The organism is Psychrobacter sp. CAM01, assembly GCF_032842965.1.
GTDB lineage: Bacteria > Pseudomonadota > Gammaproteobacteria > Pseudomonadales > Moraxellaceae > Psychrobacter > Psychrobacter celer.
This window is the reverse complement of sequence record NZ_JAWJBL010000008.1, coordinates 115,343-173,013: the sequence shown is the minus strand read 5'-3', so window position 1 is coordinate 173,013 and position 57,671 is coordinate 115,343. Positions and strand designations below refer to the sequence as shown.

The following is a 57,671-nucleotide window of genomic DNA, read 5'->3' as shown; positions in this document are numbered from 1 at the left end:
TCGCTCATCTCGCGCGCATCATTCATCAAACTGCCTGCACTTGCATCACGCCAAGAGCTGATACCTAGATAGATCAAATAAGCGGCACCAACGGTTTTAATCAGGGTCAGCAGCCACGGCGACTGACGGCTAATCACATCGAGCCCCAGTAGCGTCGAGAGCAACAACAAAAACAGCCCAAGGCTCAGACCCGCCAGCGTCCATAGCGTGCGCTTTACCCCATAGTTCATCCCATACTGAAACGCCAGCAGCATATTAGGACCAGGGGTCGCCGAGATAAAAAACGTACTTGCAAAAAACATCGCAAACAGATGCCAAGACATCAGCCAACCCCTACTTTTTATAAAAACAACTAAACATACCGAAAACGAAGACACGGAAACACCACCACAAGGACGGTGTATTTTATGCCTACTTATATAAAAAACAAGCGATTTTATGCGTCAGACTCGCTATAGGCGAATCCAAATACATCAGATACGTGGCTATCAAAGCGTTCCAATGAAACGTTGTGTCGTTTTGTTTTTATATCAAATTGACTGTATTAAACTCACGACTGCGATGTAGCACTTGCTAATAACTTTTGCAAAAACGCATCACAGCGCGCCATCTCACTGAGCGCGACAAACTCATCAGCCTTATGCGCCTGCTCGATACTACCAGGACCGCAGATAATCGTCGGAATACCACTATTGGTAAACTGTCCGCCCTCTGTGGCATAGGCCACTTTGTGGCGGGTGTCATCATCGGTGAGCGCCGCTATCAACGCTTGTAGCTCGGCACTGTCGTTGTCAGTCATCGCAGGCACAGCCTCCATCTGTAGCAGCTCAATGCCGGTATCAGCAGCACGCGCTTGCATCTGCGCGCTCAGCTCTGCGACCTTGGCTTTGATCGGTACCAAGATATCATCTTGTGTCATGTGCGGCAGGTTACGATAATCAAAGGTAAACTCACACAGATTGGGCACGATATTGGTCGCAGTGCCGCCATGTATGGTGCCGACAGACAACGTCGAGTACGGCACATCAAACAACTCATCATTGTCATCACGGCCGCTGATCTCGTCTGCCAGCTCATCGACATAACCAATCAAACGGCTGGCATAGCTGATGGCGTTGACACCTTGCGCGGTCAATGACGAATGCGCCGATTTACCATGTACGCGGCAACGATAAACCGCGACGCCTTTATGCGCGACAACCATCGTCATATTGGTCGGCTCACCGACGATACAATAATCAGGCGTGATACCGCGCGCCTTGAGATCTGCCAGCAGCAATGGCGCACCCAAGCAGCCAACCTCTTCATCAAACGACAATGCCAAATGCAACGGCCGGCGCAATTGACCTGCATGAGACAGCTTTACTGCTTGCGGTAATAGTGTCAGCGCGCAAGCAATAAAGCCTTTCATATCGCAAGCACCGCGGCCATAGAGCTTATCGCCGCGAATGGTCGCAGTAAACGGTGCTGTCGTCCAGTCTTGCCCCTCCACTGGTACTACATCGGTATGACCGGACAGCACCAGACCGTGGTTCACCTCATCAGCGTTTGCCCCAGCAGGTACTGTGACAAACAAATTGGCCTTATCTTTGGCGTCATTAAAGGTCAGATCTACGGTCAAACCCAACTGCTCACAGTACGCTTGTACATCTTCAATCAACGCTAGATTTGAGTGGCGACTGACGGTATCAAAACCAATCAAACGCCTAAGCCAGTCGATACTATCCGTAGGATAGCCAGTAGCGTACGAGTCGTCTTTGAGCTGATCATCACTGTGTAAAGTCATAAAACATCCTTATTATGAGGTACCTGTCACGATATAGAACACTGGCTTCTGTGCTATTTTCTGTGCAGAGCGCGCTGGTATAGCGCCTTTATTTCGGTATCTAAGCCCGCCACCGGCCCATCGACAGGTACGTTTGGGGCCACTTCTTGGATAGATAAAGCGCTAATAGGAGAGGCTGATTTTGCGCCAAACTCCTCCATCCATTCACTCAACTGTTTTGATGAGCTGACATAAACGATACGACCAAGCCCTGCCCACGCATGCGCCGCTGAGCACATCGCGCAGTGCTCCCCTGAGGTATAGACCACCGCTTTTGCACGTGCTTCAGGAGTCATGTTTTGAGCTGCCCATTTGGCAACGGCGATCTCAGGATGGTACGTGGGATCAACCGTATTGGCACGGTTGCGATCTTCTTTTAACACTCTACCTTCGCCATCGACCAACACACTACCAAACGGCGCGTCACCTGCCGCGACGGCTTCAGCAGCTAGAGCAATGCAGCGGCGCAAGTGCACCAAGTCACTATCATGAATCATCGGCTTTCCTCTCGTTTTTATCAGCACTGTTTTTATCAGCACTGTTTTTATCAGCGCTGTTTAGCATCATGCAGCAGGCGCTTATCTTCCTATCATCGACCCGTTAAGAATAAGTACAGAGCTATAAAACATAAAAGCTGTACTCCTTTTATTTAGGATTTACGATATAGGCGTCGTCCCCCCTTGAGGTTTAAGAGGGGTTATTTTGGTTCATCGCATCCACCACAGGCGGCATTGGTTTTGGCAACTTACCTTCTGCTTGTAGCTCTTTGGTGGTTTTTGCATCGATGGCCAATCCAGCAATTAGCGCGATGTCTTTTACTGGTTTGCGCTTGCGAGTTGCGAAGCTCACGGGCACCATCCGGGCAAACTCGTAAATATATAGATAAGATTCTTCGCCGCCCTCAAAATCTTCATCTTCTGCCAGGCGAATTGCTCCAATCTTGGCCAAATCCGACAGCATCTCGTTTTCCTCGCTACTGATCTGGCAATCAGTGATACCAAAGCCTGTCATAAAACCATTGGCCCACTGTTTCAACGCCATCACACGCTCGTATAGATCGTGTTCGTCATCTGGTAGCAGCGGCATATACGCATAAGCATCGTCTTTGTCCTTGAGCTGAAACACCGTGTCTTCAGCCTCTTCTGTGAGCAAGGTCAGCGCCGCTTCAGGCAATGGCGCAAAGCTCAGCTCTTCAAACACCTTTGCCCATACTTGCTCGTCAGGCGCGTTACACGCCGTCATCAGCCCCGTCATCAGGCCATGCACCTCACTGATTGATACGTCATTCCAGTCGTCAAATGCGGTCAGCCACGTATTCCAGCCAGAGATATTGTCATTCATAATAATTGTCCTAGTAAATGGTTGTGACTTATAAAATCAGAAAAATCGCTTATAAAACAAAAAATCAGCTCGATATCACTCATCGCGCTGAGCCAAAAAATACATAGATAAGATTTAGGTATATGTAATTACTTTGTTGATATAGATATTATGCGGTCACCTATGGCATTATTAAATACACAAAACAAAATTCATTCACGCTTACTTGTTAAGGATAAAAACTGACTATGTATGATCAACTTAGAATATTAGAGAAAATGATACTCGACATCAAAAAACAGTATCAGCTTGTCAGTGCTGAACTTAGCAGCCTAAAAAAGCACCCAACCACAGATCCAAAGCAAATCACCGACTTACAAAACAAGCTAAATACCAGCCATAGCGAGCGTGACGGTGCCAAAAAGCAACTGAACGATCTAGATAAGCGCTATCAAAGCTTGGCCGAAGCCCATCATATGATCGGTGAAGAGCAAGATAAGCTACAAAAGCAGATCAGCCAGTTGCAACAACAAAACCGTGAATTGCAGCAGCATAATAATGAGCTAAAGCAGCAGTATAGCGATATCAAACAACAAAATAGCGAATTACAGAAAAAAAACCAGTTGGCAGCAGAGCGTACTCAAGTTGTCCTCAAACGCCTCACGCGTATCGACCAAGCCGAAGGTTAGAGTCTTGTTGATCGCTTTAATAGCTGACACCCCCATTTACTGACCCATATATTGTAGGATTTATCATGACTGATGACCATACCAATGCCGCAAACAAGTCGCCTAAGCAAGCAGGATCTAACGCCTCCAAAGCCCCTGCCAGCCCAAATTCGGCAAGCGCTGCCAGCAAGCCTGTGACACCCGAGTCCCAAGTCAAAAAAATCGACATTGTCATCGCGGGCGTAACCTACCCCATTTACTGTCCGATCCATGAGCAAGAAGAGCTACTGTCTGCCGTCTCTTATATCAATAACTACGCGCTGGATCTCAGACGTGAGGCACCCAGCCTGAGCCAAGAAAATCTGCTGGTGCTGTGCTGCCTTAATTTGTATGAAAAAATCCATGCCAATCAAAGAAGCGAGGAGGATCGCCTGCAGCAAGACAAACAGTCTGAGGCGCTACTCAATAAGATCATGAAAGACGCCCAATCTATTTTGTAGGCCAGTGTGTCTTTTGGCCTGCTTGATAGATAGGTTAAAAAGAGAATTTATGAGTAAATAAAAAAGCGCTTGGCTCTATGAGCCAAGCGCTTTTTTGATACTATGGCTAGCCGCCATTATGCATTAGGATCATATACCTTGCCTGCATGATAGTCTGCCTGATGCTCGTAATTGCAAAAAAACAAAACGTTACTATCCGTCTCCATACTGCCAGCACTTGGCTGTGCAGCATTCGCCGTGACAGATGCAGGCTTGGTCTCGAGGACACCGCGGTACTCAGCCAAGCTATTGCCACAAAAATCACAGGTGCGCGGCGTGACCACATCGCCTTTTTGCGGCATCATGCTTTTGGGCGGCCGCGGATACATAAACTTATAAAAGGCCCACATCACAGCCCAGATGATGAGAATCACAATAATCACAGCAAACACGGCGGTGCTCCTTTGAAGATGGGTTCAGATATAATAAATGCAGTGCGGCAGCATCGCCCAAAAAGCTGGCAATAAATATAAGGCCAGCTTTTTTATGGGCTAAATAGGCTGGTAGATGCGATATAAACCAGCCAAAATAGGCTGAAAAGCTTTGACTATAATAGATATAGTCGTTACTAAATAAACGAGATACACGGTACAAATTCGCTAGACTGGTACAAATTTCCTTGCGTGCGGTGCGGCGTCGGCAAGGGCGGCAAAAAATTTATCCCAGTCTCACTGTATCCTTTTTATATTGACCTGACTATATCTTAGCGACAACGAGCGCGCTATAGCTGTAATTCACTGATATCAGCCACGGTCAAAAACAGCGCTCGTACTTGCTTGAGCAGCGCCAAGCGGTTATTTTTTAGCGCTGCATCTTCACTGTTGACCATGACATCAGCGAAAAACTGCGTCAAAGGCGCATCCAGACTTGCCAGCGTTTGCAAAACTTGCGTATAGTCAGCGGTTTCTAGCAAAGGCTTGACCGCTGTTTGCGCTTGTTGAACAGCCTGATACAATTCTTGCTCAGCAGGTTCAGACAATAACGCCTCATCGACGTTATCTGCCACGCTGACCTCTGACTTGGCCAATATATTTGCCACCCGCTTGTTTGAATCGGCAAGTTTTTCAGCTTGAGCCAGCTCACCAAACGCTTGTACCGCACGAATACGCTGATCAAAATCCAGCGGCATATGCGGCTGGATCGCTTGCACCGCTTGGATGGTATCGACGCTCACGCCTTGCTCGGTGTACATCGCCCGATAGCGAGAATTTAAGAAGCCCATCACTTGAGTAAAAGTATCACCCATTTTGGCAATCTTACTGCCATCGCTGGTGCTATAGCCTTTAACCGCTTGCTCAACCAAAGCGGCAAGATTGATCGGTAGCTGTTTTTCGATCAAGATACGCAAAATACCAATGGCCGAGCGGCGCAGACTAAACGGATCTTTTGAGCCGGTAGGTGCTTGGTCAATGGCAAAAATACCGACCAGCGTATCCAAACGATCAGCCAATGCCAGACAGATACCAATCGGCGTCTGCGGCAATACATCCCCGCTAAACTTTGGCAAATACTGCTCTTGCAGGCTGGCCGCAACTGCCGCAGGCTCACCATTTAAGCGCGCATAGTAAGTTCCGGCGATACCTTGCAGCTCCGGATACTCACCAACCAGCGAGCTTGCTAGATCGGCTTTGGACAAGATGGCAGCGCGCACGGTGTCTTCGACCTCAATATCGTGGCCTTGCTGCTGCATCAAGGTGGCGATAAAGGCAGCAAGCTTGGCGATACGCTCAGACTTTTCCCAAATCGTACCGAGCTTGTCTTGGAAAACGCGAGTCTTTAAGCTCTCGGTCAAAGCAAACAGTGGCTGTTTTTGATCTTGCAAAAAGAAAAACTCGGCATCAGCCAAGCGTGGCCGCACGACTTTTTCGTTGCCCTCGATGATTTTATTCGGGTCTTTTGACTCAATATTGGTGATAAAAATAAAGTACGGCTGCAACTTACCTGCTTTATCGGTTAAGCAAAAATACTTTTGATCCGCTTGCATGGTGGAGATTAGCGCCTCTTGCGGCACTTGCAAAAAGCGCGCCTCAAAGCTTGCTCTAAGCGCAATCGGGAAATCAACCAGCGCGGTCACTTCATCTAGCAGCTCTTGCGGTACGATGGCATCGGCATTGACTTCATCGGCCAGTGCTTTGACTTGGTTTTTGATAAGCATTTGACGCTTATCAAAATCGGCCACCACTTTTAGATCAGTTAGTAGCGACTCGTAGTCGGTAGCATGAGCAATTTTATGATAGTCAGGGCTATGGAAGCGGTGACCACGGGTTTGGTTGCTGGTTTGATGCCCTTGGATAGTGGCATCAATCACCGCATCGTCTTGCATCAAGACTGCCCACTGTACCGGACGCACAAACTCATCACGGCTGCTACCTGAGCGCATACGCTTGGCAATTGGCAGACTATCTAATGCCGTCTGAAAGATGCTCGGTAGCAGCTCCGTAGTCGCTTGACCGTGAATGGTCTGCTCGTAGCCGACATAATCCCCTTTATCGGCGTTAATCGTTATCAGCTCGCTGGCCTCAATCCCTAAACCCTTAGCAAAGCCCATCGCTGCGCGGGTTGGGTTACCATCGCTATCAAATGCTGCTTTAATCGCAGGGCCACGTTTTTGTTCGGTACGATCAGGCTGCTTATCGCTAATTCCTGTGATCTGAATCGCCAAACGGCGCGGTGCGGCAAATGACTTGATGGCATCAAAACTGATATCGGCGTCATTTAGCTGCTCGGTGACACTCGTTTGCAGGGCATCACGTAGCGGTTTTAGGCTTTTTGGAGGTAGCTCTTCACACCCCAGTTCAAATAAAATAGTACTCATGGGATGCTCCTATTTGTCGTTAGTAGATTGATGGTTGTTGGTCACAGCTTTATCGCCTGTCACATCGTCTGCTGCCGCGTCTTCTTTTGGTAGATACTTATCGAGCGCCGCTTGGCGATGTGCTTCATCAGCCAATGGGAAGCCAAGCTTGGCACGCGCTTCGACATACCCAAAGGCCACTTTGCGCGCCAAGGTACGGACACGCAAAATAAAGCGCTGACGCTCCGTCACAGAAATGGCGCCACGAGCGTCCAGTAGGTTAAAGGCATGAGAGGCTTTGAGTACCATCTCGTAGGCTGGCAGCGGCAATCCTTCGGCCACAAGCTTATCGGCCTGCTGCTCATAAAAATCAAACATCTGCCCCATCATCGGCACATCGGCGTGCTCAAAGTTATAAGTGGACTGCTCCACTTCGTTTTGATGAAAGACATCGCCATAGGTCACGCGGCCAAACTCACCATCTGCCCAAACCAAATCATAGACGCTATCGACGCCTTGTACATACATCGCTAGACGCTCAAGACCGTAAGTAATCTCACCGGTGACTGGAAAGCACTCAATGCCGCCCACTTGCTGAAAATAGGTAAACTGCGTGACCTCCATACCGTTTAGCCAAATCTCCCAGCCCAGACCCCACGCCCCAAGCGTTGGCGACTCCCAGTTGTCTTCAACAAAACGCACGTCATGAACCAGCGGATCGATACCGATGGCGCGCAGTGAGTCCAAATACAGCTCTTGGATATTGGGCGGGTTGGGTTTTAGCACCACTTGAAACTGGTAATAGTGCTGCAAGCGGTTTGGGTTGTCACCGTAGCGGCCATCTGTCGGGCGGCGTGATGGCTGCACATAAGCAGCATTCCAGCGCTCAGGGCCAAGCGAGCGCAAAAACGTCGCCGTATGAAAGGTACCGGCACCGACTTCCATATCGTAAGGCTGCAAGACCACGCAGCCTTTGTCAGCCCAATAATTTTGCAAGGTTAGGATGAGATCTTGAAACGTCATCGGTTGAGAATCTTTCGCTTGTGATGTCATAGTTTGGATTGTCATAGTTTGGGGCATCTTAATAAAGCCACTGTGGAATTAGTATTATTGAATAAAACGTTGATAGCGCTCGTAGCACCTATATGGCAACGACTCTATTTGCCTGCTCACCTTACTAAAAATTGACCATTTTATCCATATTTACTGCAACTAAATTTATGCTACCTGTCCAAATACCGTGCGCTATGCCCCATATCAAATGACATCGAGGGTATTTATGCTTATCGAGTAGCGTAGACATAGCACGCAAACAAACCCTATACCCACCGTACTGTCCAAGTTAAGGCTATCCTATAACCATTTTTTTCAATTGACCATATAGTCGACGCACTCTAAAAAGAACATAGCGCTACTGGGATGAATTTTGCGCCGCCTCTGGGAACGCAGCACGTAAGTAAAATTTATCCCAGTAGCGCGTTTAAGTTTATATAACAGTTTTATTTTCAATTGACCATAAACGCAAAAACAAAAAAAATACCCAAATGCGTGAGCATCTGGGCAGGAGGAAAAGTATGTCGCTGGTATCCTGATGGGTCAGGCTTTTTGTTTTTTTAATAATGCTTATTTGGGGACACTTGTTTTTTGATACAAATTTTAATATAAGTTTTAATACAAGCAAATCTGGGTAACGAACCGTTTGCATATCAATCTATGAAATATCAGCCTATCGGGTGCTACTGATAAGACTCATGCGTGGCTTTTGGCATGATAATCCATAAAATAATATAAATTAAGATACCTGGAACCGCCGCACTCAGTGAAGACACAATCACAAACAATACTCTTACCCAAGTAGGCGACCAACCGACGTATTCTGCAATACCGCCCATCACCCCTGCTATCATACGATTGTTTTGCGAGCGATGTAATTTTGCTAATTTAGGCCAAAGCCAATACCTCTCTATTTTATATTTTCTATTTCTTATTATTCCAACCTAAATAAAAGACCGCTATTCTGCCTTTTATTCTTTGCATTATATTTTTTATTTTATGTCTTTTAGCCTTTTTCAGCGTCTTTTAGTTAGGCTTAATCTGTAGCCTTTCTAACTTACAAATCAGTATAGCAACTATTTTCTTATGGTCTGTTGAAGATGTACCAGTGCTTTGTGAGTTTATGCTACCTAAGCTTGCCCTAATCTGTCCTAACTGCTTGTAAGCTACTGATTTTAAATAATTATTTCAAAATGTTTCAGAAGCAGATTTGTTGCCAAAACCTTACTTCTACCACCTACCTACTTTAAAATACTAAGCACAATCAAACAGATACGCTTATTTGATTTTTCTGGTTATACTGATGCTGGTTATGCTGATGGTGTGTTTATAGGTTTATAGGCAATCCAATATCAAAACAATACAGAGAGATAATAAGTCGTTTCTTGCAGCCTCTGTGACAACAGTACGCAAGGAAAATTTATACCATTTGCACATTCATATGAGCGTATCGATTTTATTTCAAACTGACGATACCCTAGCCACATTGATTTATCACCGCTTAACGCCTGTTTAATAAAAACAACCTTTATCAGCGCTTGTTTACAATAACCTACCTGCAAATCGACCAAAACCTTTATACCATGCAGATTGTCTTACTTTTATAAAAACGCTTATTAAAAACAAACAAGGATTGCTATGTACGATACGGGGTTGATGATTAGTCATTTTGAACCACTACATTTGGGGCAAATGCGCAGTATTTTGGAGGCCGCAGGGCAAGCTAAAATACTGCATATCGTCATCACAGCGCACCCTACGCCGCATCCAGACTTTAGCATTACGCTACAAGATAAGGCGCGCTGGTTACAGATGGCCTGTGCTGACTTGCCTTTTATTCACATTCATACCACCCATGAGATTGCCCTGCCGCTTCATGACAGCTTTGATGAGGTGCACATCGACATCCCAGCCAGCAACGCCAAGCTGCATCGCCTGAGCCAGGCGCTCGCGTTGCCTGCAGAAGCGGTGCTGTTTGTAGCACAAAACCATCCTTTAGCCCAATCCCATGTCACAGGACACTTGCAGATGCCCGTGGTGACGACGGCGCTACAGCCCGCGTTTGATTCTTATGCCATCGCTCGCGATCCTGTCGCCCATTGGTCAGCGATTCACCCACAAGCGCGCGGTGATTACACAAAGACGGTCGCGATCGTCGGCGGTGAAAGCTCAGGGAAAACAACCTTGGTACATAAGCTTGCCAACTATTATGGCGCAAGCTTTGCGTTAGAGATGGGGCGTTTATACGTTGGTACGGACTTGGGTGGCAGCGAGATTGGGCTACAGTATAGTGACTATGGCCCCATCGCCCTCAATCATGCTCAGGCGATTCGAGAGGCCGCAGCCGTAGCGACTGCCCCTGTGACCATTGTTGATACTGATTTTGTGACCACGCAGGCGTTTTGTGAAGAGTACGAAGGTCGTAGCCATCCGTTTGTGGCCGCATGTATTGATGAGTTTCGCTTGGACCATACTATTATGCTAGACAATAATACGCCGTGGGTAGATGACGGCATGCGTTCACTTGGCACCCCTGAGGCGCGCGGGCGCTTTGAGCAGCGACTGGTTGATATCTTTACCCGCCATGGTATCGAGCCGCATTTGATCGATGCGCCTGATTATGATGCTCGCTACCAGCAAGCGTTACGTTTTATCGATCGATATGTCTATAACAAAAACCAATAAACAAAGCGCGGTGCGACAACGCCAAATAAAAAACAGATAAAGCAAAAAACAAACAAAGTAAAAATACAGAATAAAAACAGCATATTATAAAAGAAGCGGCTTGTAAAAAAGTCAAAACCACAACGGTCAAACAAGCCGCTCCCAACATTTATTTTAGGAAAAACCTATGCGTATTCAGCTATTAGACAATATCACTGGCAAGTGGGCCATGCAGTGGATCATCACTTGGTTTATCTGCGGCGTGATTGCCTTATCAGCAGGCTTTTGGTTGACCACCGATCATACCACCCTAGATTGGTTTTATTTGGCGGTGTCCTTTATCGGCTTGATTTGTGTGGTATCGCTATCATTTCGCAAAAACGTCTTGGGTAATGGCTTTGGCATGGCCGCCACTGCAGGCGAAGTGGTGGTGCAGGCAACCTCAGGCGCGGTGGGTTTGATGCTGGCGCCTTTGTTTAACTTTTTCACCCATGTCTATGGCATTTTTTATTGGTCAAAGCACACCGACCCTGACGGCGACATGATACCCAAGTCTGCCAGCAAAGCCGTTTGGCTGATTACCATTGCCTTTATTGTGATTGGGCTGGCGCTATTTCCTACCGTCAACGACCTTTTAGCCAGCTATGGTTATACGGTGGTTGAAGACGACAACAGTCTGTTTTTAGGGTTTATTTCTTTTTTTTGGATCAATGTCCTCGCCTTTGTGCTCTCAATCACCGCCCAAGCCGCTATGATTTTGCGCTACTCGTTTAACTGGTGGCTGTGGATTATCGTCAATTTTGTTTGGCTCATTGTCAATATTATGTCTGGCAACTACATTTTTGCCATTCAGACCATGATTTATCAAGTCAACTCTTTTATCGGTCTGTATGAATGGCATCGTAGCGAGAGAAGCTAATATACTGACGTGATATGGCTCAGATGACTTAGATTATTTAGTTGGCTTAGACGCTTTTGATAGGCCCTATCGCATCTAGGATAAAGCTGACAGATCAAAGAACCGCCATAGGAAAGCCAAAAGTGAGAGAAATGCTCAGCGCTGACTGAACCGTCTATCAGATACTATGGTAGAGAAGTCCAATTAGTGCTACAAATGATACTAGAGGCGCTCTGATGTAGGAGAGGAGTGTCGTATCTTAATGACTAACAAGGAGGTTAGTATGTCTCGTCGTCCGCCCCGCCTATCAAAACGCACACTTGAGCAGTGGCTCAGTGAGTACTCTGTCAGCCACCAAAACCTAATCAACAAAAAAATACATTGGCTCTGCGTGCCGACCATCTTTGTCAGTTTGCTTGGGATGGGTATGTCGCTATCCGTTTGGTTTACCTTAGTGCTTAGCGCCTTGGTCTTGCTGTTCTACATGCGTTTGTCCACGCCGTTATTTTTGGCGATGGGTATGTTTATTCTTATCTGCCTGTCTGTCATGACCTTACTACCGTGGGGCTTTAAGGTCTGGGCAGGTATCTTTGTTGTGGCTTGGATTGGGCAGTTTATCGGTCATAAAATCGAAGGAAAAAAACCCTCATTTTTTGAAGATTTACAGTTTCTATTAATTGGGCCTGCATGGGTGGCCAATAGCCTGATGGGTAACAAAACCAGTAGCTAACTCTCCGGTGGAGCGCGTTATGTGCTCAGGGTTGGTATTCTGACGGTTTTTATACCGGTTATTTTCGTTTATATGGTTTTATCTTTATGCCATTAAAGCTATACAACAATAAATCGCTTGATTTCTTCACCCTAAAAAAGCGCCACCCATAAGCTGGATGGCGCTTTTTGACTTTTTATCTCTTAGGTTACCGAGCTTTGGTGCTTATTTACCAAACACCTTCATACGCTCCTCTACTGGCTTAAACTCTTTGTCACCAGCTGGCTGCTCGATGGCACCAAACACCATCTGCGCGTTTAGCTCCCAATCATCAGCGATATTCCAAGTATCGGCAACCTGCTGGTCAATCACTGGATTATAATGCTGCAAGTTGGCGCCAACATCGATACTTGCCAATGCCGTCCAAATCACATACTGATGCATGGCACTGGTCTGGTGTGCCCAGATTGGGAATTTATCCGCATATAAAGGCGCTGCTTCTTGCATGCTTCTGATCACACCTTTGTCTTCAAAAAACAATATCGTACCAGCACCGGCTTTAAAGCCTGCGATTTTATCTTTTGTACCTTGGAATTTCTCCTCGTCACCCACGATGACCTTCAATGTCTCTTCGGTAATATCCCAAAGTTTTTGATGATCCTCATCGAACAAGACAACGATACGAGCTGACTGAGAGTTGAAGGCAGAAGGCGTGTGCAAAATAGCATGTTCTACTAATTTTACCACCTCATCCTTAGAGACTGGTAGTTGATCGCTCAAGGCATAGATAGAGCGGCGTTTTTCGGCAAGATTTTGTAAGGTGGTTAGGCCTGACATAATAAGACTCCGTCGAGTTAAATATTTAAGTTGTATATAAAGTATGTGTTTTAAAATGGTTCGATAGTAAAAGTTAGTTGATCGTCAATCGTCAATCGTCAATCGTCAATCGTCATTTGATGGTAAAAGCAACACCGACCGATCTATATTCAAATTTTGTAAAAAATCTTCATAATAACGTGAATCATAAAAGATAAATTAACAATCTGTATTGGCAAATCATCCTTTAAAACCTTCAGGTAGCGCTGGGGCGGGCAGACGTTTCATATCAGAGTCGACATTACCAAAGCGCTCGTGGCCGTTGTTCCAATCAATGATAGACTGCTCAATCTCCGCTTTATTATCAGCGACAAAATTCCACCACAGCAGCACTTTATTGTTTAATGGTTCACCGCCGATAAACATCACCCGTGTGCCTTTTTTGGCGACCAGCTTGATGCTTTCGTTGTTTTCGACATCACTATCATGGAAGCGAAATAGCTGATCTTGCTCACAGATTTTGCCTTCAGACTCGATCTGCCCTTCGCTGACTAAGATACCGTATTCAAAACCAGGCTCTAGCGTTAGGGTGACCTCGCCATCCTCTAGCCAGTACACATCGATACCAACCAGTTTGGAGTACTGTATCGTAGGTGCTTCGTAGCGCTCGCCTGTGACTCTGGTGTAGTTGCCCGTGGTCAATATCATCTCTACATTATTTTCCGTCCACGTCGGTAGCTCTGGATAGTGATGAAAGCTGCGCTCGATTTTTTGGTCTGTCGGTAGAGCAATCCACAGCTGCACCATACTCAGCGCGCGCGCCGCATCTGGCGAGCCGCCCGTATCAGGAAAGACGCTTTGCTCAGTATGACTGATGCCTTGCGTTAAACCGGTACCTGCCGTCATGACGTTGACTTGGTTTTTGGTAATTACTTGCTCGTTGCCCAGGCTGTCTTTATGCAGCACTTCGCCATCTAACATCCAGCTAAAGGTTTGCAAATTGGTATGCGGATGACGACCCACTTGCATGCCAGCCTCACCGTCCTCAAACTGAGCAGGACCTGCATGATCCAAAAAGCACCACGCACCGATCGGTTTTTTGCCAGTATTAGGTAACAGACGGGCGATAGGAATACCGCCAACATCGGCCAAACGCGGCTCTAGGGTTTTAATACTCATGACTCACCTCTTATTATCAATTATCAATGATGTGTGTTATCTGGTGTCAAGGATGATGACCATAGCGCCGCCACCTTTTTAAAGCGCCTAAAAGCTTATAGGTACTTCCATGACAAGGACTTTAGCGTCTTCAGCGACATCCATCGTAAAACTTTTAGTATCCCAAACACCAAGGCCATCGCAGGTATCTAAAGTGTTACCGTTCACCACAACCTGACCACTAATGACAAAGATATATACGCCATTGTTAGGGTCTTTTAAGTCATAGGTCTGTGTCACACCTTTGTCAAAGTCACCGATGCTAAACCACGCATTTTGATGAATCCATACGCCAGCATCGTCGGCATTGGGTGACAGCACTTGGTTAAATTCATTTGGCTGCAGGATGTCATCCATGCGCAACTGCTGATAGCGCGGCGTGACATTCATTTTGTTTGGAATGACCCAAATCTGTAAAAACTTCACAGGCTCATTGGCATCGCCGTTCATCTCACTATGAGTGATACCCGTGCCTGCCGACATCACTTGGATTTCGCCCGTTTCGATGATGCCTTCGTTGCCGATATTGTCGCCATGACCGAGCTTGCCCGATAACGGGATACTGATAATTTCCATATCACGATGTGAGTGTCTGCCAAAACCTTGACCACCGATGACAAAATCATCGTTGATGACACGTAGCGCGCCAAAACCCATACGCGCAGGATTGTGATAGTTGGCAAAGCTAAACGTATGACGGCTTTTGAGCCAGCCGTGGTCGGCACCGCCGCGAGAGTCTGCTGCATGATAGATAGTTTGCATAATAAATCCTTATATTGTCGTACGTTAACTGGTTCAACACTGCTCATTAACGCGCTTGTCTAAGTGATGATGCTATTGTAATTGTTGTCTTATCATAGATAAACAAAGCTAATCGCAAATAACTATTCTTATATTTAGAACAATAAAAATTCTGACGTTGATGCGGATGTTAATACAAACATAACAGAAGCATTAGCATAAACTGTTAGCATGACTAATATTAGCCAATTTAGGTTAAGTTAAGTTTATAAAGCTGTCATCAAATATATTCGCCATACAAGGAGCGCAACCATGTCAGACGATGCAAAAAAAGAGCCGCTACAGTACGAGCTGGTCGATAATACGGACGAGAAACGCTTTGAGATGCATATCGATGGTCAAATCGCGTTTGAAGACTATGATTTTTTTACCACAAGTACCGGTGAAAAAGGCATCGAATACAAACATACCGAAGTACCAGAAGCGCTGGGCGGACGCGGTATCGCAGGTTATTTGGTCAAGACCATCTTAGATGACGCCGCCACCAAAGGCTTACGCGTCAAACCCACCTGCCCTTATGTCAAAGCGTATATCGACAAACATCCAGAATACCAAGACAACTCGGTGTTTCACAACGCTGCGCCATAGAGCTTAAGGCATAGTTAATCTTTTTTTAAATAGATATCACTCTACTGGTATAAAGTGTGCCAATGTTAGGTCGGATTGACTATATTAAAAGACGTCTGTAAAACCAAAAACGCCATGCTAAATAACATGGCGTTTTTTCAGTTATGGCGGCGGGTAGTACTAGTGCGGAGGGCCAAATGAGTTTGGCGCTTAGAGTCTTAGCCTATATTTTGTAAAAAGCTTTTGTCACGAGCCAGCCATGCTAAATACAGCACAGGCAATACAAATAGACCGACAGCCCAGTAGCTTAATTTGACATAAAGCAGTGCGCCCAATAACGCGCCAATGACAAAACTGCTCACTAGCGCTGAGCTATGCGCAAGTTTTTTGGCGTTATCGAGTGTTCTATTGGCAAGATAGTCTGATAGATTAATACCTAACTGAGTGGTATTACCCGTCATCAGCACCGTTGGACTCATATGTTTGATGACGGTTTTGCTGGCTGTATTGCGAATCGCCAAGGCCGTCAAACCCAAGCCACCAGTAATCGCAACGGTGATACTATTGCCATCCGTAAACGGCTGGAAAGACAATCCTGCTATCATAAACGCGGTGAGAAACACCGCCTCTGCCAATAGCAAATGAGTCAGTATCAGCCGCTGCTGACGACTGTTATCGATATAGACTTTGGTCACAACGACCGTCAAAATAAACAGCGGCACAGAAGCCAGCTTGATCCACAGGCCGTCCTCGCCTTTGACCAAACCACTGCCTGCCAATACCAAGTTGCCTGTGACATGAGCGGTAAAAAACCCAAAAAGGGTGATAAAACCGATGGTATCAATCGCACCGCCGACCACCGTCAATAACACAGGCGCACGGTAGCGCTGCCAAAAGCTCGGCGACTTGGCGGTTGTACTAAGCACCCGTACGTCCTACATTATTACTATCTGCGTCGCGGCTATCGGCAATGGCGGCAAATTCAATAAACGCTTCGACGAATTTTTGCAGATATTTTTGGGTACGCTCACTGACACTACCGTCTTCATTTAGACTGTCGGTCGCTCGGCTTAGATGTACTTCAGGGCGTATCATCATTTGTGCCGAGAGCATCTGCATGCTTTTACGGACATCGAGCCCACTGTTGATACCGCCATAGCTACTAGGAGATGCCGTCATCACAGCGACTTTCTTATCCGTCCATATGCTTTGTTTATACGGGCGCGAGGCGATGTCGATGACGTTTTTGAGTGCCGCTGGCATCGTGCGATTGTGCTCGGGCGTGACAATCAGCACCGCATCCGCGGCTTTTAGTTGCTGACGGACGCGCTCATAGCTGTCGATTGTGGTCTCATCAAAGTCTTGATTATAAAGCGGCAAGTCAACGATATTAACTTCGTTGATCGTGACACCTGACGGCATTTGCGACACGACATATTCGGCAAATTTACGATTGATAGAGTCTTTACGTAAGCTACCGATGATAAGAGCAATGGTTATTGATTCGCGCATAATAATTCCTTATAACAAATCGTTTATCAATGATGGCTAAATGACAGCTCACAAAAAAGACATCGGCTGCTTGCATCATCATACTATACCGCGCTTTTATATATCTTCTCTTCACGCTAAACTATCAACTTAAGCGCTGAACGTAAACGATAAGAGCTCAGCGCGCTGCTTATTTTTTATGATCGATTGAATAGGCACCTGGGCCATGAGCAAATATCAGTAAGAAACCACCCGCCATCGCGATGTTTTTCATAAATGGGTTCATTTGCGACTCATCGAGCCAAAACTGATGAAACATCAGCGCTGATATAATATTGAACCCTACAAATAATAAAGCGACCACGCGCGCTTTAAACCCCAACAAAATAGCGATACCGCCAAATAGCTCTAACGCGATGACCAATGGTAACAGCATGCCAGGTACGCCCATTGACTCCATATAGCCTTGGGTTGCCGCATAGCCTGTGATCTTGGTAAAGCCTGAAAAAATAAAGATCATCGATAAAAACAGACGACCGATCGGCGCACTAACTTCTTGTAACTTGTCCACGATAACTCTCCAATATAATAAATTCGGTAACATGAAATCTTGCTTAAGCACCACATCTTATTTAAAAGATTTTTTTATCTTTAAGCTGTTTTATTAGGTAACCATCATATTGTAGGCGTTGCATATAAGTAGATAAACTATGATAATTACAAATATAAGTTCTAATTATCAGAACAGTTACCCGCATAACGCTACACAACGGTGGTAACTTTTCTTTCCTTACAAAGCATACAATCGTTACAAAAAGCAACGAAGAGACACATTTATAATAGACAGTGGCACTCAAATGTCCTATTTTCTTGCTAAACTTACCCATGACATCTATAAGCACTACTTAACGGAAATAAATAAGAAAACGTTAAGCCAATGCACTCTTTGCTCCACCCTAATTCTCGATCACAAATAAGGATAATGAACCATGATGCTCCCTTCTATCAAACAAGCCAATCGTGCCCTCGCCTTCGCTGCTATCAGCGCCCTTGGCATGATGAGCACTGTCGGTCAGGCAGCGACCTATGAGCTGGACCCTAAGCATACCGCGGTGCGCTTTTTTGTCGATCACTTTGGCACCTCGACCAATGCTGGTGGCTTTTATGACCTTTCAGGCATTCTTGAGTACGCACCCAAAGAGCAAAAAGGCTTTATTGGTATTACCATTCCGATGGGCAGCTTGAGCACAGGTCTCAAAGAGTTTGATGGTCATTTAAAATCTGCGGATTTTTTTAATGTCAAAGAGCACCCAACCGCTTATTTCAAATCTACCAATTGGCAGTTTGATGGTAATAAAGTCAAATCAGTCACAGGCGACTTAACACTGCTGGGTCAGACGCATCCTGTGACACTGACAGCGACTAAGTTTAACTGCTATGACAGCCCACTGCTAAACGCTGAAGCGTGCGGCGGCGATTTTGAAACCACCATCGACAGAACCAAGTGGGGTATCGATACTTATACCGATGGCGGTATGATGAAAAACATCAAGCTGGTCGTTCAGGTAGAAGGCAGTAAAAAGGCCGATCTCAAGTAACGACGGCTTGTCTTATAAAGATCAGATAGTTGATCATAGGTAAAACAGATACACGATATGTACTACAATTAAGCTGAGTTTTTAACTCAGCTTTTTTTCTGGTATAAAGGTTTTAATGGGCACTGTTGGCGTTTATATAGTCGAACCCAAATAAGTCAGCTACATAACTATCATACTGCTTACTGTATCGTTGTTATCTCAGTCTGGCCGTAAAACGATGCGGCAGAATAATAAAAGGACAATTAGGATGGGACAGCTAGAAGATATGGCAATGTTTGTACGCATTGTCGAAGCTGGCAGTATCACCAAAGCTGCCGAGCAACTCAATATTGCCAAGTCAGCCGTCAGCCGCCGCCTAAAGGAATTAGAAACTCGCCTCGGTAGTCAACTGATCAGCCGCACCACTCGCCAGTCCAGCTTGACGCAAGCAGGTGAGCAGTATTATCAGCAGGTGATGCATATACTCAATGAGGTAGATGCGCTCAATGAGCAAACCAGTGGCGCCCCCACTCGCATCGAGGGCACTTTAAAAATGACGGCACCGCTGTCTTTTGGCTTGATGCACCTCAACGCGGTGATTGACGAGTATGCCAATCTACATCCCAACTTAAGCTTCGAGCTGGACTTTTCTGATCGGCATGTCGACTTGATCGAAGAAGGCTATGAGCTGGCTATCCGCATCAGAGAACTACAAGACTCGAGCTATCAGGCCAAGCGTTTGGCGCTGATTCGTTACACCCTTTGCGCCAGCCCTGACTACCTGAGCAAAATGGGCACACCTAAGACCTTGGCTGACTTGGTGACCCATGAGTTTTTACAATACGGTCTGAGCAAAACCAGTCATTTAGAGCTGACTGATGCTCAAGGCAAAAAGCACAACCACACTATCGATGCCAAAATAAAAGCCACCAATGGCGAGTTTCTAGTCGATTTGGCAGTAAAGGGACATGGCATTGTGTTTATACCGACTTTCATCGCCTATCAAAGGCTGGCTCGCGGCGAGCTGGTGCCGATCCTCCCACAGTATCAACTGCCGACACTCAGTGCTTATGCCGTGTATCCAAAAAACCGTTTTTTATCACAGCGCTGTCGCTATCTGATTGATTTTATTGCCGAGCGGTTTGGCGACGACCCATATTGGGATAACTTTTCTGAAAGACCTATACAAACTTAGCCGTCTAGCAAAGCTGCTATAAACCTTAAAACAATACTGCTAGTATTATCTAACGATATCCATCCGTCATAAGGAGATGCATTATGGATATATCATCGTTAGGTATCAAGGCCATCCACGAGTTTGATGATATTCATCAAAGCCCATTACCCCAAGAGCGCTTAAAGGCCGCGCGCAAACAAGCAAGCGCGTTTCGAGAGCGCTTGATGTCTGAGCCGCCGGTGCAGTTTTATCAAAGCGCCGATATGGTCAGAGTGCCCTATCCCACGTGGTACGCCTACAGCGGCGTCTATACCCAAAGCACGTATAAATTCCCCTATATCCATATCTTAAACCGTATTTTTATCATTCAGTATCATGACTTTTTGGGCGAGCTAAAAACCCTGCTGTTCTCTCCTTCTGATATCGAAGCGGATCGTGAAACGCCTTTTTTTAAGCGTTTAACGGATAAAATGCCGAACTGGTCACCGCTCGAAAATGTGGTCGCGCCTGTCATTCGTGATGTGGCAGGTGCCCTCGCAGAGGTGGGCCTCATGCCCGAAGACGTGGATTATATCAGCTATGATCATCTACACACCCAAGACATCCGCCGCTGGCTCGGTACGAAAGGCTCGGGCAAAAAAGACCAAGTCGCCTACTTCCCTAATGCAAAGATTCTGGTGCATGAGCGTGAGTGGCAAAGCGCCAGTGCTTTATTGCCCGTACAAGCAGACTGGTATTGCCCTAATGGCATCGATGGCATCGACCCTGACAAGGTGATTCGATTTACCGGTAGTATCCAATTGGGTGAAGGTCTGGCGCTGGTACATACCCCAGGCCATACTGAGGGCAACCACTCACTCGTCGCCCGCGTACCCGATGGCATCAGAGTCACATCAGAAAACGGCGTGGGCGCAGACGCTTATGCGCCAATGTGCTCGACCGTCAACGCCATCCGCCGTTATGCAAAAGAGACCGGTATGGAGGTTATCTTAAACGGCAACACCCTAGAAGGCAGTAACGAGCAATATATCTCCATGGTCATCGAAAAGACCATCGCAGGCCCCTCCCAAAACTCCGACTTCCCTAACTGTGCCTCGAGCAGTGAAGCGACGCCTTATTGGCTAATTCCTGGTCATAAAGTCAGTCACCTGATCGGTGAGGCCACCTTTGGTACACTACAAGCGGGCTCGATGAAACATAACGCCGCACAAAAGGTAGGTGCCTGATGCGTTATTTCACCGACAAGACCATATATATCACTGGCGCTGCTTCTGGTATCGGCTTTGAGAGTGCCAAGCAGCTTATCAAGCAAGGCGCGCACTTAGTATTGTTTGATGTGCAGCCGCTTGATAATGCCTTATCGACATTACAAGGGATAAATAAGCACAATGCTTCAATCAGCACCTATGAGCTGGATGTCACTAATGCTGAGATGACCTGTACAAAAATTGCTACCGCGGCGGCTCAGTGCCCGCCAGATATTTTGATGCATTTTGTAGGTATCACAGGCCCATGGACGTTTGATAAGATGAGTCAAGCACAGTTTGAGCGCGTGATGCACATCAACTTATTTGGCACTCGCAACGTCCTTGCGGCGGTGCGGCCGTTTTTGGAGCGTGGCGATCAGGTCATGGTCACCGCTTCTATGTCGTCGTTTACAGGCAGTTATGGCTATAGCTCTTATAGTGCTTCTAAATTTGCCATTTTGGGCATGATGCAGTCACTAAACTACGAATGGAAACCGCTAGGCATTGATATTACGGTCTTTGCACCACCGCCGATCGACACACCGCTGACCCAGTCTGCGGTCGGCGTTATGGATGCAGCAGGCGTCGGTATGAAAAAACTGGCAGGCGAATTAAATATCGAAGAGGCAGTCAAATCCATGCTAAAGGGCGTAGAAAAACGAGTGTTTTTGGTGGTGCCAGGTGTGATGGCAAACCTCATCAGACTACAGCTGCGTTTTTTTCCAGTCAGCTGGGTCAATTGGATAGGCAACAAGGCGGCAGCGTTTTCGGCCAAAAAATAAGAGCTAAGTAAAAAGAATACAATGATGCAACCTGCTAATGAGTCCTGAGTCACAAAAAGCGTCATCCAACCACTGGATGACGCTTTTTTATCTGGAACAATAACAATTACGTGCTAGGCGCCCGTTAATCTAAGGTCTGTACGCCGCCGCCATTGACAAACAACGTCTGACCACTTACCCACTCAGAGATAGGTGAGGCAAAATACAGCATGGCGCCTGCGATATCATCTGCCTCGCCCAAACGCTTGATGGGTGTGTGCGACAGCATGCGCGCTTCGATCTCAGGCGTCAGCACACTCTGCAATGCCGCTGTACGCGTAGCACCTGGGCCGACCGCGTTGATACGCACCTCAGGGCCAAAATCGTGCGCCAAATTTGCCACCATGTGATTGACTGCCGCTTTTGATGCAGCGTAGCCACTCATGTCAGGGCTCTTATTGATACTCGACATCGAGGTGGTGATGACGATTGAGCCGTAGCCGGATTTTTTCATGTGCGGCACACACAGCTGACACAGACGCCAAGCGCTAAAGACATTTAGCTCAAAATCACGGCGAAAATCATCCACTGAGATTTTAGACGGATCTTCTTGCCCGCCGCCACCGCCGCCAGCATTGCTGATCAATATGTTGACCGTGCCAAAGGTTGCCACCGTTTTATCGACCATGGCCACCAAATCATCGTCTTTTAAAATATTACACTCTACGGCCAAAGCCTTGACCCCAAAGCTTTCGACTTCTTGGGCCGCCGACTTGGCATCTTCTATCTTCAGATCGGCGATGACGATGTTGGCGCCAGCTTGTGCCAGTCGCAGCGCAGTGGCTTTACCGATACCATTGGCACCGCCGGTGACGATGGCGGTTTTACCTGTCAAATCAAACAATGCCGAAAAGGCTTTGGGTTGAAACGCTTGCATACTCATTCCTTATCATTATTATTTATGATGTCTCGTGTGTTACCTCGTATGTTACTTAGTATGCGCGCTTGCTCTAAAATACGTGTATCAATTCATCCGTATTTTGTAACCGTTTTTACGTAAATTTGATCAGCTACCAAATTTCACCCATAAAAAAAGCCTCACAATAATGTGAGGCTTTAGTGCTCTAAAAAGAGCCATATTTGGAGCGGGATAAGAGATTCGAACTCTCGACCCCAACCTTGGCAAGGTTATGCTCTACCACTGAGCTAATCCCGCTAAACATCGAATCGCGTTATTGTTAACAACAACTCCGTCTCGATAGGCTGGCTATTTTAGCAAAAATTCTGAGCCTGTCAACACCTTTTTTGGCATTTTTTGCAGATATTTTCGCCGCCAGCCTTTATTTACCAGCGATTCCGCTATAAGCGTTTGATTTTACAATAAGTATTATCGGTCGGTTTTTATAAAATATTTTAGCAAATAAAGGGCTGTACTTGCTGGGCTCACGGCCATGCATGTCTATCACTGTGTTTGGGCGCGCTGTTTACTTACAATCATAGGGTGTACTGTTACTTTTTCTGTCTTGGTTTTGGCTTATTAACATTATTATACTTTGTGCAACTTTATTTATTATTTACAGTGAGGATGTTTATTATGAAAAAATTACTGACCACAACTGTCATGGCCGCGTCTTTGTCGGCGCTGACACTGGCTGGCTGTAGTAGCACCACCAATACTGGCGCGGTGGGCGTTGATCGTCAGCAGTTGCTCTTGGTCTCTAATGAGCAGGTGTTACAACTATCAGCGCAAAGCTATGCAAAGACCTTGCAAGAAGCAAAAGCTCGCGGTTTGCTCGACACCAATAGAGCCCAGCTCAATCGCCTCAAAAACATCTCCAACCGTCTGATCGGGCAAGTCGGCGTCTATCGTCCTGATGCCGCAAAATGGCCATGGGAAGTACACACGATCAAATCAAATCAGCTCAACGCTTTTGTGATGCCAGGTGGCAAAATCATGTTTTATTCAGGCATCATCGATCGCCTCAATCTGACTGACGATGAAATCGCTGCCATCATGGGACATGAGATGTCTCACGCATTACGTGAGCACTCACGCGAGCGTATCTCTCGCCAATACGCCACTCAAACGGGCATCGGCGTCGCCGCTAGTATCTTTGGTCTCTCGCAAAGTCAGGCGCAGCTGGCCAATGTCGCCGGTGACCTAGGCCTGAGTCGTCCGCATGGTCGTACTCAAGAAGCAGAAGCCGACCAGATTGGTCTTGAGCTAATGGCTCGCGCAGGCTACAACCCGCAGGCCGCGATTAGCTTGTGGCAAAAAATGCAGCGCGCCAGTCAAGGTGAGCCGCCGCAGTTTTTGAGCACTCACCCAAGCAGCAGCAATCGCATTGCTCAGCTGCAGTCATTGATGCCCAAAGTCATGCCGCTTTACCAAAAAGCACGCCGCTAATCATCATTTAGCATGACTGATTAGATTGACTGTCAAGCAGAGTACAGACCACGGTTTGTATTCTGCTTTTTTATAAAGGTGGCCATACTCCATTGTCTGCTGAATGATAAGGCGTGGGCATCAGTGTCTGCTATAATCGGCGTCTGCTATAATAACCTCATGCATCGCCGCAAGACGCTAATACGTCATCGGTGCCCATACCTCATCAAACACCACTTTATTACGTAACGTTTTATCAAACCATATCGCGTAAAAGGATGCTATCCATGAATACCACGCCTACCGCTGATGCCCTCTATGCTGAGCTACAGAGCTTGCAGCCGCAGCATATCGAGCTGATTAACGAATCGATGAATCATGCAGGCTACTTTGATGGCAAAGAAAGTCATTTTAAACTCACTATCGTAAGCGATGCCTTTGAGGGCAAGCGTTTGGTCGCTCGCCATCAACTGGTTTATGGCTTGGTCGCGCCCCTACTGACTTCGCAAGGTGGCTCGGTGCATGCCTTAGCCATACATGCCTATACGTCAACAGAATGGCAAGGGCAAAGCCCAGATAGCCCCTTGTGTGCTGGTCAAAACAGCTGAGCCATCGACAGAATAACAGAATAATCAACCATGACTGCGCGTCGTATGAACATTGTGACGGTAGCGCTGCGTGATTGGATCACCTCAGAGGGAAGGATATTTAATGAAACATTTACATATGCTGATGGCCGTCCTGACCATCGTTCTGTTTTTATATCAAAGCTATCTGGTATTGAGTGCCAATAGACGCGCTCCAAAGGCGGTGAAGATAGCCACGCACATCATTTATGCGCTTGTCATCGGCTCAGGTGCCATCATGTTGATGCAGCTAATGAGTGCCAACGCCCCTGTGCAGTGGGTGTTTGCCAAGGTTATTTTGTTAATCGCTGCCATCAGTGCCAGTATAAAAGCCTTTAACAACCATGCAACGTCCGGCCAAAGTAAAACGGGGATTTTGATCTCGGCGATCGCCTATGCAGGTATCGTGATACTTGCTGTGGTCAAACCAGCCAACTTATTTTAAGGCGCTGTTTACGGAGGCTGCGCAAAATTCATCCCAGTAGCGCTTTGGAACTTATGATAGTTTTGTTTGCAACTGACTATAGCTGGCATATTTCATAAATGACATATTTTTCAATATCTTAATCTGTTTATTTTTGCTATCTTAAATATAAACAACGGCGTTTATCACCGATCTTGCTGTTTTTATAACCCCCATCTTGCCTTATGGAGCCACTATGAAAACTCTCTTTTCCGCGACATTACTGGCCTCAGCAGGCATTTTTGCGCTTGCAGGCTGCGCCTCGACTGGCAATATCACCCCGCAGTATGTGCCGCCCAGCACCTACCAAAACTATGACTGCCAAGCGCTGAGCCAAGAGTACAACCGTATCAATCGTTATGTCGAGACTGCGCGCAATCAGCAGTCGACCATCGCTGCCTCTGGTGTGGGGGTCGGCGTCTCAGCGGGCCGCTGGGGTATCTCACCCAATATCAGTTTTGGCCTGGGAAAAAGCAACAATACCAAAGCCCGCGATGCCAAGCTATCACGGCTCTACGGCGAGCGTGATGCCGTTGTTCAGGCCGCACGCATCCAGCGCTGCAGCTTTGCCCATGGCATCAAGATATATGGCGAATAAACAAACTATGGTGAGTTGATAGAGGTCAAATCGATCAAATACCATCGTTGCTCATACGACCATAAAAAAGCCAATACGCGATCAACGTATTGGCTTTTTTGATGAGGACACACCCTAGTGGTTATGATTGCAATTGTAGGCTTTGTACCCACTGCACGATTTGCTGACTGGGTAGCGCGCCTGACTGCCGCGCAATCTCTTTACCACCTCTAAAGGCTACCATCGTCGGTAAGCTGCGTATACGATAAGGCGCGGCGGCTTGTTCGTACTTATCGGTTTGCAATTTGGCAAAGACTACTTGTGGCAATTGACTGGCAGCCTCTTTAAACTGCGGCGCCATCATCAGGCACGGCTGACACCAGCTCGCCCAAAAATCCACGATGGTCAATACCTCATTTTTTTGAATGACTTTATTGACAGTTTGTGCGCTCAGCTCATGCGGGCTGCCTGTCAATAATGGCTGACGGCAGCTACCACAGTTTGGCGCAGCAGTCAGCCGCGCTGCTGGTATACGGTTGGTCGCTTGGCAGTGCGGGCAGACCAGATGCAGATTTTGTTCATTCATCATCAGACTCCTTTTTTAGCCCTTATGATTTTTGTGGCGTATGTGCTTGCTACTTTTAAATATAGCATAACTTTATATGCTGCCATTATCCCAGCGCATTGATGGGTACTTTAAGATAACGGGTGCCATTGGCTTCTGGTTGCGGAAAATTCCCTGCATCGATATTGACTTGCACAGCCGGAATAATCAGACGCGGCATCGAAAGCGTGGCATCGCGCCGCTCACGCATCTGCACAAACTCTGCCTCGTTGATACCGTCTTTGACATGGATATTGCCCATTTTTTGGGCGGCGACCGTGGTGGTTGGGCAGTGCTTACGCCCTTGACTCGGATAATCGTGACACAAATACATGACGGTATCCTCAGGTAGCGCCAGTAGTTTTTGGATAGACTGATACAGCATTTTGGCATCGCCACCTGGGAAATCGCAGCGCGCTGTACCCACATCAGGGGCAAACAACGTGTCTCCAACAAATACCACGGTTTTTTCTGCATCGGCCGCGACATACGCCATATCTGCACGCGTATGACCTGGCACATACATCGCTGTGATGGTGATGTTACCAAGCGCTAAGGTATCGCCGTCGTCCGTCAAAATATCAAACTGACTGGCATCGGTACGAAAACTCATGTCAAAGTTAAAAATTTGCTTAAATATTTTTTGGACTTCCGTGATGTGCTGACCCATGACGAGCTGCCCGCCGAGTGTTTCTTTGACATGGATGGCCGCCGATATATGATCGGCGTGGGCGTGGGTTTCGATGATATACACCAGTTCCCAGCCCTGCTCACGGACAAAGGCGATGACCTCATCGACGCTACTGGTAGCGGTGTGACCAGACTTGGCATCAAAATCCAATACAGGATCGATGATAGCACATAGCTTGTGTTGGACATCGGCCAGTACGTGTGTATAGGTCTCAGTATCGCTATGTAAGAAAGAATGAACTTGCATGGCAGCCTCGCTATCAGAATGTTTTAATCTTTAAATATTTTTAACCTATAAATAATAATTAAGTATGATATCGAGTCGTATATAATATTTACTCGGTTGCCGACTCGTTTATGGTGTTAATATAGCAACTCCCATACAATTTATCAATTTATATAATGTAATTAATGATAACTTGCTATCATTGATGATATCATTGATAATTAACCATATATTTATTGATGTCACCGAGACAGTTATTGCTATTTTATAAGGAGCTCACTCTGACTACTTCTACTTCAGCATCGAGTGCATCCATTCAGAGTACGAATGAGGATGCCTCCACACATCCAGCAGACTTTGTCCCTGCCGATCTTGCCAAGCAGATGCAACAAGCCTCTATGCAGGCCAGCCAACTATTAAAGTCGCTCTCGCACCCTGATCGCTTGCTGCTGCTATGTCAGCTCACCCAAGGTGAATACTGCGTCAGTGAGCTTGAAGGTTTGGTCGGCGTTGGACAGCCCAGCTTGTCGCAGCAGCTCGGTATTTTGCGCAAAGATGAGCTGGTCACGACCCGCCGCGAAGGCAAACAGATCTACTATCGTATCGCAAGTGAGGATGCGCTGGCGGTCTTAAATCTGCTGTACCAACGTTTTTGTGCCAAAACCGACTAGCCACAGCCAGTCAATAGCCGTTCACAGACGCGGACGGCCACTATCACTTGTTGGCGCTGCTATTTTTTGTTGTCGAAATATTTTTTAAGATGATGTGCTGATATGTCTTCTATCGCTGCTCGCCTGATTCCCACATGGCTACGCCAATACCAGCTAGCCACCTTGCCAACTGACGTCATCGCCGGATTGGTCGTGGGCGTGCTTGTCATTCCGCAGAGCCTCGGCTACGCAGTATTGGCAGGATTACCACCTGTGTATGGCCTGTATGCGGCGATTGTGCCAGTCATTGTCTATGCTTGGCTGGGCTCGAGCAATGTCCAAGCGGTCGGTCCTGTCGCCATCACAGCTATTATGACGGCAAGTAGCTTGCTGCCCTATGCCGATAAAGGCGCTGAGCAGTACGCCTTGATGGCAAGCCTATTGGCGTTTATGGTAGGAGCCCTGCTCTGGGTAGCCGGACGTCTCAAGCTCGGCTGGATTATGCAGTTCATCAGCCGCGGGGTCTCGGCAGGCTTTGTCAGCGGTGCAGCGGTGCTTATTTTTGTCAGTCAGCTGAAGTATTTGACCGCGATTCCAGTCGCGGGTAGTAGCTTGATTGGCTATCTGTCTAGCCTGCAGATGTACGCGCGCCAGCTGCATCCTCTGACCTTGCTTATCGGTGTCATCGCCTTTGCCCTTTTGGTAGCAAACCGCTATGCCAGCAAGTGGGTCTGGCGTACGTGGCTGTCAGCGTCATTGGCTAAATGGGCCGAGCGTTTATTTCCCCTGATTTTGCTCGGTGTGGCGATCATACTGAGTATGTCGCTGCATTGGGGCGCGCTGGGGGTTGCGACCATCGGCAGTATCCCGCAAGGGCTGCCAAGTTTCACACTACCGCATCTGCCCGATGTGCAAGAAGCGCTCAAGCTTTTGCCTACTGCAGGACTGATGGCGCTGATTGTCTTTGTGTCCAGCAGCTCTGTGGCGAGCACTTATGCACGCTTGCGCGGTGAGCACTTCGATGCCAACCGTGAGCTGACAGGTCTTGGGCTGGCCAACTTATCTGGCGGTCTGTTTCAGAGCTTTGCGGTCGCTGGCGGGTTTTCGCGTACCGCCATCAACGTCGACTCAGGGGCCAAAACCCCAATGGCCAGCCTTGTCACTGTGGTGGTGATGGTCGCCGCGCTGATCGCTTTTGGTAATGCACTCGCGCCGCTACCCTATGCGCTGCTGGGGGCGACCATCATGGCCTCTATCATTGGGCTTATCGATATCGATACCCTAAAGTCGGCGTGGCAGCGAGATCGTTTGGATGCCGCCAGCTTTATTGCAGCGTTTGCAGGTGTACTGATATTTGGTCTAAATACAGGACTGGTCATCGGTCTGATGGTGTCTTTCGCCAGCCTTATTTGGCAATCGAGTAAGCCGCACGTGGCGATCGTCGGTCAGCTGGGCGGTACAGGACACTTTCGCAATATCAATCGTCATGATGTGGTGACTTTTGATCATTTGTTGCTACTGCGTATCGATGAAAGCTTGTTTTTTGGCAACAGCGAATCGGTACATCTGCGCATTTTAAAGGCATTACAACAATACCCTGAGGCGCGCGAGCTTATCTTAATCATGTCTGCTGTCAACCATATCGACCTGACCGCCCAAGAGATGCTCAGTACGCTCAATAAAGAGCTGGCACAACAACAAAAACGGCTGCACTTTAGCTTTGTGAAGGGGCCGGTCATGGATGTCATCGGTCACACGCCGCTCATCACCGAGCTATCAGGGCAGGTCTATCTCAGTACACTCGACGCGGTCGATGCGTTGACAGAGCGCTAGCAGGCGGCTGGTATGTATGGCTTTATAGCTGCGAGCTGATGTTTGCCGCTTTGTTTTTACGACATCGCATCAATCACTGGTGTCACTGGCAATAAAATATCGTTATGATAGGATATAAAGCAGGCTGTCTTTTGTATAGACAAATAAATTAAAATAGCAGGCTATCCTCTCCCGCTCACGAAGGGAGACTGACGCTTTGCCGTCTGATGACAAACCGACTGCCCTATCCCATTTTTCACATATTTAATCGAAGCTATTTATGACCGATGACATAACGATTTATAAGCAAATTTATCCCAGCCAGTGTATCAAACTTGCTGAGCTGGGTTATCGCTCTGTACTTAACATCCGCCCTGATGCAGAAGTGGAGTCACAGCCCAATAGTGGCGAGTTTGCCGATGCCACCGAGCAGGCAAACCTAAGCTATCAGCATCTGCCTTTTGATGATGAGCGTTTGAGTATGCTGACCGTCGAGCAGTTTGCCGACCTTTATCACGCGCTGCCCAAACCCATCTTGATGTTTTGTGGTACTGGAGCGCGTGCCAAGCTTTTGTATCAGAGCGCCTTGATGCAGGATTTGTTGTAAGCCTATATAGCCAAGTACCGCTGGGGTATTGCTCTGCGCTCTATGACTGTATGGCTTTATGAATACACGCTATAAGCTATAAGCTACAAACAGCCATCTCTGATTTTTGGCTGATAAGAAGCCATGATAGAGCCCAACAGCTCTATACACGTAAAATGCTGGCGCAAAAACCAGCCCATACAACTAAAAATAGGAATATTTATGAGTCATCAAGTTCGTATCACAGGGCAAATCACCCCTGACCAAGTCCCTATGCTCGCCGAAAATGGTTTTAAAACCATCATCAATAACCGCCCTGATGGCGAAGAGCCAGGACAGCCAACCAGCGCAGAGATTGAAGCGGCAGCGACAGAGGCAGGCTTGGCTTATAAAGAAGTGTCTTTTGCCGGTAGTGAGCTCAGCCAACACCACGTCGAAGAATTCGCAGATTTCTTTAATCAAGCCGAGCAGCCCATGCTGATCTTTTGCCGTACGGGCAACCGCTCAACGGGTATCTACGAGGCGGCCAAACGCATGGATTTGTTAGACGACTAGCCTATTATTAAGCCATGCGCCTGCCAGATACCCCATGGCAATAACAATAAGTGCCTGTGCTAATGACATTAACAATGCTCAAGACGCTTGGCATAAACGATGAACCATAAAAAACCCCTGAAGCCTATATAGACTTCAGGGGTGTGTTTTATAAAAGATAAGTAATTAAGTAAAAGCTTACTGCATAACCAAATATTCAAACGCTGATAGTGCTGCTTTACTACCCTCACCCATCGCGATATTAATCTGCTTAAAGGGGACTGTGGTCACGTCACCACAAGCAAAGATGCCTTTGCGGTCAGTGCGGCAGCGCTCATCAATCTCAATCTCACCAAAGCGGTTTAGATCGACAAAGCCTTTGACAAAATCCGTGTTTGGCACAAGACCAATCTGAACAAACACCCCTGACAAATCGCGCTCATGGGTCTCACCGGTGTTGCGATCTTGATAAACGATAGACGTCACCTTATTGTCAGTCGCTTTGATCTCTTGAGTGGCCGCATTGGTGATAAACTCGATATTGTCTTTTTCTTTGGCTTTATTAATCAGCACCTGATCGGCTTTGAGGTCGTCTGCAAACTCAAGCACCGTCACATGATTGACAATACCCGCTAGGTCCAGTGCTGCCTCGACACCTGAGTTACCACCACCGATGACCGCGATGTCTTTACCTTTAAAGAACGGGCCATCACAATGAGCACAGTAAGCCACGCCTTGACCGATGTTTTCTTCTTCGCCTGGTACACCAAGCTTACGCCACTGGGCACCGGTCGCAAGGATAATGCTGCGCGTCTCAAAGCTCTCACCGGTGTTTAGATGAATGCTGTAATTTTCCTCAGCCGTCTCACCGATTTCTTTGACACTGACGTGCTCTTTTAGGGTGATGTTGTACTCGCGCAAGTGTTTTTCAAAGTTGGCTGACAACTCGTTACCCGTGGTCAACGGTACAGAGATCAGGTTTTCGATGTCTTGCGTGTCTTTTACTTGTCCGCCAATACGGTCAGCGACCATGGTGACTTTGAGGCCTTTACGCGCGGTATAAATCGCGGCGGCAACCCCAGCAGGACCAGCACCGATGATGGTGACATCTTGCTGCTCTAATTGGTCTTCGTCAGCGCCTGCCTCTGCTAGCAAGTCAGGGAACTGCTCTTGCAGTTTTTCGATGAGTTTTGCCGTATCGATCAGACCGTTGGCAAATGGCTTACCGTTTAAGAAAACCGCTGGCACGCCTTGAATATTGTTTGCCTCGACCTGCTCTTGGAACAACGCACCATCAATCATCTCGTTGCTGATATCATCGTTGAGTATCGCAAACTGGTTAAGCGCTTGCACCACTTCTGGGCAGCTGTGGCAAGACAATGAGACATAAGTCTGGAACTGCAACGGCTTATTAAAGCGTTTGATCAGTTTTTGAATACCCTCGTCTAACTTTAGCGTATGACCGCCCGCTTGCAAGATTGCCAAAACCAGCGAGGTAAACTCATGGCCACCTGGGATACCGCTAAAGACGATACCCGTATCGCTTAGCGCGCCATCGATATGGCTATAAATCGCAAAGCTGATCGCGCTTGGCAGGCTGTCGTCAGTGGCTTGCGCATCGAAATTGATTTTATCAGTCGTGCCTGCGATTTTATTCAAAAAATCAATCAATTCACTGCGTTTTTCGTGCTCACCGCTACCCAATACAAAGGTAATCGGACGAGTCATGTTTTCGCTATAGCTTTTGATCGCATCTAATAAATTTTGATCTATCATGTTTGTTCCCCATCATTATTGGATATGTAACGGCAACTGTCGCATTGCCTGTTCAAATACGGTTTTTTTGTGACTGTTTCTGTTATAAAAAAGAGATTGGGCATTTGGTTTATGCCCTTTGATGTCTCTATTATTATAGGTTTAGGCATGTTGGGCAAGCTGAGAAACTCAAACCTTACGTTTTATAAAACCAATCATAAGACATTAAAAATAATTAATATTAAAACCATCCTTGACGGATTGCCATGGTATCAAGGCGGTTTTTTCGCTACAATCAAATGAGGCGAATGGGAAGGGTTCTTATTTGCCTACATCAACCTCAAGTCTCACCATTACAGCAATCTTCACGATTACGCGCTTATACTTGCTGGTGTTTGTGGCAAGCTGGCGCTTCATAACAAGGATGACAATATGAGAAAGACTGATACATGGCAAGATAACCGAGAGATCATCAGCGAGCTAAAACAAAAAGACAGTCACTTTGCCAGCATTTTTGATGAGCACACCATGCTGGATCAGCAAATCAATCAGCTGGAAAAAGACACGGTCAAGCATGCCAGTCGCGAAGACGAAATCGAGCAAATGAAACGACGAAAGCTGCATTTAAAAGATGAGATTTATCAAATCATCGATAAAAATAAACTACAGTCTCAGGCTTAGTACCACACGCCCTAGTGCAAAAACACAAACATTTTTTAATCATATAAACCCCCATCAATTTTCGCTGATGGGGGTTTTGTTTCATAATATAACTAGCGAATAGTTTTAAATATTAGCCAATAGTTATCAACCACCAATGATTTCGCCACCATTGACGTGTATCACTTGTCCTGTCACATAGCTTGCATCATCACTTGCTAAGTACAAGTAAGCAGGTGCAACCTCATTTGGCTGCCCTGCTCGTCCCATCGGCGAGCTTTGGCCAAATGTTTCAATCTCATCGGGTGTGAATGATGCAACGATGAGCGGCGTCCAAATTGGCCCTGGCGCGACGCCATTGACGCGAATACCTTTCTCATTACTCATCAAATTATTGGAGAGCGCGCGGGTGAAGGATAAAATAGCGCCTTTGGTCGCGGCATAGTCCATCAGATGATCGCTGCCGCGGTAGGCGGTGATAGAGGTGGTATTGATGATACTACTGCCCGCTTGCATGTGCGGCAGGGCAAATTTACTTAGCCAAAAATGCGGATAAAAATTGGTATGAATGGTCTTATCGAGCTGCTCGGTGCTGATGTCCGTGAGCGTTTGCTGCTCGACTTGTCGGCCTGCATTATTAACCAAAACATCGATATGGCCAAACTCTTTAACCGTTTTATCAATGAGCTTTTGGCAGTTATCTTCTTTTGATAAATCAGAGGCAACCAATAAACAGCGGCGACCATAGGACTCAACGTGATGCTGCGTCTTTTTAGCGTCTTCATCTTCACATAGATAGCTGACCACCACATCTGCGCCTTCTTTGGCAAATAAAATCGCCACCGCTTGACCGATGCCGCTATCAGCCCCCGTCACAATCGCGACTTTACCAGCCAGCTTGCCATCTGGATAGTCGCGCGGCAGTACCTCAGGTGTTGGCTGCTGTTGTTTTTGCGAGCCGGGCAAAGGCTGCTGCTGCTGAGGAAAGTCTTTATTTTCTGATTGATGACTCATGATTTTACTCCTTTATTATCATATTCATTCTTATAATGGTCATGATTAAATAATTATCGATGATAAAACAAGCTGTTAAATAATCTACCACCGCTTATCGTGCAAAGCCTGTTATCAGCATAAATAACCGAAAATAGAGTTTGGTAAAATCTGGTGTCAACCTGTAGACGAGATGTAAAAAAAGACCCTATCAACATCTGCTGATAGGGTCTTTGTCTATAAGACTGGCCAAATATAATTAATAACCAGTGCTATAAAATTATCTAAATAATGTATCGACTACTTAGATTTTACCAACCAAATCAAGGCTTGGTTTTAGCGTTGCTTGACCTTGCTCCCAAGCGGCTGGGCAAACTTCGCCGTCGTTGTCACGAACGTACTGAGCGGCTTTTACTTTACGGACCACGTCTTTTGCGCTACGGCCGATGCCTAGGTCATGGATTTCAGCTACTTTGATGAGGCCGTCTGGATCGACGATGAAAGTACCGCGAAGCGCTGCGTTGTCTTCTTCGATCATGATGTTAAAACCACGAGTGATTTTACCAGTGCCATCACCTAGCATTGGGAAAGTGACTTTACCAATCGCTTCTGAAGAGTCGTGCCATGCTTTGTGCACAAAATGCGTGTCAGTTGATACTGAGTACACTTCTACGCCTAAGTCTTTTAGCTCTTGGTAATGGTTTGCCATGTCTTCAAGCTCAGTTGGGCAAACAAAAGTAAAGTCGTGTGGGTAAAACATAAACACAGCCCAGCTGCCTTTTACGTCTTCTGAAGTGATGGTTTTGAACTCACCGTTTACAAACGCTTCTGTTGAGAATTCTGGGATTTCTTGATTGATAATAGCTGCCATGATTGGCTCCTTTTTTGATTACAGTGTTTTAAGTTACATTGTGATGATAGAGTTGGCTGTTTTTACCAAGCCTTTAACTCTCTGGGCTACATGACAAACTATACGCGAATTTCATGGTTAATCCAGTTAAAAGTTTTTAATGTGATGTTTTGTTTTATTAAACTTGTTAAACTATTATCTCTAGTTTTTATCATCAGTGCTGTACGCGTGTATGCTGGCCTGATAGTAAACAAGTATCCGACATCAATCATCTGACAAGATAGCATTAAAAAGCCCATAAATAGAGAGGTTTTATGATTACTTTACGTCAACTTGAGTTTGCCTTAGCCGTTGCCAAACACCGCCATTTTAAGCGCGCGGCCGAAGAGTGTAATATCTCACAGTCTGCGCTGAGTCTCGGTATCGCTGAGCTCGAAAAACAGCTAGATACGCAGATTTTTGAGCGTAACAATAAGCAAGTGCTGATCACCCCGATTGGGCAAGATATCCTGACACGCGCGCAGCGGGTGTTTTCTGAAGTGCGGGATTTGACCACCCGCGCCCACAGTCACAAGACCCCGCTTGCATATCCGATGACGGTCGGTATTATTCCAACGATTGCCCCGTACTTGCTGCCTAAAGTACTGCCCGCGCTGCGCGAGCATTATCCTGAGTTTCGTATGACCATCATCGAGCAGCAAACCGAGCGCCTACTCGAACAAGTGCGCTATGGTCATATCGATACCGCTATTATTGCCTTGCCTTATGCCGTCGATGGGCTACACAGTTTTGAGTTTTGGAGTGAGGACTTTTTTGCGGTATTTCCCAAAGATGATGTGCACGCCAAACTTGAGACCATCAATGCTGATGAGCTGGCGACGGCCAATTTGATGCTCCTCGGTGAAGGACACTGCTTGACCGATCAAACCTTATCGGTCTGTCATTTCGATCGCGCGCAGATGAAATCGAGTTTTTCTGATGCCAGTCTAAACACCCTAATTCAGATGGCGCTAGCGAATATGGGTACAACGCTGGTCCCTGAAATGGCGCTCGATCAGCTGCATCTACATAACCAAAACGCGGTCGCTGTGCCACTTGCCGAGGCCGGACCGCATCGTCGCATTGCCTTTGTCACGCGTCTAAACTACGCTCGTGTCGATGACGTAAATCTGCTGGGTAATGTGTTTAAACAAGCATTAGAAGAAGCGGCCAATAAGAGCTAAGCAAATATGACCGACCTCCTGCAAACCGGCTCTCGTCTTAGTCAATGCTTTGAGAAGCATCTACTATCGGCTACAAATAGCGATATTAAGCCGGCGACAGTCCATGCGCTGTGGCAAGATATCGCTACTCGCTATAACGAAAACCAGCGCGTTTATCATACCTTACGCCACTTGCAGCAATTGTTTGGACAGTTTGAGCAAATCAAGCATAAGCTTAACGAGCCTCATATTATTGCATTAGCCCTGTTTTATCATGATGTGGTATACGACCCACTGCGTACAGACAATGAGCAAAAAAGCGCCGAGTACGCAGCAGAAACGTTACGCCCGTATCTTTGCGCTGAGCAGTGCGAGCACCTCTATGCGCTGATCATGATGACGACCAACCATCAACTTACGGGGCTATCTGACCCTGACAAAATCAATGATGCCGCTTATCTATTGGATATGGATTTAAGCATTTTGGCTGCGCCTTGGCCACAGTACGAGCGCTATGCGCAAGCGGTGCGCCAAGAGTATAGCCATGTGCCATTAGCCGAATATCGTACAGGACGAATGGCGGTATTAAACAAACTATTGGCGCATCCAACGCTTTATCTAACTCATTATTACTATGAGCGGCTTGAGACGCCAGCGCGAGCAAACATCCAACGTGAGCTTACTTCGCTTGCAGCTTAATAAACAGCTCGCTGCCTTGCCGTGCCGGATGTGAGTTATAGCAGCGCTCCATAATATCGATATCAAAATGGCTGGCAAAACGCTGCTGGTACTCTTCTTTTGTACCACCAAAGGGCGGCTCATCACGGCCAAAATCAACATCAAACAACACGCCAACCAGCTTACCTTGGGGTTTGAGCAGTGAGGCCATTTTTTTGACATAATCATCGCGGCGTGAAGGGTCAATGGCACAAAAAAACGTCTGCTCAAGCACCCAATCAAACTGATACTGCGTAGGCGATAACTCAAAAAAGTCGGCACAAACTAAATGCTCAGATGGAAAGTCAGGATAGCGCTCGGCAAAGTCATTGATGGGCGCTGGAGCAAAGTCCACCAGCGTCACATTGGTAAAGCCTTGCTCATACAAATAGCCCACTTCGTAAGCATTCCCCGCTCCTGGCACCAAGATAGCCTGCCCCTTAGCAGATTCAGGCAACTGATCTATATAGGCTTTGAGCGGTGGCGACACTTGTCCCATATCCCAACCGGTACTGTCTTGCTCGTAGCGCTGCTGCCAAAACTCGGCTTGACTGACATTTTCCATATTATGTTTATCCTTGCTTATTTTTAATAATACGTTTTGTACTGTTATAGATTATCATATCAATATTATGGCCAGTATTATGGTTAATATTATATAGGTTACTTGGCGTTATTATTGACATAGTCGATCCACTCTTAATCCAACTGCCCTGTCTTGCCTGCCAGCATATCGTGCCAATACCGATAATCTGGCATCGCGGTCGCCACCGTTTGCCAAAACTCATGGCTATGGTTGGCATGATGCAGGTGGCACAGCTCATGGACGATGACATATTCGGTGCATTCAATCGGGTAGGCAGGCAGATATACAGACAGCCAAATACGACGCGCGCGCGTGTTGCAGCTGCCCCAGCGCGTATGCATCTTTTTTAGGCGTATCTCATTGGCATAGGCTCCGACCACAGGTTGCCATTTGTCAAACAAGGACGGCATGATAGCCGCAAGCTGCTCACGGTAATAGGCCAGTTTTTTATCATGGCTGAGTGTGATAGATTGCTCGGCACCCCAAAGTAAAATAGGGCTGTCGGCCGTTGAAGAGTGTGCTAAAGGACGATGTTTACGCTGGTGCTGCTCTAAGACTTGTGCATGATTGTCGATTGCCCAAGACACACGCTTGGCAATGGCTTGCTCGATCTGCGCGGTACTGATAAAAGCCGGTGCGGAGACCATCAATGTGTACGGCTTTAAGCGAAAATTGATGTTTTTGACGCGCTTTTTATGGACTTGTAGCTCTATCCCTGCCTGCGCAAGATGTTGTCTCACCGCATGTAAACTGATGGCCTGTCTCCTTACATGCTTATATTCTTACATTCTTACATTCTTACATTCTTGCTTTATTATTTAGCATTCACCGCCGTTACAGTGTTTGCAAATGATTGTCAAAAGACATTTTATGCCACTTGCTATCGCTCCTCACTTGCCAAGCGGTATCTAGCGATGTGCTGGCGGCTGACGCTGCTGTCGGTGCCGACTTCACCTCTAATGTCGTTAGCTGCCCTTGCCCATCACTCACGATAAAGCCTGCTTTTTTCTCATTAGCCAACACCGACGCGCCCGCACAATCTGGCAAACTGACATCATCAATCAACTGCCGCGTATTTAGATCATAAACCACTGCACAGCCGCCAATTGGGGTGGTGACGCATAGTAAATCATGCACACTGTCGACGGCGACGCTGGCAATATACTGATGAAAGCGCTGCCACTCATTATTAGGCATGGTGAGCGGCTCGAGGTCAGCATCGCCGCGCTGATGCGTCAGTACCAAGGGCACATTGATATGCTTATCTCCTTGAAACTGAATACCAATCATCACCGTGCCATTATCGTGCATGGCGAGATGACGCACGCTCATCTGGTTGTGCGCTGGGATGACCTGCTCCAGCAACGCGCCAGTGTGACGATTGAGATACACCAATGACGGGCGCATGCTATCGAGATTTAGCTCTTCGCGAGAGGCACGCTCGGTTTTGATACCGCCATTGGCGATCACCAGTGTGTCGCCATCAGGATGCATGACCAGCTCATGCGGGCCGATACCAAAAGCATCAAATTCTGCGATTTTTTGATAGTCATCAGTCGCATCATAGACACCGATTTTGCCATCGAGGCTCACCGTATCGTTTTCGGTCACATACAAACGCTGGGCATCTAAGCTATAGCAGGCATGACCATAAAAATGTCGATGGTTTGCCGCTTGAATGGCTGTCTTGACCTGCCCTGTGGCAGTATCAAGCACCCAAAACCTCTCACTAGGACGACGCCCCATCACCACAACATCACGGCGCTGCTGATGATTGCTTTTATGGTATTGCATATCGTACTGGGTATCTGTATCAAACACTCCATCGACAGACGGCTGTACGACGATATCATGGACACGCTCAGGCATGGTGGTCTGCCAAACGATCTGTCTATCAGCGTCTATACCGACGACGCCAAAGTCATTGTCAGACTGTCCATCAGTGTAGTCAGTGACAGTGAGATTTTTTGGCATAGACGCCACCCCACTCACCCAGCACACGGGGCGTGCCATCATGGTGGTGGTATGCACAGCAGCCAAATCAGATATAACGTTATTATCATTGTTATCTGAATAAGGCTGCTGATAGGCTCGCTGCCATGTCACCGCCGCCTGCTGGCAAGCATGGCGAAAGCGTGCTAGCTTTGACCACTTAGGCTGCTCCGACGGCTGTGGCACTAAGCTACTGCTCAACTGCCATGTCTGCCACTGCGCGCGGACACCGATCACGTAATCTTGCAGGCTTGCATCGGGCTGCCGGCGTTTACGATAATGATGATGGACAGCGACCAGCGCCGCTGTGCCTGTGACGCTAGCGAGCGTTGTCATGGCAGCCGACGTCAGTCGCTCGTGGCGAGACTGGTTGCCTTCGTGCAGCAGTAAATCTCGGTTATGGGTATCGTCATTACGCTTACGCATTATTTAATCGCCATCGGTACTATTAAAGCCCACACGGATACCGAGTGTCGGTATCAGCTGGCGCTTGATAAGACGGGTAATAGTGGTTAGATGGTCATACAATTCTTGCTGCGCTGCTTTATCAGCCGTGGCGATGTCTTCTGGCATCTGCGCCAATAGCGTGGTGGCATCTGCTAAGGCAGTCGATAGCGTATCAGCGACGTTGTTTTCATTATTGCTGCCGAGGATAGCCGTCAGGACAGGGTCTGTCAGCGCCTCATTTAACGTGGCTAATTTGGCATTGATAATGGCGCGGCTTTGGCCAGCAGTGGCGGCTGGCACATGACCTTTGGCTTTGCCCGTCAACCCCAAAGGCTGGTCAATGGCGTTCGACTTCATAGTCTCAACCAACGACAGTAACGAATTGAACCATTGGTTTAGGCCCTGATCGCTATCAGCTGTTTTATCAATCGCCAACAGCGTTGTCGCGTTTTTTTGCCAGTCTTTTTCGATGTTTTGTAGACGCGTACTCAAGGCATCACTGGCGCTTATCACATAAGCACACTGTCCCGCATCCAAGCTATCATTGGCATACAGGGCTTCTTCTAGTCCTGGTACCCCTTGCACGATAGCACTCTCATCAGCAAGCTGCTCTGCGGTGAGCTTTGGATTGGCTGCGATCAAATCAGCCACACCGCTATGCACCAGCCCGCGCTCATCAGGATAGTAGTTGATATATAGGTTGCTCATGCTAGCGGTGGCAGGCCCAAAGTTGATCATCTCAGCGCGCGCCCACGCTTGTGCCAGCACCAGCCACTGATCCCGCAGCGTTTGCAGCTCATCATCGCTGACTGCGCCTGAATGGCAGTGCTTTTGTGCCAGTTCATGCAGCAGCTCACTTTGACGCGCCGCATCGGCATAGGCAGGAATGACGAGATCATCTGCTACATGGGTCAGATAGGTCTTTTCTGTCTCAGCGCTGATATCGACAGCAGCGATACGCTCTGTCCTGTTATTTTTATCATCTACAGACGGCGTAGCGGCGCTCTCTTGCGTAACTTCTTGACCCTCAGAATCTGGCGCTTTGTTTTCATCTGCAGGTTTGACGCAGCTGATCAGCAGGCCCGCACTCAAAGCAGACAGTGCCATTGCTACAGCAGGGTTTATTTTCATAGGTTTCTCGGTATTTATATGAGTGATTTTGTCAATTGTTTATTGGTCGTTTGCTAAGAGCGTATCCTTTGCCCACAAGCCTTTTGTCACGCAATTTATAGCGACTGCAAGAACGCTGTCAATTCAGCCCGTCCTTGCTTGTCTAACTGTAATACTTTTTGTTTTTGTTTTTCAGCCTCGCCGCCGTGCCATAGTACTGCTTCCATCAAGGTGCGAGCACGCCCATCATGCAAAAACGTCGCTTGCGGATCGACCGTTTGGGCAAGACCAATACCCCATAAAGCCGGCGTTCGCCACTCATAAGAGTTGGCCAAAAACTCTACTTGCGCGTCTTTTGGCGGCAGCTTACCAGCAATCGTCCGATCGGCAAGCTCGTCGCCCATATCATGCAATAGCAAATCAGTATAAGGATAAATCACTTGTCCGTGCTGCTCAAGATGATCATCGTCGGTTTTTGGCAACTGATAGCGCGGGGTATGACAGCTTTGGCAGCCCATATCATAAAAGCGTTTTTTGCCAGCAAGTACCAGCTCATCCTCGGCATTGCGGCGATGCGGGACGGCCAGATTGCGCGTATAAAACTCCACAAACTTGGCCACCTCGTCATTGACCTCCACAGGTGGCTTACCACCGCCTTGCTCATCAGCGCCCGTGGTTGCATTGACACACGCCGTTTGCGCAGGCATGCAGGACTCATGAGGACGGATGTTTGAGGTCAGCCCCATGTCTTCATTAAAGGCACTTTGGTTTTGTGTCAAAAGCTTGGTTTGTCCTGCTTTCCAGCCAAAGCGTCCCAACGCGGTTTTGCCCGTCTGCGGATCCATGACCCAGTTAAACTTACCACTGATATCAGCGCTGTCATTATCGACGGCTTGTTTTTTGATATCGTCATCGGGTATTTGTTCCAACAGTCCAAGCCCAATCATCGGCAAGGCCACACGCGGTGATACCATCATCTCATCATCAAACGCGCCATAGCCAGGGCTAGTCAGATGAAAGGTGGGCGCGCGCAGGGTTTCGACATGACCATCAGCGAAAGTGACGGGCTTGTCTGTCCACTGCACCGCGATTCTTGCTTCAGCAGGCACGCCCTGAATACCGCGATCTTGTAGCTGGCCGCCATACATCGGATGCACGACTTTTTCGATCAGCGAGTTTTGCAGCTGCGCTCGCTCCTCATCGGTGGTCGCTGGCATCGCCAAACGAATCAGCAAGCTATCGGCATCGTCCTCACTACTCATCGGTGCGTGGCCACGGCCATCTTTGATATGACAAGACTGACAAGCCGCAACGTTAAATAATGCCCCAAGACCATCACGGCTATCGGTACTGGCAGGTGCGACCACCCACGGCTGACGAAAAAACGCATTACCAATAAAAAAACTGCCCTTACGTGAGGCGGACAGATTGGATGAGGGTTTGGAGTAACTCTCGCTACTGGTAATGCTAATGCCCGTGTCGCCGCCTTGTTTGATCTCTTGCGGGTCAAATATCACCAGCTGCTGCATCGGCACGCCAGCCAGCGATTCCACGGTTTGCGTACGTTTGGGCGTCAAAGCGGACGCGCCTTCGCCACTTGCAACGGCAGTGTCATTGGTGTTTTTATTGGTCGATGCGCTGTCTGACGTGCTATCCGTGGGCTGACAAGCGCTGATGGCGATTGCACCTGCGACGGTGAGCGCAAGTTTCAATGATGTACCTTGTAAGCTTGAAGAAAAGAAAGGGAAAGCAGAGGGCTTGGTATGAATAACGCTCATAGGTGTTGCCTTAGTTCTCAAGTAGAACCATTAAAAGGGCTGGCTATAACAGTATTTTTTCTTATCAATATAGGGGTATAAAAATACATCGACGCTATAAATTAACGTCTGACCTATTTTATTGCACGTAAAAATACGTTGCTAACGGTCGTTAACAACGCATGTATTATATATAACTTGTCCTTTTACAAACATATCTTCCATCAGCTTTTCATGACTTGTAAGACATTGCTGACATCATGAAATTATTCTAAGCAAGAGAAGTCAATCGCTTAAAACTGTGAGCCAGCGTCCGCATCTAAGTTATCGATACCGACGGCTTTTGCCGCATTTTCGATACCATCTGTTAGCGCTTGCAGACTTGTGATACCCGCCTCGATCCAGCCGCGGCGTTTGTTTTGCTCTTCTGCTGAAATGTCATGCTTGCTCGCTTGGCCGACTGTTGCAATCATTTGATCGACCTTGATGCCTTCTTTTTCGCCTTTTTCTACGATGACATTAAAAGCGTCTTCGACCTTTTTAAAGTCAGCAGTCAGCTTATCAGCTGCTTCTTGATGACCACTATCGATCAGATAGTTTTTGACACCGTAGCCACCGATGGTTTTGCCAGCGACAGTCTTATAGCTGCCATCAAAGACGTTTTGGATGCCGCGTGCGTTGTTGGCATAGCTTAGGTGAGTTAAGTCACTAAAGCACTCGTGCTCATCTTCAGTAGAGCCCGTCACAAACGCGACCTGCATGCGCTCAGAGGCCAGCTCACCTAAGGCCAAGCTGCCCATTTGATACATGATTTGACGTAGGCCATTGTCGTATTTACGCGCCATCAGATCGCTACGTAGGGTATTTTCACTCTCAGGCTGCCACTCAGCTTCCATCGCTGTGAGGTCATCTACCAGCAACTGCGCTGCCGCTTTTAAAAACTCGCCGCGACGCTCACAGATACTAGCGTCTTCATTGACCGTATCGCCACTGGTACATTGTCCAGCTTCGGTGACATAGTCAGTCACAGGGCGTTCGCCTGCCCCTGCGCTGACACCATTGGTGTCTTGGCCCCATAACATAAACTCAATCGCATGATAGCCTGTGGTGACATTGGCTTCACTACCGCCAATCTCATTCATATCTGCCAGTAGTTCAGGTGTGATTTTGCTGGTGTCTTGTTTGATACTACCGACCGTGATACTGTCGCTATTGATGATATTGTCTTGGCTGTTGTACTCGCCTTCGTAGCTATCGCTGACATAGTCGATCAAAGCTTCATCGAGTGGCCACGCATTGACCTGACCTTCCCAGCCATCGACACTACCGATGGCGCGCTTATCATTGGCCGTCACAAACCCTTCATCAAAACGGAAAACCTCTGTCTGAGAGTATGGCTGACGCGCCGTTTTGTAAGCTGCTTTTGCCGCCTCTAGATTGGCCTCAGTGGGCGTGTCTACATAGGTTTCTACCGCCTTTTGCAGCGCTTTAGCTGTTTCAAGTGAGTCTTTGTAGGCGGCATGAGCCATATTGGCATAGCTGATTACCAGTCTGTCAGTATGTGCCTGATCGGTCGCCGATAGCTCGCCGCTGTCCGCTGACTCTGCGCTTTGCACTTCTGCTTGATTCTCTGCACTTGTCTCAGCATTTTCGTCGGTTTGTTTGGTACAACCCGACACCATTAATAACCCTGCCAGCGCAGCAGCCAAAGCGGTGGGGAAAATCTTACGGCTCGTTCCTGTGGTAATCGTCATACACATCCTCAAAGATATTACAAAATAAAAAATCGTCGTCAGTGTCACAGCGCGTGCTGAATTTATCTATATATCATAATGTAGATAAAGTCAGTATCAGTTATTGCGCTTATGTTACGGCACTTATCTACAACCTCTATGAATTATAGGGTTATTGATAATCATTATCAATATTTAATTTTATATCAGCATTCACGGCGATGACGATAGCTATGTAATAAAAACAAAAAAAGCCAGCAATTCGCTGACTCTTTTATAATCGATCTACTTATTATAACTATTTTACCTATCGATAGAACGATAAATTAGTTAACGCTCTGTGGCGAGTTGATGGTCAACTCAACGCGGCGGTTTTGCTGGCGACCATAGTCGGTGCTGTTGTCCGCAACGGGGCGAGACTCGCCGTAAGCCACTACATTGATACGGTTAGAAGCCACACCGCGTGCTGTTAGGTAGTTAGCTACTGAATAAGCGCGGTCACGTGATAGACCCATGTTATAAGAGGCTGAACCGCGGCTGTCTGTATGACCTGCGATATTTACCGTGGTCTTGTTGTACTGGTTCATGGTAGAGGCCAGCTTATCAAGTGTTGGCTTGAAAGATGAGCTTAGGGTCGCATCATCAAAAGCAAAGGTGATGTTGCCTGGCATAACGAGATCGATATTACCTGTATTTGGGTTTTGCTCAACCGTTACGCCTGTACCTGCCATTTGCTGCTCAAGCTGCTTGGCTTGACGCTCCATGTAGTAACCGACGCCGGCACCCAGTGCAGCACCGATAGCCGCATCACGGCCAGTCTTATCGCCGCCAGTCGCTTTCGATACTACCGCGCCGCCCGCTGCACCCGCTAGCGTACCTAGAGCAGTTTTGTTTAGACGCTGTTGTCCAGTGTTAGGATCAGTGGTACAACCGCTTAATGCCAAGCCTGAAGCCACTGCCGCAATAATTAATTTGTTACGCATAATATTTCCTCTTAAGTTTAAACCATTAAAATGACAAATAAATTGTGCTTTTTATAAAGATTTTTCCATTAATCTCATTTAGGTGCTTGTATACACTCGTCATTATTATGGCAATTACAATCTCATTATGTGTAATATTTTGTCACACCTATGTATGAGAAATGCAGAATATACTATTAAAAAGACAGGGTTTTGCGCGGTTTTCTTCCGCTGCGATATTTTTTACTCATGAGCATTGATAATCATAAAAAAGATTCTTTACCCACAAAATCATTCGCTCTCACACCTGCTATCAGCCTCATCTCAAAACTTGTTATCGCAAGTCACGTTTACACTCGTACACTATGAGTGCTTTCTGCTAAAATCACTTCGTATATGAACTTACTTCACCACACCTTTTGTCTTAAGCGGTGGACCATAAATATCCCAACAATACCGATTGAAAAGGATTTAACATGCGACTGACATCTACTATCAAAAAAATACATAAGCGTAGCCCAAAGCTCGGAAAAGCGGTCTCACTTGCGACGGCGACGGGCGTCATTGCAGCCAACAGCTTTGGTGGTAGTATTCCTTTGTGGTTAATGGGCGTGGGCAAAATCATCACCGGCGCGCCGATCGCCGATAAAACTGTCATCAAAATCGCCAACCACTGGATCAGTAGCAATAATGCCTTGATTGATAACATGTTGCCGCGTAAGGACTGGCGGATCAGCATGCCCGACGACGTCAATACTGAAGGCAAATATCTGCTCATTAGCAATCACCAGTCTTGGGTTGATACCAGCATTGTCCAATACATCAGCGAAAAGCGCTTGCCGCTCACACGGTTTTTTACCAAGTTTGAGCTGATTTATATCCCAATCGTGGGTCAGGCATTTTACTTTTTGGATTTCCCAATGATGCGCCGACATTCAAAAGAAGCGGTGGCAAAAAACCCCGCCCTAAAAGGCCAAGACATCGAGGAAGCCAAGCGCGCCTGTGAGTTGTTAAAAGACAAGCCCTTCACGTTGTTAAATTACCTAGAGGGCACGCGCTTTACCCAAGCCAAACACGAACAGCAAAAATCTCCTTATACACATTTGCTCAAACCACGTGCAGGCGGACTCTCTTTAGCCATCAATGCACTAGGCAGTGAGATGGATGGCCTGCTGGATATGACCATCGTGTATCCTGATGGCGTTCCTACCTACAGCGATCTGTGGAAAGGCAATATCAAACGCTTAGGCGTTGACGTTAGATACCTAGACATACCGGCTGAGCTGTTTGCTGGGATTAAACGCGGCGGCTACGAAAACGATGAGCAAGTAAAAGCACAAATGTTTGCGTGGATTGAGCAAGTCTGGCGCGACAAAGATCAGCGCATCAGCGACATGTTAGCAGATTTTGAGCACAACCCTGCCGCTGACCATACTTCATAATACTTGAGTACTTCATAATACTTGAATGCTGCATGATGGCTAAATAGCAGTCAAATCATTGACGGCTGGTCTTGCGCGGCGAGCCACGCTATCGGCATTCACGTATCGTTTTTATTGCAAGCGACCGATATCATAAAAGATGGGTTGTTTTTTGGTCCTATTCATTGATAATGTGAGTCATGATCCGCTTATGGTGTGATGATGGTGAGGATGTATTTATCGTACGCCGTCTATCTCACTTATGCTTTGTACCATTTATCATTTTATCATTAATAAGGTCTGACTGTGCCCGCCTCATCTACTCCTAGCTCGCAGCTGAACGCAGCCCCTGTGCCCAATCAGTCGACTCGGCTACCTGATCATCCGCCGCCCAGTCGCCCCAATCGGCCGAAGCCAAACCGCGCAAAGCTGGCTTATGATATTGTGATGATCGTGGCCATCAGTATTGACCTGCTTCTGATCAGTATCGATGCGATTTTGATGAGCAATTTTAGCAGCCATGTCGCAGAGTGGCTGCGCATCAGTGAGGCGCTGCTTTGGTATCAAAATACCTTGCATGACCCCTTGCGTACCGCTGGTGGCTTTTTTACCATATTTTTGATCGCAGAGCTGCTGCTACGCTGGGCGATTGCTATCAAAGACAACGTATATTATCGCTGGTTCTTTTTTCCTTTTGTGCATTGGTATGAAGTGCTTGGCTGTTTTCCACAGCTGCGCGCGCTGCGCTTATTTCGTGCTGTCATCATTGGCCGCCGTCTGTATCAGCTTGGCTATCAAGTACTGCCGCAGCCTTGGATCAATCGCATCAAGTTTTATATCGACCTCTTATTAGAAGAGCTGTCTGATCGCGTGATACTAACCACCATCCAAAACTTTCGGCAGCAGCTGACCAATCCTGAAACACACAAATCCTTTATCGAGTCCACGATAGCGCGCAATCGTCGTGAGATAGAAGCTGCGGTGCTCTCCATCCTGCGCACAGAGCTGGTGCCCAAACTACAGGCGCTGACTGCAGCCTCAGGCGGCGGCAGCATACTCGCCCGTGAGATGGGCGGCGCTATCGAAGAAGGTTTGGCCAATACGCCTGAGCTGCGTCGTTATCTGCGCATGATACCCATCGCTGGCAGCCTGATTGAGTCGCAGCTACAGCATGTCGGGCACAATATTGGGGAAAACGTCGTGTACGCCCTAAATAAACGTCTGCTAGACCCTGAACGCTTAGATGAGTTGATGGTGGCCATTGCCAGTGGTATTGCGCAAATAGACACCGACAACAGCGCACTGGACACTTTAGTCTCTAGTATCATTGACGACAGTTTGACGGAGTTTGAAGCACAGGTAAAAGTACAGCAGTGGAAACATCAAGACATGCTCAACCTTTAAGCGATACATTTGACCATAAACCCAATGCCAGACAACGACTGGTATCACACATCATCACTGAGTCATACAGCGTATGACACGACAATACATAGTACGGTAAAGACAGCGACAAGATTATCTCTTGAGGATTGATATATGACAGTTTTAGATAATGGCACCCAAGGCCCAAGCGCTGCACCAGCGCTGGCGTTTTATGGCAAGATGCTGACCTTTTCGCGTTTGCAGTTTGGCACAGATGATCTCAGTGTTATCGAAGCTCAGCTTGCAGCCACGCTCAGCGGTAAATCGAGCAATATCCCAGTCCTTATCGATAGCGAGGTCGAGCAGGATCTCTCTGCTTTGGTAGAGCTACTATGGTCGTGGGGACTACAGCCCATCGGTGTCGTCACAGGTTTGCTAGATGCACAGGCGCGTGAGCTGCGTTTGGCCATTTTTCCTGCTGATGGCAAGCGTATTGAGCGCATCTTACCGAGCAAAAAACCAGCGACCCAGCGTCAGCAAGTCACCGCAGACCAACCTGCCGAATCAAGTACAGCAAGTACAGCCAGCAGTCCAGAGGGCAACGCCGCGACAGATAGCACCGCTACTACCGAGACAACGCTCGCTGACGTTGCCGCTGAGACATTGGTCAGCGCTGAGCAAATCACCAGCCTTATCTATGACCAAATGCTGCGCTCAGGCCAAAGCCTCAATCATGTGGGCGGCGATTTGATTTTGACCAATAGCGTCAATAGCGGCGCTGAAGCCATCACCGATAACAGCCTACACGTATATGGGCGTGCGCAAGGCCGTCTGGTGGCAGGTGCCACTGGTGACAAAGACGCACGCATCTTCTGTCAAGCTTTTAACCCCTCATTGGTATCGGTCGCTGGCACTTACTGCCTGCGCGACAACCTACCTGAGCACGTGATCGATAAGCCAGTACAAGTGCGGTTTGTCGAAGGAGAAGGTTTAGTATTTACAGTCATGGATGATGTATAGCGCTCATAGACAAAAATGCCAGCCGCAATACCAGCAGCTCTAGCTTGTAAACGTCTGCGCAAATAAAAACATGGCTGGCGACAAATAATGCTACGATATTGGCAGTCTCGCTATAGATAATGACCGCTTTAATAATACTGTAAGTTTATTTAACAAAACTGCTCTATGATGAATTGCTGGCTCTGCCACTATTTACCCTATTCATCAGCGCTCGTTATATCATCTATTAAGGCGTTTATGTTACTCAGGTCTATAGGTGGTAGAGAGGTACCATAGTACGAGTCATACTGGTATTGAACTAGGTATCGTCATTTATATATAAACGCACTGGCATCAGATGGTGTGCAGGGCGACTGATACAGATTGTTTACTGCCGTATAGACTTGCTATAAATTCTTGTTCATTTATGCTAGGCTACTTTCGCAGGTAGTGCTTATATTTACAGTGAACGATATAAGCTTGCGCTATTTTTTATAATAGATATCCCATTGATTCATAGGAGTGTGCCATTGTGGCGAAGATAGTTGTCATCACTTCAGGTAAGGGCGGCGTGGGCAAAACCACGACAAGTGCCTCTTTTGCCGCCGGTTTAGCATTGCGTGGTTATAAGACGGTCGTTATCGATTTTGATGTGGGTCTACGTAATCTAGACTTAATCATGGGTTGCGAAAATCGAATCGTGTACGACTTTGTCGATGTGATCAACGGCAATGCTCGTTTGTCGCAAGCGCTTGTCAAAGACAAACAGCTTGAAAACTTGTATATCCTCCCTGCCAGTCAAACACGTGATAAAGACGCTTTGACAGATGAGGGCGTGAGCGAGGTCATGTCTGAGCTGTCTAAGCAGTTCGACTATATCATCTGCGACTCGCCTGCTGGTATCGAGCGCGGCGCGCAGCTGGCCATGTATCATGCTGATGAAGCCATCATCGTCACCAACCCTGAGATTTCCTCAGTTCGTGACTCAGATCGCATTATTGGTATTTTACAAAGCCAAACAAAAAAAGTTGCAGAAAACCAAGGCTCTGTCCGTGAGCATTTGGTCATCACTCGCTACAATCCTGAACGCGCAGCAGCAAATGAGATGATGGACATTGACACCATCTCTAACGATATTTTAAAAGTACCATTGCTTGGTGTGGTGCCCGAAAGCCACTCCGTCCTAGAAGCCTCTAACCATGGTGAGCCTGTGATTCATTATGGCGATTCGGTTGCTGGTCAATGCTATGATGACATCGTTGCCCGCTTTTTGGGTGAAGAGCGTCCGCTGCGTCATATCGATGTGAAGAAAAAGAGCCTACTACAGCGCTGGTTTGGGAGTTAATAATGAGTAAGAAAAAAGGATTTTGGAGTAGCCTATTTGGCACTGACGATAGCAGTAAGGCTGGTAGCGCCAACTTAGCCACTGAGCGCCTCAAGGTCATCGTTGCAAGCGAAAACCGCTTAAACAGTCGCCTCACCGCCGATCGCATCGAAAAAATGAAGCGTGAAATATTAGAGGTGGTCAATAAATACGTCAATGGTGTACAGATTGATGATGTCAATATCAATCATCGCTCTGAAGACAGCTTAGACGTCTTAGAAATGAACATCAATTTGCCTGAGCACAAAAGATAAGTCTGGCAGTACAGCGCCTCTTTTCAGCCATTTCGTGACGCATACGAAAAAACCCTAAGCATCTTACTTAGGGCTTTTCTACGTGGCGATCTGACGGGTCACCTTTAGCAAGTGATATAATATTACTCGTATGAGATGAGCTTCTGTTATACATCATTCATGCGTCAGTCCATCGCCTAAGCCATCCACACCGCATGCACTTAGCATTGATGCTCAGTGCGCTTATTTCATACGAGTGAGCAGGTTGTCTTTTTTGACAAACTGATGATACAACGCTGCAGCGATATGTAGCAATGTAAAGGCGATAATCATCGGCCAGATGATATCGGTATGCATGTCGTTATAAAAACGCGCCAAGCTCCTATCTGGTGTGACAAACACCGGAACCTGAAACAAGCCAAAAATATCCACCGGTCTGCCGCCATATACAGACATCAACAAACCCGCCAACGGCATCGCGATTAAGGTGGCATACAAGGCAAGGTGCGACAGTTTAGAGACCCAAGACTGCCAAGTTGGCATAGGCAGTGCGGGCGGCGCTTTGGTAAAGACACGATTAATCACCCGCGCGATCATCCAAAACAATAAACTGACCCCAAACGCCTTATGCAAGTCGATATAAAGATTGCTATCGAGGTTTTCGTATAACAATATCAGAAGCCAAGTGACTAGCAACAAAACCGCACTAATCCAATGAAACACGCGACTAGTGACTGACCACTTGGACATATTTGACTGTGTGTTATTCATGAGCTGCTCTATTACCTTTATCGCTATTTATGACAGTGATTGGTTGGCAATGCACACAAGGAAAATGAATAGCCGTAGGATTGTACCTATTTTAAAACAGATTGACTATATCAACCGAACGCTAGCTGTCCATTTCAACCAACTGATGCGCGATTTTTTCTAAATCAGGCACCACATACACGGTATCCTCAATCATCACCGTTTGAAAAAGGTAGGATAGCATACCCTCTGCCGTAAAGCGTCCCTCAGCGCTAATTTTATCCGCGCTGTCAGAGTCGGCAAAATACGCCTGCATATCTGTATCTTTCACATCAGAGATACCCACTTGGCGCTGATACAACTGACCTGACGTTTGGAGCGCCATGCGGTGCTCTATGGTGTTACCTTCTAATATAATCATCTTATCAGGCGTTTGTTCTTGCGTAAGCAGATCAAACACAGGCAATACCTGCTGCTGCCAATGATAGCTGGAGGCGCGTTCATGAGTGTCCTCAATGCTCAAAATCAGACCGCTTGGAATAATCCAATCAGGCTGATTACAAGCGGGAACAAAAGTGATATCCAGCATACCGTGGTTTGTGGTCAGCAAGCTGACTGCTTCAAACGAGTGTCGTAAAATTTGTTTCATACATCGCTCACAGTAAGTTAACGCAAAGAGGCCGTCGCCTTTTCACCAATATAGTCGGTAAGTTTTTGTGCCAATTGGACAGGGCTGCCAATAAAGCCGCAATAACCTGAATCAATAATGGCCTGCGGTTGGCTCGGACAAGCACTCAAGCTTGGCTCTTGTGCCCATAATTGGCTGCCATTATCTTGAATAAGATCCAAGTATTGCGAGCCATCATCCCCCATACCTGAAAATATGATATTGATAAGCTCACTGCCGTACACATCGCTGGTATTTTTTAAAATCTGGCCGATAGCGGGCCTGTATTCACCAGCCCAAGGCTGCTCTAACAGTATCACCCGCCCGGTAGAGTCACAAACTATCTGCTTGTCTATAGGGGCTATCAGACATTGGCCAGCTCGCAGACGCTGCGATGAGGTGATGACCTGACAGCGCCACTCGTTGTGGCGATTTAAAATACGTGGCAGCGTACCGATCATGGTTTGGTTAAAATGATGCGCGAGTAAAATACAAATCGGTAGCGTGGGCGATAAGTTATCCAAAAACTCTTTTACCGCGCTCGGCCCGCCCATAGAGGCACCCAAAAACACCACATAATGCCAGTCGTTATCAGTATCATCGCTTTTATAGACAGGCGTGTGCACCAATACGGGCAATGCCAGCATCTGCGCCAGCTTACGCTTTAGTTTACGCTGCCATTTAGCATACAGCTGCGCTTCATTGAGATAAGGGGCTTGACTAAATCCCACCAGCACGGCGTCAGGTTTGGACGCGGCCGTCACCGTCGCCATATCATCGTCATAGTCGCTATCAATCAGCCAAATGTCTATTTCGGCCTCAAAAAGTGCGGTTTTTTTTTGCAATTGCGCGCGCGATACACAGTCTATCAGCGCAAAACCGCAGCTACGAACTGTGTCTGAAAACGCCATGCGCTGATGATGGTCTTCGGCCACCACCAGCACCTTTATATTTGCTTTTGCCTTCCCTGTTAGTGCCAAAACACCTGCATTATCCTTCATAAGTTAAGCTGACCTCATCGCCCAGCAGTCTCTGGATTTTATCAAGCAACTGTTTTTCTTGGAACGGTTTGCCCATATAGTCATTTACCCCAATCTCTAAGGCGCGCTGACGATGCTTTTCACCAGTACGCGAGGTGATCATAATGATTGGAATATGCTGTAAGCGCTGGTTGTTTCTGACTTGCGTTGCCACCTCAAAGCCATCCATCCGCGGCATCTCAATATCGAGCAATATCATATCTGGCGTGGTTTCTTGTAGTATTTCGATAGCATCGATACCATCTTTGGCCAGCGCCACATTGAAACCTTGACGCTCTAAGAAGCGAGAGGTCACTTTACGTACCGTGACTGAGTCATCCACCACCAGTACCGTCGGTTTTGACTGAGTGCCGCTAGGCTTGGTCACGTTTTTGACCCTTGGGGCATTTCGCATTAGGGCAATCAAGTCCAAAATCGGCATGACCGAGCCATCACCCATGATGGTCGCCGCCGAAATCCCTGAGAGGTTGGATAGCTGCTGTCCTAGTGGTTTGACAACCACTTCAATACGCGAGCCTGCAATCTGATCGACCTGCAAGGCGATGTTTTGTCCCGTGCGGTTTTTGATGATAATCAGTGGCAGGCTAGTGTTAGTATTTACCATCAGCTCGTTGAGCTTATTACCCGAAAGAATCTCGTTGAGATAACGCACGCGGTAATCATTCCCTTCAAACGCTAACGTGGCGTCGTTGGACTGATAATACTCATAAAGTTTTTCTGGGTTGATGCGCACCACACGCTCGATCTGCACCAGTGGAATGGCGTAGTAACGATCGGCTGCACGTACGACCAGCGCATCAGACACTGCAACTGTCAGTGGTAAGCGCATGGTAAAGCGTGACCCTTTGCCCAGCTCTGACACCACGGTGACCGCCCCGCCCAACTGGCGAATCTCACTGATCACCACATCCATACCAACGCCGCGGCCTGAGATTTGTGTCACCTGCTTACTGGTACTCAAACCGGCATTAAAGATATATTGCATGATATCGACATCAGTCAGGCTATCGTCATTGGCATCGATAAGGCCTTGAGCGATGGCTTTATTGCGTACGGCTTCTACATCGATACCGCGGCCATCATCCGATAATTGGATGACGACTTCACTCCCTTCACGGTGCACCTCTAAGGTGATATGACCGCTACGCTCTTTGCCTGCTTTGAGTCGAGCCGAGGTGTTTTCGATACCGTGGTCGACAGCGTTACGCAGCATATGCTCAAGCGGTGAGGTAATCCGCTCCAAAATGGTTCTATCCATCTCATCATCAGCATTGATAATGGTCAATTCTACAGATTTGTTAAGCTCGTTTGCAGTCTGACGGACGACACGCTCCAGACGCGGGGTCAAGCGCGTAAACGGCACCATACGCGAGTTCATCAAACCGTCCTGTAGCTCGGTTTGTGTACGTGCCAGCTGCAGCAGCAAGCTTTCGCTATCACGGGTTTTTTCTAATAAAGTGTGGTTAATATCGACCAAATCCGAGGCCGACTCTGACAATGATTTGGACAGCTGATTGAGTGATGAGTACTGATCCATCTCCAACGGGTCAAAGCCTTCATCATTAATCAGCTCGTCATCAATTTGCGACAAGATCTGTGCTTCAAGCTCCGTCTCCATACGGCGCAGCTGATCGGCTAAGCGCTGTACGGTAATGCCCATCTCTTCGATACTGTTGGTCAAGCTGCTCATGCCCATATCGATACGAGCACGGTTGATCGCAGACTCACCCGATAGGTTGATCATATGCTCAATCAAGCCACCTGAGATACGAATCATCTCATTGCTGCTGGCGCTCTGCTCTTCTTCATCGGTCTCTGCAAACATCGATGGCATCTGACTGATGTCTTTTTCTAGATATTGCGAATCTTGTGCTTCTTTTGCCAGCAAGATCGCTGTACGCTGTGCTTGCAGCGACTCTTTTGGTACTTGTTTTAGGCTATTAGGGTTTTTATCAAACTGCTGTAGCGCTTCAATCAGTAGCGTCGGCGTTGGCGGGTTAACCTGTAGACTTAGCATAAATACCGCATCTGCCAGCCAATCGTGACACGCAACGATCAATGCTTGAGCTTTTTCGGTTGCAGGACGGCGACGGCTGGCAAAGTTTTTATACGTCGCTTCTAGCTCATCAGCCAAGTCAGCGATGCCGCTGGCGCCGACCATTTTGGCGCCACCTTTGATGGTATGCAGGTCACGCTGTAGCGACTGTAACGCCACGGTATCTTTGGCATCTTGTAAAAACACTTGCAGGTGTTGGTTTTGGTTGGTCAGCTCTTCTGCTTCTTCTAAAAACACTGCCAAAAGATCAGGATCAGGCAAGCCATTGGCCCATGATTGCTTGACCATGGTATCTAAGCTGACCGTGTCTGCTACTTCATGGTTCTGCTGGGTATTATCAGCCTGTGCTTGGGAGTCGGCGTCGAAGTGATTGGTCGGTACTGGTATGATCAGCTCAACTACCGCTGGCAATGTGTCTGCTTTTTCAAACTGTTGTAACTGCTCAATCAATTCTGTAGCAAAAAACGACTGCTGATGACGAACGATATGCATGACTTGCAATGACATGGTGTCCTGCACCATTTGCATAATCTTTAGCCACTGTGCGGTTGGCGTTTTCCTGTTTTCTACAAAGGCCTCATAAATGCTCTCTGCCTCGTGGGTCAGGTCGCCAATACTGCTAATGCCCGCCATTCTTGCGCCACCTTTGATGGTGTGTAGGTGACGCTGCAATACTTTAAGCGCATTGATATTGGTGATATCGGCACGCCACTTATTAAAGCTTTCATCCAGCGCGTCGTCTAGCTCTTGCGCTTCTTCTAAGAAGATCTCAAGCAGCTCTACATCGGTATCGATCGGTTCAAGCTGCAGCTCGGGTGCAGCAACCGTGCGAACCATCGACTCGGCATCATCGCCATCATCGAAGCCAGCAAGCGCCTGCAACTCATGTAACACTTGCGGGTCGACTTTTAATGAAGTGCTGCCAGCGAGTGCATCAAACAAGCCGACCAATTGCGCGTGGCCAGCGAGTAACACCGCCTGCACCTCTGCTTGTTTTGCCAATTCTGGATGCCGCTGTAGATAAGCATAAGCTTGCGCCAAACCGCCAAGGATAGCAGTGAATTTTGGAAATTCTTGGGCTTTATTGGTGAGGTGTTTGATTTGGCTAAGTTGCTGCTCTATATAGTGCTGAGCCTGCGAGATATCCCCCTGACTTAGCGCCTCCTCTAGCTCCCACTCAGCGTCTAACAACTCATCAATATTGTCATCCAACAGCTGCTCAATCGTGGGCTTATTGTCGGAGGCCGTCTGCTCGTCATGGATGAGATACTGCTCACCAAGCATGGCCTGCAATGACGCAATATCTTGCTGGCTTTGGGTATCTTCCACCGAAACATCAGATTGTTGAGCGTTTTGCTTATAATTCGTTAGATAGCCATTGATCAGCATAGCTGACCGTGCCAATGCTTCTAAATGCAGCGGCGTCATCGCGGTGTCTTGCTGTTGTAGCAGCTCTAAACTATGCTCTATCGTCGCACTCACGTCACTGATCGCCGCTAACGCACTAGAGCCTGATGCGCCGCGCAGCGTATGAAAGGCTCGTACAATCTCATCGGTCACCTCAATCTGAGGCTGATCTCGATGCGTGGCAACAAACTGCTCAATGTCTTGTAATAACGCTTCGGCTTCATCGATGAAAATCTCACAGAAGGCTTGCTCTTCTTCACTTTGCGGCGTCAAAATCACCGGTGCTTCTGCCATCATCTCATTGAC

At 47.4% G+C, this 57,671-nt stretch carries 57 protein-coding genes and 1 tRNA gene (2 of these 58 running past the window's edge); 26 read left to right on the top strand and 32 right to left on the bottom strand.

The annotated features are described in order from the left end of the window. The 4 genes from R0I52_RS04420 to R0I52_RS04405 form a co-directional block, all read right to left on the bottom strand. Window positions 1–323 carry the 5' end (the start) of a LysE family translocator gene (locus R0I52_RS04420; protein WP_317053329.1) on the bottom strand. The gene continues 415 nt to the left of window position 1, outside the view, so the window shows 323 of its 738 coding nt (coding positions 1–323); it begins with the start codon at window positions 321–323; its stop codon lies beyond the left edge, outside the window. A gap of 227 nt (window positions 324–550) precedes the next feature. Continuing rightward, window positions 551–1,786, bottom strand: coding sequence for an acetylornithine deacetylase (argE, locus tag R0I52_RS04415; protein WP_317053328.1), 1,236 nt, complete (start codon window positions 1,784–1,786; stop codon window positions 551–553). A 53-nt stretch (window positions 1,787–1,839) separates the two neighbouring features. Then, a complete protein-coding gene (locus R0I52_RS04410) occupies window positions 1,840–2,322 on the bottom strand; it encodes a nucleoside deaminase (RefSeq protein WP_100750003.1) in 483 nt (160 codons plus the stop codon). Window positions 2,323–2,512: 190 nt separating this feature from the next. After that, window positions 2,513–3,166, bottom strand: a complete 654-nt coding sequence (locus R0I52_RS04405) for a UPF0149 family protein (RefSeq protein WP_100750004.1) — start codon at window positions 3,164–3,166, stop codon at window positions 2,513–2,515. A gap of 227 nt (window positions 3,167–3,393) precedes the next feature. Between R0I52_RS04405 and R0I52_RS04400 the strand changes: the two genes are divergently transcribed. Further along, window positions 3,394–3,834 (top strand): hypothetical protein, encoded by a 441-nt coding sequence (locus R0I52_RS04400; RefSeq protein ID WP_317053327.1) that lies wholly within the window; start codon window positions 3,394–3,396, stop codon window positions 3,832–3,834. Window positions 3,835–3,899: 65 nt separating this feature from the next. Beyond that, window positions 3,900–4,313 carry a cell division protein ZapA gene (gene zapA / locus R0I52_RS04395; protein ID WP_317053326.1) on the top strand — a complete coding sequence of 138 codons (414 nt, stop codon included), beginning with the start codon at window positions 3,900–3,902 and terminating at the stop codon, window positions 4,311–4,313. A 116-nt stretch (window positions 4,314–4,429) separates the two neighbouring features. Here zapA and R0I52_RS04390 read toward each other — a convergent pair whose 3' ends face one another. The 4 genes from R0I52_RS04390 to R0I52_RS04375 form a co-directional block, all read right to left on the bottom strand. Then, window positions 4,430–4,744: a hypothetical protein gene (locus R0I52_RS04390; protein ID WP_317053325.1), complete on the bottom strand. Its 315-nt coding sequence runs from the start codon at window positions 4,742–4,744 to the stop codon at window positions 4,430–4,432. A 329-nt stretch (window positions 4,745–5,073) separates the two neighbouring features. Beyond that, window positions 5,074–7,167: a glycine--tRNA ligase subunit beta gene (glyS, locus tag R0I52_RS04385; protein ID WP_317053324.1), complete on the bottom strand. Its 2,094-nt coding sequence runs from the start codon at window positions 7,165–7,167 to the stop codon at window positions 5,074–5,076. Between the two features lie 9 nt (window positions 7,168–7,176). Then, window positions 7,177–8,214, bottom strand: coding sequence for a glycine--tRNA ligase subunit alpha (glyQ, locus tag R0I52_RS04380; RefSeq protein ID WP_317053323.1), 1,038 nt, complete (start codon window positions 8,212–8,214; stop codon window positions 7,177–7,179). Between the two features lie 668 nt (window positions 8,215–8,882). After that, entirely contained in the window at window positions 8,883–9,113 is a 231-nt protein-coding gene (locus tag R0I52_RS04375; RefSeq protein ID WP_317053773.1) for a PspC domain-containing protein, read from the bottom strand. 724 nt (window positions 9,114–9,837) lie between these two features. Between R0I52_RS04375 and nadR the strand changes: the two genes are divergently transcribed. The 3 genes from nadR (at window position 9,838) to R0I52_RS04360 (ending at window position 12,491) form a co-directional block, all read left to right on the top strand. Next, window positions 9,838–10,884, top strand: a complete 1,047-nt coding sequence (gene nadR / locus R0I52_RS04370) for a multifunctional transcriptional regulator/nicotinamide-nucleotide adenylyltransferase/ribosylnicotinamide kinase NadR (protein ID WP_317053322.1) — start codon at window positions 9,838–9,840, stop codon at window positions 10,882–10,884. Between the two features lie 166 nt (window positions 10,885–11,050). Next, window positions 11,051–11,782 (top strand): nicotinamide riboside transporter PnuC, encoded by a 732-nt coding sequence (gene pnuC / locus R0I52_RS04365; protein WP_317053321.1) that lies wholly within the window; start codon window positions 11,051–11,053, stop codon window positions 11,780–11,782. 262 nt (window positions 11,783–12,044) lie between these two features. Continuing rightward, window positions 12,045–12,491, top strand: a complete 447-nt coding sequence (locus R0I52_RS04360; protein ID WP_317053320.1) for a DUF962 domain-containing protein — start codon at window positions 12,045–12,047, stop codon at window positions 12,489–12,491. A 204-nt stretch (window positions 12,492–12,695) separates the two neighbouring features. On the opposite strand, the gene R0I52_RS04355 is transcribed toward R0I52_RS04360, so the two are convergent. From R0I52_RS04355 to R0I52_RS04345, 3 genes are all read right to left on the bottom strand, one after another. Next, window positions 12,696–13,307, bottom strand: a complete 612-nt coding sequence (locus R0I52_RS04355) for a nitroreductase family protein (protein WP_317053319.1) — start codon at window positions 13,305–13,307, stop codon at window positions 12,696–12,698. Between the two features lie 219 nt (window positions 13,308–13,526). Beyond that, on the bottom strand, window positions 13,527–14,465 hold the full coding sequence (locus R0I52_RS04350) for a pirin family protein (RefSeq protein ID WP_317053318.1): 939 nt from the start codon (window positions 14,463–14,465) through the stop codon (window positions 13,527–13,529). Window positions 14,466–14,552: 87 nt separating this feature from the next. Then, on the bottom strand, window positions 14,553–15,266 hold the full coding sequence (locus R0I52_RS04345) for a pirin family protein (protein ID WP_317053317.1): 714 nt from the start codon (window positions 15,264–15,266) through the stop codon (window positions 14,553–14,555). 291 nt (window positions 15,267–15,557) lie between these two features. On the opposite strand from R0I52_RS04345, the gene R0I52_RS04340 reads away from it, so the two are divergent. After that, window positions 15,558–15,893 carry a GNAT family N-acetyltransferase gene (locus R0I52_RS04340; protein ID WP_317053316.1) on the top strand — a complete coding sequence of 112 codons (336 nt, stop codon included), beginning with the start codon at window positions 15,558–15,560 and terminating at the stop codon, window positions 15,891–15,893. 197 nt (window positions 15,894–16,090) lie between these two features. Here the strand turns inward: R0I52_RS04340 and R0I52_RS04335 are convergent, their stop codons facing one another. From R0I52_RS04335 to R0I52_RS04325, 3 genes are all read right to left on the bottom strand, one after another. Beyond that, window positions 16,091–16,798 (bottom strand): YoaK family protein, encoded by a 708-nt coding sequence (locus R0I52_RS04335; protein ID WP_207970277.1) that lies wholly within the window; start codon window positions 16,796–16,798, stop codon window positions 16,091–16,093. Then, window positions 16,791–17,384, bottom strand: a complete 594-nt coding sequence (locus R0I52_RS04330; protein WP_317053315.1) for an NAD(P)H-dependent oxidoreductase — start codon at window positions 17,382–17,384, stop codon at window positions 16,791–16,793. Before R0I52_RS04330 ends, R0I52_RS04335 begins: the two co-directional genes overlap by 8 nt. A 169-nt stretch (window positions 17,385–17,553) precedes the next feature. Beyond that, window positions 17,554–17,934 (bottom strand): DoxX family protein, encoded by a 381-nt coding sequence (locus R0I52_RS04325; RefSeq protein WP_317053314.1) that lies wholly within the window; start codon window positions 17,932–17,934, stop codon window positions 17,554–17,556. Window positions 17,935–18,352: 418 nt separating this feature from the next. Between R0I52_RS04325 and R0I52_RS04320 the strand changes: the two genes are divergently transcribed. From R0I52_RS04320 to R0I52_RS04305, 4 genes are all read left to right on the top strand, one after another. Then, complete coding sequence (locus R0I52_RS04320; protein WP_317053313.1) at window positions 18,353–18,961, top strand: YceI family protein; 609 nt, start codon at window positions 18,353–18,355, stop codon at window positions 18,959–18,961. A 247-nt stretch (window positions 18,962–19,208) separates the two neighbouring features. Further along, complete coding sequence (locus tag R0I52_RS04315) at window positions 19,209–20,135, top strand: LysR family transcriptional regulator (RefSeq protein WP_317053312.1); 927 nt, start codon at window positions 19,209–19,211, stop codon at window positions 20,133–20,135. An 83-nt stretch (window positions 20,136–20,218) separates the two neighbouring features. After that, window positions 20,219–21,343, top strand: coding sequence for a hypothetical protein (locus tag R0I52_RS04310; protein ID WP_317053311.1), 1,125 nt, complete (start codon window positions 20,219–20,221; stop codon window positions 21,341–21,343). Then, window positions 21,343–22,146: an SDR family NAD(P)-dependent oxidoreductase gene (locus tag R0I52_RS04305; protein ID WP_317053310.1), complete on the top strand. Its 804-nt coding sequence runs from the start codon at window positions 21,343–21,345 to the stop codon at window positions 22,144–22,146. The genes R0I52_RS04310 and R0I52_RS04305 overlap by 1 nt, the downstream gene beginning before the upstream one ends. Window positions 22,147–22,270: 124 nt before the next feature. Here the strand turns inward: R0I52_RS04305 and R0I52_RS04300 are convergent, their stop codons facing one another. Continuing rightward, window positions 22,271–23,062 carry a glucose 1-dehydrogenase gene (locus tag R0I52_RS04300; protein ID WP_317053309.1) on the bottom strand — a complete coding sequence of 264 codons (792 nt, stop codon included), beginning with the start codon at window positions 23,060–23,062 and terminating at the stop codon, window positions 22,271–22,273. 204 nt (window positions 23,063–23,266) lie between these two features. Next, a tRNA-Gly gene (locus tag R0I52_RS04295) sits at window positions 23,267–23,341 on the bottom strand. Window positions 23,342–23,719: 378 nt separating this feature from the next. Here R0I52_RS04295 and R0I52_RS04290 point away from each other — a divergent pair. From R0I52_RS04290 to R0I52_RS04275, 4 genes are all read left to right on the top strand, one after another. Beyond that, window positions 23,720–24,532, top strand: coding sequence for a M48 family metalloprotease (locus R0I52_RS04290; protein WP_317053308.1), 813 nt, complete (start codon window positions 23,720–23,722; stop codon window positions 24,530–24,532). Window positions 24,533–24,798: 266 nt separating this feature from the next. Further along, window positions 24,799–25,119 (top strand): BolA family protein, encoded by a 321-nt coding sequence (locus R0I52_RS04285; protein WP_317053307.1) that lies wholly within the window; start codon window positions 24,799–24,801, stop codon window positions 25,117–25,119. A gap of 103 nt (window positions 25,120–25,222) precedes the next feature. Continuing rightward, on the top strand, window positions 25,223–25,582 hold the full coding sequence (locus tag R0I52_RS04280; RefSeq protein ID WP_289000790.1) for a SirB2 family protein: 360 nt from the start codon (window positions 25,223–25,225) through the stop codon (window positions 25,580–25,582). 214 nt (window positions 25,583–25,796) lie between these two features. Continuing rightward, window positions 25,797–26,198, top strand: coding sequence for a hypothetical protein (locus R0I52_RS04275; RefSeq protein WP_317053306.1), 402 nt, complete (start codon window positions 25,797–25,799; stop codon window positions 26,196–26,198). A 121-nt stretch (window positions 26,199–26,319) separates the two neighbouring features. Here R0I52_RS04275 and trxC read toward each other — a convergent pair whose 3' ends face one another. Together trxC and R0I52_RS04265 are read right to left on the bottom strand one after the other, a co-directional pair. Continuing rightward, a complete protein-coding gene (gene trxC / locus R0I52_RS04270; RefSeq protein ID WP_317053305.1) occupies window positions 26,320–26,763 on the bottom strand; it encodes a thioredoxin TrxC in 444 nt (147 codons plus the stop codon). An 85-nt stretch (window positions 26,764–26,848) separates the two neighbouring features. Further along, window positions 26,849–27,718, bottom strand: a complete 870-nt coding sequence (locus R0I52_RS04265) for an MBL fold metallo-hydrolase (protein WP_317053304.1) — start codon at window positions 27,716–27,718, stop codon at window positions 26,849–26,851. A gap of 236 nt (window positions 27,719–27,954) precedes the next feature. Here R0I52_RS04265 and R0I52_RS04260 point away from each other — a divergent pair, with 236 nt between their 5' ends. From R0I52_RS04260 to R0I52_RS04245, 4 genes are all read left to right on the top strand, one after another. Then, complete coding sequence (locus R0I52_RS04260) at window positions 27,955–28,368, top strand: metalloregulator ArsR/SmtB family transcription factor (RefSeq protein WP_317053303.1); 414 nt, start codon at window positions 27,955–27,957, stop codon at window positions 28,366–28,368. A gap of 102 nt (window positions 28,369–28,470) precedes the next feature. Beyond that, window positions 28,471–30,180 carry a SulP family inorganic anion transporter gene (locus R0I52_RS04255; protein WP_317053302.1) on the top strand — a complete coding sequence of 570 codons (1,710 nt, stop codon included), beginning with the start codon at window positions 28,471–28,473 and terminating at the stop codon, window positions 30,178–30,180. Window positions 30,181–30,439: 259 nt separating this feature from the next. Further along, the gene (locus tag R0I52_RS04250) at window positions 30,440–30,766 is read left to right on the top strand and encodes a beta-lactamase hydrolase domain-containing protein (RefSeq protein WP_317053301.1); all 327 of its coding nucleotides are present in this window, start codon (window positions 30,440–30,442) and stop codon (window positions 30,764–30,766) included. A 201-nt stretch (window positions 30,767–30,967) separates the two neighbouring features. Continuing rightward, a complete protein-coding gene (locus R0I52_RS04245) occupies window positions 30,968–31,300 on the top strand; it encodes a TIGR01244 family sulfur transferase (protein WP_100750024.1) in 333 nt (110 codons plus the stop codon). 177 nt (window positions 31,301–31,477) lie between these two features. On the opposite strand, the gene ahpF is transcribed toward R0I52_RS04245, so the two are convergent. Beyond that, window positions 31,478–33,055, bottom strand: coding sequence for an alkyl hydroperoxide reductase subunit F (gene ahpF, locus R0I52_RS04240; RefSeq protein ID WP_317053300.1), 1,578 nt, complete (start codon window positions 33,053–33,055; stop codon window positions 31,478–31,480). 411 nt (window positions 33,056–33,466) lie between these two features. Here ahpF and R0I52_RS04235 point away from each other — a divergent pair, with 411 nt between their 5' ends. Further along, window positions 33,467–33,715, top strand: a complete 249-nt coding sequence (locus R0I52_RS04235; RefSeq protein WP_207970068.1) for a YdcH family protein — start codon at window positions 33,467–33,469, stop codon at window positions 33,713–33,715. Window positions 33,716–33,841: 126 nt separating this feature from the next. Here the strand turns inward: R0I52_RS04235 and R0I52_RS04230 are convergent, their stop codons facing one another. Together R0I52_RS04230 and ahpC are read right to left on the bottom strand one after the other, a co-directional pair. After that, window positions 33,842–34,708 carry a glucose 1-dehydrogenase gene (locus R0I52_RS04230; RefSeq protein WP_317053299.1) on the bottom strand — a complete coding sequence of 289 codons (867 nt, stop codon included), beginning with the start codon at window positions 34,706–34,708 and terminating at the stop codon, window positions 33,842–33,844. Between the two features lie 283 nt (window positions 34,709–34,991). Then, window positions 34,992–35,558 (bottom strand): alkyl hydroperoxide reductase subunit C, encoded by a 567-nt coding sequence (ahpC, locus tag R0I52_RS04225; RefSeq protein WP_075100409.1) that lies wholly within the window; start codon window positions 35,556–35,558, stop codon window positions 34,992–34,994. Window positions 35,559–35,851: 293 nt separating this feature from the next. Here ahpC and R0I52_RS04220 point away from each other — a divergent pair, with 293 nt between their 5' ends. Continuing rightward, the gene (locus R0I52_RS04220; RefSeq protein ID WP_317053298.1) at window positions 35,852–36,760 is read left to right on the top strand and encodes a hydrogen peroxide-inducible genes activator; all 909 of its coding nucleotides are present in this window, start codon (window positions 35,852–35,854) and stop codon (window positions 36,758–36,760) included. Between the two features lie 6 nt (window positions 36,761–36,766). Next, window positions 36,767–37,438 (top strand): hypothetical protein, encoded by a 672-nt coding sequence (locus tag R0I52_RS04215; RefSeq protein WP_317053297.1) that lies wholly within the window; start codon window positions 36,767–36,769, stop codon window positions 37,436–37,438. Here the strand turns inward: R0I52_RS04215 and R0I52_RS04210 are convergent. From R0I52_RS04210 to R0I52_RS04180, 7 genes are all read right to left on the bottom strand, one after another. Continuing rightward, complete coding sequence (locus R0I52_RS04210; protein WP_317053296.1) at window positions 37,419–38,021, bottom strand: methyltransferase domain-containing protein; 603 nt, start codon at window positions 38,019–38,021, stop codon at window positions 37,419–37,421. The two genes, R0I52_RS04215 and R0I52_RS04210, sit on opposite strands and share 20 nt — an antisense overlap. 134 nt (window positions 38,022–38,155) lie before the next feature. Then, the gene (locus tag R0I52_RS04205) at window positions 38,156–38,782 is read right to left on the bottom strand and encodes a M48 family metallopeptidase (RefSeq protein ID WP_317053295.1); all 627 of its coding nucleotides are present in this window, start codon (window positions 38,780–38,782) and stop codon (window positions 38,156–38,158) included. Between the two features lie 94 nt (window positions 38,783–38,876). Further along, window positions 38,877–40,460 (bottom strand): DUF1513 domain-containing protein, encoded by a 1,584-nt coding sequence (locus tag R0I52_RS04200; protein ID WP_317053294.1) that lies wholly within the window; start codon window positions 40,458–40,460, stop codon window positions 38,877–38,879. 3 nt (window positions 40,461–40,463) lie between these two features. Then, window positions 40,464–41,612 carry an imelysin family protein gene (locus R0I52_RS04195; protein WP_317053293.1) on the bottom strand — a complete coding sequence of 383 codons (1,149 nt, stop codon included), beginning with the start codon at window positions 41,610–41,612 and terminating at the stop codon, window positions 40,464–40,466. A 95-nt stretch (window positions 41,613–41,707) separates the two neighbouring features. Continuing rightward, complete coding sequence (locus R0I52_RS04190; RefSeq protein ID WP_317053292.1) at window positions 41,708–43,369, bottom strand: di-heme oxidoredictase family protein; 1,662 nt, start codon at window positions 43,367–43,369, stop codon at window positions 41,708–41,710. A gap of 272 nt (window positions 43,370–43,641) precedes the next feature. Beyond that, the gene (locus R0I52_RS04185; protein ID WP_317053291.1) at window positions 43,642–45,102 is read right to left on the bottom strand and encodes an imelysin family protein; all 1,461 of its coding nucleotides are present in this window, start codon (window positions 45,100–45,102) and stop codon (window positions 43,642–43,644) included. A 305-nt stretch (window positions 45,103–45,407) separates the two neighbouring features. Further along, on the bottom strand, window positions 45,408–46,064 hold the full coding sequence (locus R0I52_RS04180; protein WP_317053290.1) for an OmpA family protein: 657 nt from the start codon (window positions 46,062–46,064) through the stop codon (window positions 45,408–45,410). A gap of 455 nt (window positions 46,065–46,519) precedes the next feature. Here R0I52_RS04180 and R0I52_RS04175 point away from each other — a divergent pair, with 455 nt between their 5' ends. The 5 genes from R0I52_RS04175 (at window position 46,520) to minE (ending at window position 51,466) form a co-directional block, all read left to right on the top strand. After that, window positions 46,520–47,485: an acyltransferase gene (locus R0I52_RS04175; RefSeq protein WP_317053289.1), complete on the top strand. Its 966-nt coding sequence runs from the start codon at window positions 46,520–46,522 to the stop codon at window positions 47,483–47,485. A gap of 285 nt (window positions 47,486–47,770) precedes the next feature. Next, window positions 47,771–48,868, top strand: a complete 1,098-nt coding sequence (locus tag R0I52_RS04170; protein ID WP_317053288.1) for a hypothetical protein — start codon at window positions 47,771–47,773, stop codon at window positions 48,866–48,868. A 135-nt stretch (window positions 48,869–49,003) separates the two neighbouring features. Further along, entirely contained in the window at window positions 49,004–49,849 is an 846-nt protein-coding gene (gene minC, locus R0I52_RS04165) for a septum site-determining protein MinC (protein ID WP_317053287.1), read from the top strand. A gap of 511 nt (window positions 49,850–50,360) precedes the next feature. Beyond that, entirely contained in the window at window positions 50,361–51,173 is an 813-nt protein-coding gene (gene minD, locus R0I52_RS04160; RefSeq protein ID WP_075100396.1) for a septum site-determining protein MinD, read from the top strand. Window positions 51,174–51,175: 2 nt separating this feature from the next. Further along, window positions 51,176–51,466, top strand: a complete 291-nt coding sequence (gene minE / locus R0I52_RS04155; protein ID WP_317053286.1) for a cell division topological specificity factor MinE — start codon at window positions 51,176–51,178, stop codon at window positions 51,464–51,466. Between the two features lie 222 nt (window positions 51,467–51,688). On the opposite strand, the gene R0I52_RS04150 is transcribed toward minE, so the two are convergent. From R0I52_RS04150 to R0I52_RS04135, 4 genes are all read right to left on the bottom strand, one after another. Beyond that, on the bottom strand, window positions 51,689–52,216 hold the full coding sequence (locus tag R0I52_RS04150) for a cytochrome b (RefSeq protein ID WP_317053285.1): 528 nt from the start codon (window positions 52,214–52,216) through the stop codon (window positions 51,689–51,691). A gap of 121 nt (window positions 52,217–52,337) precedes the next feature. Then, entirely contained in the window at window positions 52,338–52,844 is a 507-nt protein-coding gene (locus R0I52_RS04145; protein WP_317053284.1) for a hypothetical protein, read from the bottom strand. 17 nt (window positions 52,845–52,861) lie between these two features. Next, window positions 52,862–53,863: a chemotaxis protein CheB gene (locus R0I52_RS04140; RefSeq protein ID WP_317053283.1), complete on the bottom strand. Its 1,002-nt coding sequence runs from the start codon at window positions 53,861–53,863 to the stop codon at window positions 52,862–52,864. Then, window positions 53,853–57,671, bottom strand: partial view of an Hpt domain-containing protein gene (locus R0I52_RS04135; RefSeq protein WP_317053282.1) — the 3' portion only. It continues 3,159 nt past the right edge of the window; 3,819 of the gene's 6,978 nt are visible here — the last part of the coding sequence; its start codon lies beyond the right edge, outside the window; its stop codon occupies window positions 53,853–53,855. The genes R0I52_RS04140 and R0I52_RS04135 overlap by 11 nt, the downstream gene beginning before the upstream one ends.

Excerpts from the sequence above, each read along its gene's own strand:
- R0I52_RS04360 (WP_317053320.1), top strand. The coding sequence starts at position 12,045 with ATGTCTCGTCGTCCGCCCCGCCTATCAAAACGCACACTTGAGCAGTGG.
- glyS (WP_317053324.1), bottom strand. The coding sequence starts at position 7,167 with ATGAGTACTATTTTATTTGAACTGGGGTGTGAAGAGCTACCTCCAAAA.
- R0I52_RS04410 (WP_100750003.1), bottom strand. The coding sequence starts at position 2,322 with ATGATTCATGATAGTGACTTGGTGCACTTGCGCCGCTGCATTGCTCTA.
- R0I52_RS04265 (WP_317053304.1), bottom strand. The coding sequence starts at position 27,718 with ATGCAAGTTCATTCTTTCTTACATAGCGATACTGAGACCTATACACAC.
- R0I52_RS04280 (WP_289000790.1), top strand. The coding sequence starts at position 25,223 with ATGAAACATTTACATATGCTGATGGCCGTCCTGACCATCGTTCTGTTT.
- R0I52_RS04315 (WP_317053312.1), top strand. The coding sequence starts at position 19,209 with ATGGGACAGCTAGAAGATATGGCAATGTTTGTACGCATTGTCGAAGCT.
- minC (WP_317053287.1), top strand. The coding sequence starts at position 49,004 with ATGACAGTTTTAGATAATGGCACCCAAGGCCCAAGCGCTGCACCAGCG.
- R0I52_RS04320 (WP_317053313.1), top strand. The coding sequence starts at position 18,353 with ATGATGCTCCCTTCTATCAAACAAGCCAATCGTGCCCTCGCCTTCGCT.
- R0I52_RS04215 (WP_317053297.1), top strand. The coding sequence starts at position 36,767 with ATGACCGACCTCCTGCAAACCGGCTCTCGTCTTAGTCAATGCTTTGAG.
- R0I52_RS04140 (WP_317053283.1), bottom strand. The coding sequence starts at position 53,863 with ATGAAGGATAATGCAGGTGTTTTGGCACTAACAGGGAAGGCAAAAGCA.
- R0I52_RS04310 (WP_317053311.1), top strand. The coding sequence starts at position 20,219 with ATGGATATATCATCGTTAGGTATCAAGGCCATCCACGAGTTTGATGAT.
- R0I52_RS04230 (WP_317053299.1), bottom strand. The coding sequence starts at position 34,708 with ATGAGTCATCAATCAGAAAATAAAGACTTTCCTCAGCAGCAGCAGCCT.
- R0I52_RS04200 (WP_317053294.1), bottom strand. The coding sequence starts at position 40,460 with ATGCGTAAGCGTAATGACGATACCCATAACCGAGATTTACTGCTGCAC.
- argE (WP_317053328.1), bottom strand. The coding sequence starts at position 1,786 with ATGACTTTACACAGTGATGATCAGCTCAAAGACGACTCGTACGCTACT.
- R0I52_RS04235 (WP_207970068.1), top strand. The coding sequence starts at position 33,467 with ATGAGAAAGACTGATACATGGCAAGATAACCGAGAGATCATCAGCGAG.
- R0I52_RS04150 (WP_317053285.1), bottom strand. The coding sequence starts at position 52,216 with ATGAATAACACACAGTCAAATATGTCCAAGTGGTCAGTCACTAGTCGC.
- R0I52_RS04330 (WP_317053315.1), bottom strand. The coding sequence starts at position 17,384 with ATGCGCGAATCAATAACCATTGCTCTTATCATCGGTAGCTTACGTAAA.
- R0I52_RS04290 (WP_317053308.1), top strand. The coding sequence starts at position 23,720 with ATGAAAAAATTACTGACCACAACTGTCATGGCCGCGTCTTTGTCGGCG.
- R0I52_RS04195 (WP_317053293.1), bottom strand. The coding sequence starts at position 41,612 with ATGAAAATAAACCCTGCTGTAGCAATGGCACTGTCTGCTTTGAGTGCG.
- R0I52_RS04285 (WP_317053307.1), top strand. The coding sequence starts at position 24,799 with ATGAATACCACGCCTACCGCTGATGCCCTCTATGCTGAGCTACAGAGC.
- ahpF (WP_317053300.1), bottom strand. The coding sequence starts at position 33,055 with ATGATAGATCAAAATTTATTAGATGCGATCAAAAGCTATAGCGAAAAC.
- R0I52_RS04350 (WP_317053318.1), bottom strand. The coding sequence starts at position 14,465 with ATGAGTATTAAAACCCTAGAGCCGCGTTTGGCCGATGTTGGCGGTATT.
- zapA (WP_317053326.1), top strand. The coding sequence starts at position 3,900 with ATGACTGATGACCATACCAATGCCGCAAACAAGTCGCCTAAGCAAGCA.
- R0I52_RS04355 (WP_317053319.1), bottom strand. The coding sequence starts at position 13,307 with ATGTCAGGCCTAACCACCTTACAAAATCTTGCCGAAAAACGCCGCTCT.
- trxC (WP_317053305.1), bottom strand. The coding sequence starts at position 26,763 with ATGAATGAACAAAATCTGCATCTGGTCTGCCCGCACTGCCAAGCGACC.
- R0I52_RS04220 (WP_317053298.1), top strand. The coding sequence starts at position 35,852 with ATGATTACTTTACGTCAACTTGAGTTTGCCTTAGCCGTTGCCAAACAC.
- R0I52_RS04185 (WP_317053291.1), bottom strand. The coding sequence starts at position 45,102 with ATGACGATTACCACAGGAACGAGCCGTAAGATTTTCCCCACCGCTTTG.
- R0I52_RS04175 (WP_317053289.1), top strand. The coding sequence starts at position 46,520 with ATGCGACTGACATCTACTATCAAAAAAATACATAAGCGTAGCCCAAAG.
- pnuC (WP_317053321.1), top strand. The coding sequence starts at position 11,051 with ATGCGTATTCAGCTATTAGACAATATCACTGGCAAGTGGGCCATGCAG.
- minE (WP_317053286.1), top strand. The coding sequence starts at position 51,176 with ATGAGTAAGAAAAAAGGATTTTGGAGTAGCCTATTTGGCACTGACGAT.
- R0I52_RS04400 (WP_317053327.1), top strand. The coding sequence starts at position 3,394 with ATGTATGATCAACTTAGAATATTAGAGAAAATGATACTCGACATCAAA.
- R0I52_RS04255 (WP_317053302.1), top strand. The coding sequence starts at position 28,471 with ATGTCTTCTATCGCTGCTCGCCTGATTCCCACATGGCTACGCCAATAC.
- glyQ (WP_317053323.1), bottom strand. The coding sequence starts at position 8,214 with ATGACAATCCAAACTATGACATCACAAGCGAAAGATTCTCAACCGATG.
- R0I52_RS04245 (WP_100750024.1), top strand. The coding sequence starts at position 30,968 with ATGAGTCATCAAGTTCGTATCACAGGGCAAATCACCCCTGACCAAGTC.
- R0I52_RS04305 (WP_317053310.1), top strand. The coding sequence starts at position 21,343 with ATGCGTTATTTCACCGACAAGACCATATATATCACTGGCGCTGCTTCT.
- R0I52_RS04190 (WP_317053292.1), bottom strand. The coding sequence starts at position 43,369 with ATGAGCGTTATTCATACCAAGCCCTCTGCTTTCCCTTTCTTTTCTTCA.
- R0I52_RS04145 (WP_317053284.1), bottom strand. The coding sequence starts at position 52,844 with ATGAAACAAATTTTACGACACTCGTTTGAAGCAGTCAGCTTGCTGACC.
- R0I52_RS04300 (WP_317053309.1), bottom strand. The coding sequence starts at position 23,062 with ATGCAAGCGTTTCAACCCAAAGCCTTTTCGGCATTGTTTGATTTGACA.
- R0I52_RS04210 (WP_317053296.1), bottom strand. The coding sequence starts at position 38,021 with ATGGAAAATGTCAGTCAAGCCGAGTTTTGGCAGCAGCGCTACGAGCAA.
- ahpC (WP_075100409.1), bottom strand. The coding sequence starts at position 35,558 with ATGGCAGCTATTATCAATCAAGAAATCCCAGAATTCTCAACAGAAGCG.
- R0I52_RS04250 (WP_317053301.1), top strand. The coding sequence starts at position 30,440 with ATGACCGATGACATAACGATTTATAAGCAAATTTATCCCAGCCAGTGT.
- R0I52_RS04345 (WP_317053317.1), bottom strand. The coding sequence starts at position 15,266 with ATGCAAACTATCTATCATGCAGCAGACTCTCGCGGCGGTGCCGACCAC.
- R0I52_RS04275 (WP_317053306.1), top strand. The coding sequence starts at position 25,797 with ATGAAAACTCTCTTTTCCGCGACATTACTGGCCTCAGCAGGCATTTTT.
- nadR (WP_317053322.1), top strand. The coding sequence starts at position 9,838 with ATGTACGATACGGGGTTGATGATTAGTCATTTTGAACCACTACATTTG.
- R0I52_RS04405 (WP_100750004.1), bottom strand. The coding sequence starts at position 3,166 with ATGAATGACAATATCTCTGGCTGGAATACGTGGCTGACCGCATTTGAC.
- R0I52_RS04180 (WP_317053290.1), bottom strand. The coding sequence starts at position 46,064 with ATGCGTAACAAATTAATTATTGCGGCAGTGGCTTCAGGCTTGGCATTA.
- R0I52_RS04340 (WP_317053316.1), top strand. The coding sequence starts at position 15,558 with ATGTCAGACGATGCAAAAAAAGAGCCGCTACAGTACGAGCTGGTCGAT.